Here is a 57,671-nt window from a genome sequence, read left to right on the forward strand (position 1 = left end):
TGGTGGCAACCAGCGATGTCGATATTTCCCCTGGTGAAGCGACCCGAACGCGCACGCAGGCGCTGTTCAGCGGCGACTGGATCCTCAATTTTTCGGGCCAACCGCTGGTGACTTTTGCCGATGCACGCATTCAGTACAGCGAGGCCAGCGGGTTTACGTTCGATCTCGACCCGAAAAATATTGAACCGCACGCCGCGCTGAAATTTATCGGCGACGTATTACGGGGCGCGATGCCAGAAGTTCCTCCGTATGTGGAAATCGTCAAAAACAAGGACGGGATCCCGACGGGGGCGTCGGTGAGCCAGAAACAGGCGTTTGGCCCACTGGAGTATGGCGGCGTCTCACTGGGTCAATCGGTTCTGGCTTCCGGTTTCCGGCTGAACATGCACGACGGGATGATGCAGATTGAAACTTACTTTGGCATTGGTGAAAAAGCGTCGCCCGTTTCCATGCAGATAGGTGTCTATGGCGGTGGTGGTTGGCTGACGACCCGGGCAGCGGCGGTGAATAAGAACGGCAAGCTCACATCGGAGTATGAGGCATCGATTGGCGTAGCATTGGTCTCGACGAAAACCTTCAACCTTGCCGGGGTCGCAGAGGGGAGTTATGCCATTCGCCTGTTTGTTGAGGCCGGTTTCTCCTCCAACGCCACGCAGAATTTTTTTGCCGCCGGCGTGCAAATGACCGGTAGCGCGAAAGTACTGGGCTATCTGACCGCATACCTGAATTTACTGGTGCAGGTCGAGCACCGAAACGGACAGATGAAAGGGCGCGGACATCTGGATATTTCTATCGAAGTTTGCTGGTGCTACACAGCCCATATTTCCCGCACAGTGGAACAGGATTTGTGAGGTGTCTATGTCATTAACAACGTTTAGCTGGATGATGCATGGCAATGATGAAGGGCTGGTGGGTGAGAGGAAAGATAAGCGCCGTATTTCGGTTAACTGGGTGATGCCGACGGGCATCTTTACCCAAGATGATGCGCCCAAAGATGGACTGACGGTGATCGACGCCGTCGGTTCTCTGCTCTGGCCCTGGCAAATGCGCATTACCGGCTGGGCGATAGTTACCGATAAACAATTTCACCTCGCCACGCCGGTCCCGACCAATGTGCTGACCGATCCGCAGAAACTACAGGGCAGGATGGAGGACGAAATCAGACAAAAGTGCAGCCGTTGTCCGTTTCCGTTTTCCACCGCCATTGCCCAGGCGCAGGCCAGCCCTGGTGAAATCAGTCTGCCGCACCTGTTTGCCCCCCTGACGCTGTTACCTGCGGGGGTTAGTCTGGATAGGCTTGGCATGACCCGAAGCTTTACCCTTGACGATGCAACACTCCCGGTTGCCTGTGCTCCGGAATTCACGATTATTCACAAGGGGCAAGAGATCGTCTTTAGCCCTGTGAGTTCCAACACATCGGATGAGATAATCACGATCGGCTACGAGGCGAAAGCGGAGAATGAGGAGACGCTCTACACGGGCTTACCGGCGTTTACTGTCGTGATGAAGAAGATCAAACCCGCCATCAACGCGATGTTGACGCCGCAACTGAAGCGCGCCGAACGAGCGGAAACCGGAATGCGAGCCTGGCTGACCGATACCATTCTGGCGCCGCTGCCCATGCTGGCTCTCGTACTCAATGCCGAAGCGGCCAATGCCAAAACAGTCAATGGCGAATGGCAGATCGAGCTTCAGAAATATCAACTGCTGAATCGTACACTCGGCCCAGGCTATCTTCGTTCTGATACAAGTAAAAAACCGATTGAGTATTTTTGGTTCTGGGATCGCCTTCAGGGCTGCAATCCAGTGGTTATTTCTCCAGATGACTGGGACCAAAACACCAACGTCTGGGAAACCCTCCAGCAGGCCATTAACAACGCCGGGGCGGGCGAACATCGATTATTGCAACCCCTTGTCGGCGATAGCAGTAAGACCATTACAGGCTTTACGCTAAACGTGGGGATGATGCTCAGTACCGCCGATGGCCGACGGATAATGATGACGTCGTGGCTGGCGGCAGTGGCGGTGAGTTTTCATCAGCCAGAAGATAAAAACCCGATACTCAACTTTGTCGAGTGGTACCAGTTGATATCGGACCATTACGCAGACCACAGCATTGCTGAATTACAGGCGCGCTGGTGGTTTCATCATCTGTCTGGATCCGCGCCCGCAGCAACAGAAACACTGCGATCCGGCATCGAGTCCTGGATTGCGGGCGATGTTTCAACTCAGGCTACCGTTCTGAGTGACAGCTATCAGGAGATGCTGGCGTTGCTGGTGGGGTGCCCAAAGCCAGCCACGCAGAATGCGTGTATCAGTAAAGCATTTCAAGCACTACAGCAGCAAATGCAGTTACCCGGCACGCAAGAAGTGATCAGTCTGGGCGAGGAGCGCGATCTGGCGGTTGAAATCTGCTCGCCAGACGGGGCCTATGACGATCGGGACATTCGTGGCTATGCCGTCGCCATGGCCATGGGGAAGGAAAGCATCGTACCCAAATTAGGCTGCGCGTGGCTGACGGACACGGCGCTGAAAGTACAGGGGGCGTGGCTGCCGGACACAGAGCGGAAAGAGCCCATGCAGCGCTTTCACGACACCGTGGGGGCGACCGTACAGAACGGTCGCAAAGTGGTGGCGTTTGCCTATTCGGGCGCACCGTTGAGCGGTGCGGTGAGCCTCAAAGACGGTGTCGACTGTCTCGATTTTGGCTGGCCTGATGATCCGCAAGAAAATTCGGATATTTATATCTCTCCCTGGCGACTCCCTCCGCTGGCCTATGGATTTCGCTATTGGGTAACCGGAACAGCAATCGGCAACGGCGGGCAGATTTTGGGGGAAAACTTTCGCAGCAGTGATGATCCCTGTGCGCTCAAAGCCGCCAGCCAACTGAATTTCTTACCTGGTGAGGGATATCTTTATTTGTGCCGGGTAGCCCCTGGCGCCGTCACCGTGCAGTCAACAGAGAAGGCTGTCGATCCCTGGCTGATGGAAGGGGAATCCCGCGCCTGGAATCTGCAAGGCTTCGCGGCAGACCGGGAGCGTCCTCCCGCTATGGACAATGAGCAACCGAACGTTGCTGACGGCAGGTGCCCCCGTGTTGTCGTCATTTGCGACGGAAAAAAAGGCTGGAACAGCAGCGCGCTCAAATGGGCCACGCTGACGTTGACCCCGCCCGATGCCACCGGGCAAGTATTAACAAGGTGGATGGAAGCCGACATCTGCCAGGAATTGCTCAAACCCGACCTCGGGGAAAGTGCGACGTTCAAAGCCCTGCGCACCACACTGCTCAATAAACTGCGTAAAACAGGCAAAAACCAGCCTGAGGACAGGGTCGATCTCCCACGCCATCCCGCCGTTAAGGCTATCGGGGTGAGAGTGAAATTTGATGATGGTCCGGAAACCGATTACATCGTTACGCCGGAGTACCTCACAAAGAGAGGTTTCTTAACGCCAGGCACACTGCGCGTAGAGGCCGGAAGCAAATCACTCGTCGTGCCACCCAAGGTGGCTGGTGCTGACACGATCGTACTCATCCTGAAACCGGGAACAATTGCCACCGTGACCCTCTGGTCTCTGGTGCCAACGAAATTTTTTGTTCCCGGGCCAGATATGCGGATGGCTGACTTTGCCATTGATAAGAACAGCGAGAAGCAACCGGTATGGAACGAGACGTCGCACCGTGGGTTTTCACCTGTGGTGCATCTTTTTGAATGTTTACCGGACATAATCACGCTGCGCGAAGGCGCAGGAAGGGCACTGAAAGAGGTTCAGCAGGCGCTCAGTTTTGTGTCACAAGCGTCAGATACCGTCGCACATCTGGCCGCGGGGAAGGGATTCGACGCGAACGGGCTGAAAGGATTTCTGGTGCAGCGGCACGAATGGCACTGGACGGGTTATCCGCTGGCGCTACCCAAACGACTGGATGGCAATACCCAACTGGAACAGTGGGCCGAAGCGTTCGCGGGCACTTCGTCATTACGTGAAACGCAAAGTCATATTTTGCAAACCAGTCGTGCGGCACGGCCGACAGACTGGCGTTTTGGTTCTCTTGCCGAGCCGGCGATACTGTGTCGTCTTCGGCTGCCAGACTATCACGGCGCGCGTTTTTTCGCCTGCGTCATGCGCCCGATCCTGCGTTATCGCAGTTGGCTGGATAGCAAAGCGGTTCAGGAACTTGAGAACACGATTGTCGCTAAGGGCACCGTTGTGCCTGCGCGTATCAACTGGCACGATCCGTCACTGCGACTGGCCCCGCCGACGGTCCAGACCACGATTCCGCTGGTCCGCACGGTCATGGCGCACGAGAAGGAAAAGCTTACCGAGATCCGTACCAGCGCAAATGGCGCGCTGATATGCCTGAACGATGCACTCTGTCGAACGGATGCGCTGACGCAGTTCAGCGGCGTCGGGGAAACCTTCGACGTTGATCTCGAAGCCACGCGTTATGCCCTGGTGAACGAAATTGGCCCCAATCCCATTTTCCACGCAGGGCCGGGTCATAGCGTGGATGGTGCGAAGAAAATCACCCTTTTTCTGCCTGAAAGTAGCTGGTTCACCGAATTGGGCGAGCCGGTCGTGCCTGAACGCGAGATGAACTGGGGAATTGAAACCGACAGTCCTTTTGGCCTGACCTTTGACACCGACAGCAATGCCAAAGTGGTGCAAACGGCCATTATCGTCCGCCCGACGGGTCACGATGTTTTTGCCTACTGGATAATGGCGAAGATCCGCATCCGCCGAATGCTTGATCCGCACGAGAAATGGACGCTGAGCGATCAATTTCCCCTCAGCGAGGATAAGCTGAGTTGGTTACTCGGCCGCCGGGAAGAGGGCGACGATCGCGTTCCGTTTGATTTCGTCATCGAACTCCCACCGGGAACCGATTTTCTCCTCTCCCTTCACCATGCAGAAGGGAAACGCATCGAGAAAGCAGGCGACGCGAACGCTTCACGCCGTCTGTTATGTAGCTGGCACAAAGGCCAGTGGGACGGAACGGCGGCAATGCTGTGGGGGCTGCAGGTGCTTGATCAGGTTATGGCCTTTGGGAATGAGCAATGGGCCACCGTCAAACGTTATTCGCCGTGGGAAACGACAGAGGTGACGACCAACCTGCCAATAAAATCGGTGCTGCCCGTTGTGCTAAAAAATGCGGAAGGTTGCAAGGCCCGTCGCCTGTTGCTCAGCGACTACGGCGAGTCGCACTGGTTGACCTTCATAGGCATGCCGTACCGCCATCTGGCCATTGCCCGGGAATCTTTGCAGATGGCCCAGTCTAAAGAACACGTCATCACGCTGACTCGCAGCAGCGTGGTACAAGCCAGTGAAAATATCTCCCGCGACTTACTGATTGACCCTCTGGAACCGATTAAGAAAACCGTTCCTGGGAAAGAGTCCGATTGTACCCGTTCAGGTGGCGGCACCTTTCATCTGTTGTTGGTGTTTGAACCCGTCAATGACGTGGCGACACCGCTGGCCAGTCAGCAGTTGGGGCGACTGACAGGCGTCTATTACCCACAGCGCGATCCCATCACGGCTGAAAGGCGCTATCCGCCATTGCGCTTCCATTCTTATATGGCGGATTCGACGATAAAGGAAAAATTAACCGATGCCTCAATCGGTTACATCTATAAGTTTCAATATACCGACTGCCTGCCGACGGACTGGACGACCCTGCAAGCCCAGTTGTTTCCCGAAAGGAACGCAGACGGCTCGGGAGAAGAAGCAAAGGTCCGTTGGCTGCCTGAAATTATTGGTCCTATTACCACAGCGGCGTTGCCTGCTCACAATGGTCACTGGCCGAAGCCCAACGTGACGCTTAAGCGAAAAGAGGGGAAAGCGGAGTCCGTTATCCTCAACGTTGATGTGGACCGGGGATGGCGCTGCCAGGAAATAAAAGTGAAGGGAGAGGAAACCAGCAAGTTCGATACGCTCAGTTGGGCTAATGACCTGCCAGGAGGACTCTGTACCGTACTGGAAGGCGATCGGCTGGCGCTGGTTGGCAGTGGAGGGCGGCTCATCGCGACGTTATCTGACTGGTCGCAGAAAACAGGGGATATGCAGACGTATGATGACAAAGGCCAGCCCCGAAGTGAGCGCTGGGGCTGGAACCTGAACCCGTAAATAGTGACGTAAAGAGAGTAAGGCGTCTCTTTTTTCGTTACAGTGTCACTTAGACCAGCGATTTCTCAGGTAACTGACGGCCTGCTGAGCCTGCGGCTGGTTAAGATTGTTCTCTCTGAACAAAATCGTGCCGCTGATTTGCGGCATTGATTCATTTAAATCGAGCTGCTTCTTCAGCTCGGGAACACCGCCGTTGACCGTCCAGTCCGGTTCATTGCGCGAGGGTTCACCGACCTTATACAACGCAACGCCAATATAGAGCCGCGTTTTCGTCGGCTTCACGACGTCCGCCCACCATTTTGCGAGCACATCATAGCGGGCCGCGTCGCGAGAGAAGGGCCAGTAAATTTGCGGTGCGATGTAATCTAACAGGCCTTGTTGAACCCAAAGCCGCGTGTCCGCATACGACTCATCATATGCCGCCGCGCCACGGGTATCGGATCCGGCGGGATCGTGCGAACGGTTACGCCAGACGCCAGCCGGACTGACGCCAAACTCCACGTCCGGATTGATCTGCCCGATCGTACGGGAAACCTGTTCAATTAACTGCTGAGTGTTATGGCGACGCCAGTCAGCTTTTGAGCTGAATCCCTGGCCGTAACGCTGAAAGGTCAGACTGTCGTTCAGTGCCGAACCGCGGGATTCGGCATAGAAATAGTCGTCAAACTGGACGCCATCCACCGGATATCGTTTCACCACTTCGGCCACGATACTGGTTATCCAGTCACGGGCCTCCGGGATCCCCGGATCAAGAACATAGCGATCGCCAGCGGTACGGATCCAGTCACGGTGGAGAACAAACACGCTGGCGGGCTGAAGCGATACGGTGCGGTTTAGCTCATTCACCGTTGAGGGTTTCACGTTGGTGGAGACGCGATAAGGGTTGAACCAGGCGTGAACGCGCATGCCACGCTTGTGAGCTTCATCGAGCATGAACTGGAGCGGATCGTAGCCCGGATTTTCACCAATCTTCCCGGTGAGCATATCCGACCACGGTAAAATGGATGACGGCCAAAGGGCGGTGCCGTCAGGTTTTACCTGAAAGAAAACGGTATTAATACCCAGTGACTGCAGGTTATCGAGTTTATCCGTTAACGCTTTTTTCTGCATGGCGATCCGCGTGGAGGCGCTACCGACATTGACGGACGCCACCGGCGGCCAGTCCAGCCGGGAAACCGTCGCCAGCCATACGCCGCGAACCGGCTCATTCAGTTTCTGCGCTTTAGACGGCGATGTCGGCGTAGACTTTGGCGGCGTTACCAGTGAAACCGGGGGTTTTGATGAACAACTCGCCAGGAAGAACGCAGCCACAACCAGGGCACTGACTTTTTTAACGCGAAACAGAGAGAAAACGCCACGAGAACAGATATCCATATAGGCCAGTCATCCGGTTAACACAAAAGAGAAATTATTTTGTTCCTAATCGACGTTAAGTCAAGCCGGAGAAGGGGTGAGGCGTACAATAAACAGGCTATCGGAGAGGAATGATTTATTCAACTGCTTAAAGATGTGTCTACGAATCACCAGAACGCATCTCACTGAGTATGAATGAAAACCAGAGCTGTCCTGAAGGCCAAAACAGCAGGGAATAGCTCAACTCCGGTATAGTGCGGTTGGTGATATCTAATTTAACATAATATACATTATGCGAACTAATATGGATTCAGGGACAATCCAGGCGTTCATGGCTGTCATTTTATTGTGGTCATTTTCTTAACACTGTGCGCATAACCGTTGAAATGTCTTGCGGCCTTTTACGGGTATGCTGTTCATTCCTCTGTTTCCCGGTTTAACCGACCATGCAGTCTAAGTACATTACTCCTGATTGCCATCGCGACGTTCTCCGGAAAATCTTTTGGTAATGCGGCAGTCACGTTCTCCAGTGCTGCGGGTATTTGCTCTGCAAACTTACACAGAATTTCTCGCATCTGCTCTTGCGGAAATTTCAGCGCCTTTGCCGTTGCCATAAAATGACGCGGATAAATTTTATCGACAGCTGTTTTTCTGCCTTTGGATGCGTTAAGCCCCATTGCCAGTTTCAAATCGCTGATGTGTATTCCCGTACCGCCAAGAACCGGAAATGCCGAAATAATGTCGTAGAATGGCGTGAGCCGATAACTGCCGCCGGCCTGAATAAAAACAGAGAAGTTTTTCGCATGGCCATCCGTTGCGCCAATCAACCACTGAAACACCTGAAACTTCATAAAATCATAGCGATCTTTCAGCGCCTCGCTCGACCCCATCAAAAACGCCATAATTTGCGCGATGCCAGGTCCTCCGTCAGATTCGTATTTGACTGATGACGGTAAACCGAATGTCTGGCACATGTCTTCCTGCGGCAAGCGGAGTAAAACTGACCGTTCAGCATTCCAGCGTCTGTCAAAGCGCTCGACCGCTAACGCGCGCACCCTTCCCGCTTTGATAATTTCGGCTCCAGGAACATCCAGGCCGAGTTGTTTCGCCAGCAGTAGACAAAAATATTCATTATCAACGCTTTGGCTAAGATCGAGCGTCGCATTGGGCTGTCTGATTTCGCCAATAGGCAACTTAATAATATGCGTAGTTGGCGTTATCCCTTTTGGGATACACCAGTGATTGCCCATTCTGAGCAGCGCGGTCTTTTCCTGCGCGCCAGCAACTGAGATGCGAAAGTCATTTTCTTCATTAATCATGCCCAGCGGAATATCTGATTTATAAGCCGACAGCACCTCTTCAAGCTTTGCTTCACTCAACTTTTCCCATACCATCACCGGATTTGTCACCGCTTCATTTTCCGATAATAATGTCACCGCTCCTACGCTATCTCGACCTACTTCTGACAATAAATCAAAAGGTTGCTTTGATTTTGCGCGATAGCGTTTAACGATCCTGTCGCGCACGATTGGGCTATCGGGCAACAAGTTATCAAAGAAGTTAAACACGGCATCAGAAGTGATTTTTCCCACCTGCAATGGCAGCGAAAGCGACAATGGCCTGGCATAACGGTTGGCTAACCAATCCGACGCATACTTAAATGTATGCGCTCCGTTGGCCTGTTTCGTCAACTCACCTACCCGCTGATTATTCATCCACGTTATGAGTTTAGGCATTACCACTCCAGACTCTGTTGGTCACTGGATTCAGGCGCAGCGTCTTTTGTTTCGCATAGCGTCATTGATAGCTCAAGTGACTGTAAAATTTTAAAAAAGGTCATCAATGTGGTGTTGTCAGGGTTATTTTCGAAATTGGAAATGGTCGCCTGCTTTATGCCGATTTTTTTCGCCAACTCGCTCTGCGTCCAGCCATTTTGCTGACGAACCAGTTTCATTGCATTCGCTAATTGCGTTGGGCTGTAGATCATCGGGAAGCTCATCATGTCATTCGTCCACAGGAAAGTTATCCGCTCAAGGGGATATTAAGGGTTTTATCCCTTCTCGAGGATAAAGTCAATCTGTAAACTTGTTTTATCCGCGATACGGGATAAATGAACAGATATCCGCGAACGCGGATAGAAATAAGGTGTCACAGGCAACGACTCCCGCGATAATATTGAGCAATGACACAGGAGGACATATGAACTCAGAGAGTACATCGAGTGAAGTGCTGTTTCTGCTTATTCCGGAATATGCAGACTGGGAGTTTGCGTTACTGGCGCCAGGATTACGCCGGGGATTCGGGATCTGGGCCCCACGGTACGAGGTCAAGATTGTGGCACCTGATGAAGGGCCAGTGATGTCCCTGGGAGGTATTCGCTGCCTTGCGGATTATACGTTTGATTCCATGCCTGCAGATTATGCCGCGTTGATCCTGGTCGGCGGCATGAACTGGTGGGGTGAAGAGGCAAAACGTGTCGTCCCTATCGTGCAACAGGCGCTGGCAAGGGATAAGGTGGTCGGTGCAATTTGCGATGCCTCTGCCTTTATGGGAGCCAACGGTTTCCTGAATGACGTCAGTCATACTTCCAATGGGCTGGCCTATCTCAAGGAACGAGCCGGTTCAGCCTATACCGGCATGGCGAGATACCAGGCGGTGCCTTCAGTTCGTGACGGTAATTTGATTACCGCCAGCGGATGCGGGTTTCTCAGCTTTACTTGCGACGTACTCGCCGCACTAAACGTCACTGATGAAAAAAATATCGAGGGGATCAGAGAGGCATTTACCTCTGGTATTTTCCCGGAAGTATGATGTTGTTCCCGCTGCGATCTCATGTCTGGCAGTACGTCACCTTAATGTCAGAGTGCGTACTGCTGACGGTTGTCACTTCGTTTCGAAGTTCTCCGTCGATTTCATTTTTTCGATGGCAATAATATTGTCTGACATCGCTTCGTTGAGAACTTCGACGGCCGTACTGGCATCGCGGTTCTTTATCGACATATAGACTTTGATGTGGGCTTCCACGCTTTCAAGGGTGATCCCCAGCGCACGGTTCAGCTCTTCAAGGTAGTAGTAATAGATATCTTTAATAGAGTACATCACGTTATAAAACACGCTGTTGTGTGATGCCCTGACAATTGCCAAATGAAACGCGTAGTCCGCTTCCGAGTATTTTTTGTAGTCGCCCTTGTTGATCAGCATATTGTTCAGCGCGTCGCCGAGTTCACGGATGTCGTCATCGGTGGCGTGTGTGACGGCGAGTTCCACGCATTTAAACTCAACGGTCTGACGGAAAACCATCATATCGTGAAACTCTTCACGACTGAGGTGCATGATTGGACGGGGATCGTTACTCAACATCTGCGGAGTGAAGTTTTCGCTAACGTAGCTGCCGCTGCCCTGACGTGTCACCACTATCCCCAGGTCGCGAAAGCGCTGAACCGCGCTGCGAACGCTGACCCGGCTGACGTTAAATGAGGCGGTCATCTCCGCTTCTGAAGGCAGACGGCTACCTGGGGCCCAGCTGCCGTCCAGCAGTTTGCCGCTTATCTGATCATAAATTTCATTTACAACATTTTGTTTTTGAATGGATTTTATGCTCAAGGTGGGTATCCGCTACGATGTCGCTTAGGTTGTTCATTGTATAACAAATCACTTTTAAGAACAAAGCGCCCGGTCGGGCGCTCCACTGCGTTAATTAAAACGAATGAGTACCTTAGCAGAGATGTTTTTGTCTGCGGCAGTAATCAGTGCATCCTCAATTTGTTGGGGTGGGAATTCAGCGCTGATGAGAGGGCGAGGATCAACACGCCCGTCTTCCAGCCAGCGAACCGCGACCCCGAATTCGTCAATGAAACGGAATGAGCCTACCCAGTTGATCTCTTTAACCAGCATGGCGGAGACCGGCCAGCTGACAGGGCTTGCCCCCATCCCTACCTGAACAATCGTTCCCGCAGGGCGAGTGAAATCCACGGTGGATGCCACGGCGAGCGGTGCGCCAGAGGCCTCAAACACGACGTCAAAATAGCCTTTTCGTTGCTGATAATGCGCCACCTGCCCTTCATCTCGTGGATCCATCGTGGCTGTCGCCCCCATTTGACGAGCCAGTTCCAGACAACGCGGACTGAGATCGGAGGCCACCAGTTCAGACGCCCCGGCACTGCGAGCTGCGGCAAGAATCAGACAACCAATGGGACCTGCGCCGATCACCAGTACACGTTTACCGGTCAACTGCCCTGCCATTTTTATCGCGTGAATAGCGACCGCCAACGGTTCTGAAAAAGCCATCACATTCGCAGGAACGCGGCTGTCATACGGAATACATTGCTCCGGTTTCACCACCACGTATTCAGAAAAACCGCCATTCACATGAGGATTGAACTGCGCACTGCCCATAAATCGCATGGATCCACACAGGTTCTGGTGTCCGGAAAGGCACATCTCACACTGATTACATGGGCTGGACGGATTCACTGCAACCGCCTGACCGACGGTCAGATTGCTTCCTGCCGGGACTTTGCTGACTACTCCGACAAATTCATGACCAATCACCATGGGATGTTTGAGAATCGACATCCCTGCCCGACCGTGCTGGTAGTAGTGAATATCAGAGCCACAAATACCGCCACAGGCTACCTTCACAACAACATCATTTTCTCCACGTTCTATTTCACGTGATTCAAAACGTACGTCTTTTTCCGCATGGGCCAGACAAGCGTTACAGGTAATTTTTTCCATTTTCATCATGACCTCATTATTTATTGGCAGTTGCCGAATTAATTGCATTCTTATCCACGGTGTCGGCATTCTTTTTTTCGGGAACGATCACTTCAATTTTTCCGACCAGGAAGATGTAGGCCAGTAAGCCCAACCCGGCAATGCCTGCGATATACCACATGGCATACTGGAAGTTTTGTGTGCGCTGGAGAATAACCCCAATAACAATGGGACTTACGATCCCCGAAAGGTTGCCGCAAATATTTAAAAATCCGCCCATGGTGCCGAGGAAATTGCGGGGGATTACATCACTCCAGACAACCCAACCCAGATTAGAGAAGGCATTAGCAAAGAACGCTATCGACAGAATCACAATTGCAATGACCGGTTGGTCCTCAAAGAAGTTGACCAGACCAATAATCATAGTGACGCACAGTCCCGCCATGACCGGTAATTTTCGGGCCAGCGTTCTGGATTTACCCTTCTTCAGCAGCATATCGCTCAAGGTCCCACCGCAGAGCACACCAAACATCGCCATAATATAGGGCAGCATGGCACCCACACCTGCTTTAGAAATTGAGAGGTGTAGCCCTTTCTCGAGATAAACAATAAACCAGGTCAGGAAAAAATAGAGTGTGGAAGAACAGGCAAATTGCGTAATGAATAATCCCCAGATGGTCTTTTTACTGAGAAAGAATTTAATATCATGCCAGCTTATTTTCTCGCTAACGCTGGACTGGTTGGCTGAACCATAGCCGCCGCCCGCTTTAATGTAGTCCAGTTCGGCCTGGTTCACGGAGGTGCTGTGCTGCGGGTCGCGATAATATAATAACCAATAGATACCAAACAGAATACCCGCGCCGCCAGACAGATAGAAAGACATCTCCCAACCGTAATTAGCTACAATAAATGAGAGCGCCGGCGTCAGCAAAGCCAGCCCGATGTATTGTGCACTGGAGTAAATAGCAGTGGCGCGTGCGCGTTCATGATCCGGGAACCAGGTGGCGATTATTTTTGTATTGGACGGGAAGGATGGCGCTTCAGCAACACCGATTAATGCACGACAGGCTAACAGCATCGCAAATGAAGCTGTCGCCGTTGCAAATAGATGGTGTGAAGCAAATCCCATCATAAAGGTAAAAATACTCCACAGAATAATCGCGCCGCCATAAAGAATACGTGAGCCAATGCGATCAAGAACATAGCCGACAGGGATTTGACTGGCAGCGTAGGCCCAGGTAAACATAGAGAAAAGCAAACCTAACTGCGTTGGTGTCAGACTGAAGTCATTCTGGATATTCGTTCCCGCAACGGCAAGATTGGCGCGATCCATATAATTAATTGCAGTCACAATAAACAGCAATGTGAGAATAAAGAGTCGTGATCTTGAAGCCTTCATAATAATACCTGTGTTATATCGGCATGCTTAACAATAAACACATGCCGTGAATTTTAAAGGCGAGTCAGTAGAATACGGTCGGCTTACAGTACGGCGAGCCAGCCACCATCAACGTAAATAATTTGTCCGTTGATGTAATCAGATGCTTTAGAGGATAAAAAGACGGCGGTACCAATTAACTCTTCCGGATGGCCCCAGCGTTGCGAAGGGTTGCTGCTTTTCACCCAACTGTCGAACTGCTTGTCTTCGATAAGCGCCGTATTCATGTCGGTCAGAATGTAACCCGGCCCGATGGCGTTGGTCTGGATATTAAACTGCGCCCATTCCGCCGCCATTGAGCAGGTAAGCATTTTGATCCCCCCTTTTGCCGCAGTGTACGGGGCAACGGTCGGACGGGCAGCCTGACTGGTGAGTGAGCCGATATTAATAATTTTGCCCCCTCTGTTACGCGCAATCATACGTTTCGCCGCCGCGCGGGAGACCAGAAAGGCGCTGGTCAGGTTGGTATCGATCACTTTCTGCCAGTTTTCCAGTTCCAGTTCTACCATCGGTTTACGGTACTGGATGCCGGCGTTATTGATAAGGATATCGACATCGATTCCCTGCGCATCCAGTTTGCTGAAGGCGGCCTCAATTGCCTGTTCATCGGTAACGTCAAAAGCTACCCCATGCGCGTCGTAGCCCTTACGTGCTAGCGAATCCACTGACTCTGCCAGCAGTGCATCGCGAATATCATTCAGGATAACCCTCGCTCCCGCAGCGGCAAGTCCTTCTGCATAGGCAAAACCCAGTCCACGCGCAGAGCCTGTCACCAGTGCCGTTTTCCCCGTTAAATCAAATAAAGCGGTCATGTTGTTTCCTCACTCAATTAACTTGTATGACGACTGTCTTATTTAAGGTTGGGTTTTCACTCGGATAAAATCAACAACTCCCCCGCACATTTGCAACAACGATCACAAATAGCTGATAACCACAATCAATGCAAAGTACTTATTATATTGATTTTTAACTATATTAATGGTTTGAGGTGCTTGAATTTTGATCATCGTCACAGAATGACACTCCCACTATTCCTCGTGAAAGGAAGCGTGATATAACAACACCAAATTGTAGGACAACTTACAAATAAGAGTCATGTCATTCTTAATGCGATGACATGCTGTAAATACGCTGAGTTGAGGAGTTAAAGTGAGTAACCTGAAGATCACCAATGTAAAAACGATTCTGACGGCGCCGGGCGGTATTGACCTGGCGGTTGTTAAGATTGAGACCAACGAACCCGGGCTGTATGGACTGGGGTGCGCGACTTTTACTCAACGTATCTTTGCGGTAAAAAGCGCGATTGATGAGTACATGGCTCCCTTCCTGATGGGGAAAGATCCGACACGTATTGAGGATATCTGGCAGTCGGGTGCGGTAAGTGGTTACTGGCGCAATGGACCTGTCATGAACAATGCATTATCCGGTGTGGATATGGCACTGTGGGATATCAAGGGTAAGCTAGCGGGCATGCCGGTTTACGATCTGTTGGGCGGAAAATGCCGCGACGGGATCCCCCTGTACTGCCACACCGATGGCGGCGATGAAGTCGAAGTGGAAGATAATATTCGCGCCAGAATGGAAGAAGGTTATCAGTATGTTCGCTGCCAGATGGGCATGTATGGCGGCGCGGGAACGGATGACCTCAAACTGATCGCCACACAGCTGGCGCGAGCGAAAAATATTCAGCCGAAGCGATCTCCGCGCAGTAAAACGGCCGGTATCTACTTTGACCCGGACGCCTACGCCAAAAGCGTTCCGCGTTTGTTCGAGCATCTGCGTAACAAACTCGGCTTTGGCATCGAATTTATCCATGATGTACATGAGCGCGTGACGCCGGTCACCGCCGTTAATCTGGCAAAAACGCTCGAACAGTATCAGTTGTTTTATCTTGAAGATCCGGTCGCGCCGGAAAATATTGACTGGCTGAAAATGCTGCGACAGCAGTCTTCAACACCGATTTCCATGGGGGAGCTGTTTGTGAATGTGAATGAGTGGAAGCCGCTCATCGATAACAAACTGATCGACTATATTCGCTGTCACGTGAGCACCATCGGGGGCATTACGCCAGCGAAGAAACTCGCCGTCTACAGCGAACTGAACGGCGTGCGCACCGCCTGGCACGGGCCAGGAGACATCTCCCCGGTTGGGGTTTGCGCTAATATGCATCTTGATTTGAGCTCGCCGAACTTTGGCATTCAGGAATACACGCCAATGAATGACGCGTTGCGCGATGTGTTCCCGGGCTGCCCGGAGATCGACCAGGGTTACGCGTACCTGAACGATAAACCGGGTCTGGGGATTGACCTTGATGAAGTCAAAGCAGCGAAATACCCGTGTGAGGGAGGGATCCCATCCTGGACAATGGCACGTACTCCGGACGGTACAGCCTCAAGACCATAAATAATGATGACCCGGTATAGGCTGCCGGGTCATTTTCTTTGGTTCCTTTATACCTTGCGGATTTATTCCTCTGATTAGAAGGTTGTTGTGACGATACTGTTGAGCATCGCCAGACATCCTCTCACCTCTCTTTCATGTATAGCGTTTAGATATACATCTGCTATAATTGTGTATACAAAAGCTACACAGAGGTATTTATGAAACCAGAAGCCAGAGAAGCGCCTATCAACATCCGGGCGAAAACATCCCAACGTGACCTGATAGATATGGCTGCAAGCCTTGTATCAAAATCACGTACCGACTTCGTACTTGAAGCTGCCTGTCGTGAAGCCCAGGATATTCTGCTTGATCAGCGTTTGTTCATCCTGGACGATAAACAGTATGACGCTTTTCTTGCGGAACTGGATGCCCCTATCACTCCTGAACGACAGGCACGGATCAACGATCTCATGAGTCGTAAATCGCCATGGGAATAAGAGCGCCTGAACCCTTAACCCCCGGACACATTGTTGCTGAATTTTGCTGCTCTGATCCGGGTCTCAATGAGTGGCTTAGAAAGAAAGCATTAAAAAACCACAGCACCGGCATTTCCCGTGTGTATGTTATTTGTGCCGAAGAGACGAACAGGGTTATTGGATACTATTGTCTTTCAACCGGCAGCGTTCAACGAAATACGGTCCCAGGCTCCTATCGCCGTAATGCCCCCGAATCACTTCCCGTAGTGGTACTCGGCAGACTTGCCGTTGACCAGTCCTGTGCAGGAAAAGGACTTGGCGTTGCTCTGCTCAGAGATGCGATTTTCCGCACGGAAAATATTGCGCTACAGGTCGGCGTGAGAGCATTAATCGTGCATGCGCTTAATGATGACGTGAAAAGTTTCTATATGAAATTTGCGTTTGCCCCCTCATCGATCAATCCACTTACCCTGCTCTACCCTATTAAAGTTTGATGAATTTTCGGAACTACTGTACCACTCACCAGGCTTCAGGTTCCCTTAGCATATGGACGATGTTGCACGGATTCATGATCCAACCGCCGTTGAAACCGTCGGGTAACTGTTCGACTGCATCACAACGTACCACGCCGCATTGTTCGACGTATTTTTCTGCGGCACTGAAATGAGGTGTGAATAACTCCAGCCAGAGTTCAGCCTGACTGAGTCCCGGCGCTTCATCAATCCAGAGCCTGTTTGGCCCGAGTTCGAATCCGATCGCTGGCGGTTTATCAGCAATTTCAGGCAACCCGATAATATTCCGGTAAAAATCAATCGTCTGTTGATATTGATGCGATGGGACCTTCATCGCGATGTCGATGCCACCTTTGATATCTGGTTTATTCATAAGGTTTTTCCTTACGGATCGCGAGCAAGACTAAACTAGTATAGTGCATTCCTTGTGCCCGCTTAGCTAACCCATAACAGGAGAATTGATGATGTCCGACTGGAATCCGGCGCTATATATGCAGTACGGTACAGAACGCTCAAGACCCGCCGCTGAGCTGCTGGCCAGAATTCAACTTGAGCATGTCTCTTCTGTGGTTGATTTGGGATGCGGACCTGGTAACAGTACGGCGCTGTTGCAACAACGCTGGCCTGGTGCGAGTATCACCGGCGTTGATACCTCCCCGGCGATGCTGGATGAGGCGCGAAAGGCCTTACCAAATTGTCATTTCGTTGAAGCGGATATTCGTCAGTTTCAGCCTGTCACTCCGCCCGATGTCATTTACGCCAATGCCTCTTTGCAGTGGATCCCCGATCATTATGATCTGTTTCCCCGGCTGGTCGCCCTGCTAAACGTTGACGGCATTCTGGCGGTGCAAATGCCGGATAACTGGCTGGAGCCTTCGCATGTGCTGATGCGTGAGGTGGCCTATGAACAGGATTATCCAAATCGTGGCCGCGACCCCCTACCCGGCGTTCACGCCTATTATGACATTCTGAGCGAGGCGGGATGCGACGTGGACATCTGGCGCACAACCTATTATCACAAGATGCGTTCCCATCAGGCGATTATTGACTGGGTCAGCGCGACAGGATTACGCCCCTGGCTGCAGGATTTGAATGAACACGAGCGGCAACAATTTCTGAATCGCTATCATCAACTGTTACAGGAGCAATACCCGCTTCAGGAAGATGACCAGATACTGCTGGCATTTCCCCGCCTGTTCCTGGTTGCGCGCCGCCAGTCCTGATCTCACTTTCTCAGTGGACAGGCCGCTTTCCAGGCGGCCCGTTTCGCTTCATTGTTCCCTTTTGGTCGTGTTAATAGCCACTGTGAGAGTTGACGATCGTCCGTTACAGTACTTTTCTTTATCTGACGAGTGACAGGTTGTGCTTTAGCAGGCGTTGACGTTCCCGTCATCCCCGGTGAAAGTATTTTGACTAATAGCTGACAATGGCCGCCCCGCACCGCCACCTTGCGAACGCTGAATTCAATGTCGCGTTTATCATGCCGGTGACAGAGATAATGCAGAATCCCGCTGGCCCGGCGCAGGTCAATATGAAATGCCTGGCTTACGTCATTACGTGAAAATTCTTTTTTGCGCTGAAATCCCCACCAGGCCACGGCCCTGAACAGTGGCATTTCCCCTAAGTGCTGGATTTCTTCGGGCATGTGAAAACGATGCTCCATGCGTTTTTTTGCGCTGGAGGACGATGGTTTAACAAACATCGCATTCCCTTGATAAATATTGGCCTGAATATCAGGTGGATTAAAAACGTTCAGTACATTTATCACGTAAATACAGTGGATTTATTTGATCTCAATACGCCTGAGATAAATCACTTTAATTACCTTGTAACGGAGGTTTCCTGCGTTATTCGTCAGGTAATAGAGTGATGCAGTCTATTAATTCACACTTTTCGTTAATAGTGCTGGAAAGTGTTGATGATAAAGACACCCCGCACATCCTGCAGGATGCGCGGGGTTAAGCGCTAAAAGAGCACTTTTAAACCAAGCACTGCCTGGGTATCGCTAAATCCATCACTTCCGATCTGCTGACCGATATTTCCCCACAGATGCATACGCCAATTTATTTTCGCCTCGACGCCCGTTCTGAGCTCTGCAATATTTTTCGCGCCATCGACCGATCCGCTGATCTCATTCATTAAGACCGTATCATTGCGCGTATTATGCAGCCAGTTCATCTCAACAAAAGGCTGAAAGAGTCGATTTTTGCCTTCATCGCGTATAGAGTAGCCCTGCATGAAGGCTTTTACCCCAAGACGACTGTGTAAATTACCCTTCCCTTTATCCCGCACCCATGTGCCGTTATCTTCAAGGTGATCGTCGGCAGAGACGCCCATCCAGATTAACTGTGCTTGCGGTTGCAGCCAGTAACTCATTTGCGGTTGTTCAACCAGTTTAACGGTATGCCCCATCTCAAGCGACGCAGTCATTCCTTTTGAGCGATAATGTTCTTCCGCCAGAGACTCCCCGCGCACCGTGTTATCAAACCAGTTGTAGAGCACCCATGCGTCGATCCAGGTACCCTCTTTCGCGGCGTTATCAGCATACCATGTTGCATACAAACCAGCGCTGTAACCCGAAATCGTGCCATCAGCACGGTAGTGGGATAATGCCGACCGGGTGTTGCTCTGGCTGTTGGCATAGCCGGTCATGACACCAAGATGCCAGCGATCCTCCAGGCCGGAACTCCACTGAGCCAGATCACCTCCAATCTGCACCACATAGCGATGATTCTGGCTGCTTAGCTGTCCGGTACGATCATGAAAACGGGTATGCCCACCGACATTACGTAACCACATGCTGGTGACGCGCGCTTCCCCGGTGATTGGATCGATATACTGTGTTTCACCCAACCGATCGTGTAGACGGGTAGCAAACAGGGTGTTTGCTGCCCTTTTGTTTGCCAGGTATGCCCCCATTTCCGGACGCATCACCACGGCAGATGACCGCTCGATGCCTGGGGTCGGCGCAGGTAATGGAGCCTGTTCATCCTCTTTCGGTTCGATAATGTGGTCAGGGTCATCCACAGGATCGGTATCGTCAACGGGTGCCCAGGTATTGACCAGATACCAGTGGTTGGAATCCACGATCCCGTCATCATTTTCACTTTCCACTCCACGTAGAAGCGCATAATCATACGCCCCGGCAACCAGACGGTTTTGGGCAGCAAATTCACCAGCAGAATCCCCGGCCACCTGGACCACTCGCGCACCGTTCAGATCGCCGAGCGTGACACTGCCTAATTCCTTCAACACGACCCGGGTTGTTCCCGCGGTGTTTCCTGAAACACTAAGCTGGTTAACCACCGGTTTTTGCTGCACTTGATCTTGCGCGGTGTTCAGGATAAGTAAGCCATTGTCACTGGTATAATCGCCCCTCACCATCAGGACATTGCTGGACATCGCCAGAATATCTCGATTGGGCAAAGGCCCGCCAAAGCTCAGTGTACCATCAAGCTGAAGTGACTGAATGGTCTGACTGTAACCGTTCAGTTCGAGCGTAGCGCCCTGTGCAACAGTGAAATCAGAGCTCGGGCTAAAGCCTGTGCCACTCCCAGCTCTGAGCGTTCCGCGACTGATGTGAGTATTTCCGTTATAACGATTATCGCCACTCAGTAGCGTAGTGCCCGGACCGCAATGGTTTACATTCCCATAGCCTTTTATTGCTGTACGCAAAGTATAATCATCACTGGTGTGGTTGAAGTTCAGCGTTGCGGTACTGTTATTCTGATTTGTGTCGCTCAGAATGATGAGTGGCGTCTCGACATCTCCCGCTTGTTGCGCGGCTTCACCGGGCTTGCCGCCTATATTGATCGTGGCGGTACTTCCGGTTCCAATGCCGAGTCTGATTTTCTCTGCGACCTTAATTTTGCCGCCGTTACTGATATTGAGTTCGCCTCTTGCATCATTTGGGCTGACGTCAAATCCACCCAAAATGAGTGAGGTACCGACTTCTAAAAGAGAATTTTCGCCATCGATATTCACGACGCCATTCCCTTTGCGATTTGCGTTTAACGTCTTTCCGACATAGCCAATATTCATGTGCCTATAAACTGAAAGTTGACCACCATTTAAAATATCCACTCGCCCTTCAGCTTGATCGCCCACAACGGCCCAACTGGAGCTGACCGCAGAATTCGCACCTTCAATCGTGGTCATTCCCTTTGCCTCGGCATAAAACTCGCCAATGCGCAGTTCGCCAATGCTGGAGATCTGACTTCCCTCTTTAACGATTAATCTTCCATCGCCGTTATTTTTTCCCACAAACAAATTCTTGCCGCTAAGATCCCATTGCGCCCCCTTGGTTAACGTCACCATACCGATGGCAGCATCACCAATTGTACCCACTGATGATTTAATAGTGCGCCCTGTTATTGTCAGTTCGCCTGTTGTCCCCTTTCCGACAGTCAGGGAGCCAAACTCACGCCAGCCCTGCTCGTCATTCTCTTCAGCAGATAAAATCACTTGGGTATTATTGTTGATAAGGACACTACTGTCAGGAGCAGTGGGCGTCCAGGTAGCCATCACGTAATTTGCCGCTTTAAGTTTTTTCTCAGTACAATATGTTGCCAATTCACTTTCGCAACGTACCGCTTCCGCCAGCAGGCTTGTCGGTGCAATAAGTCCGCTGGTAGCAAGTAACAGCCCGGGAATAACCGGCAATGGTGACAGAGACTTTATTGATGCCGGTAACGGCGGCGAATTTTTCATATCGACGCATGAAGTGTTGTTCATTCCTGATTGAATGACGTTCATAGATAATCCTCCTGATCATCGTTTAACATCCTGATATGCACTCATGGCATGCGGATGTTTTAAGAACGCCTTAAATCGCGGATCAAGGGTTATTTACGATCTTACAAAAATTATGCAGGCATTATCAGAAATTCAATTATCAGCAATAAGGTAATCCTGAAAATCATCGTTAGCGCATTGACACGCACTACCTGTCGTTCATTTACTGAAGAGTCCTTTCTTTTACGTCAACTGGTAGTGCTTATCCGGCATCAGTTTCGGCGGAATGGCTGATTCATCATTCATTTGCAGGAGGTCAATTTCGATTGCGTTGCAGATGGCATCAAGAGGTAAATCATTATTTTCCGTGCCAAACGGATCCTCCAGCTCTTCTGCCAGGGCATCCAGAGAGATAAAGGTGTAGGAGATGAGTACCGAAATAAAGGGGGTCATATAGTGCAGATCGACCACCAGAGCAAAAGGAAGCATGATGCAAAACAGATAAACCGTGCGATGAAGGATCAGCGTGTAAGCAAACGGCACCGGCGTATTGGCAATTCTTTCGCATCCGGCAAGAACGGCGGACATGTCGTTTAATCGATTGTTCAGGCTATGAAACAAGATATCCGAGAGTTGCCCATCGCGTCGACGCGTCGCCAGCCATTCTCCCATTATCAGCAAAATACGGTTTGCCGGAGAGTGAGAAGCAAACACGCGCTGCAGATCTTCCGGACTAAGATACTTCGCTAACGGCTCCGCCTGCGGTTTGCGCCGCAGCGTCATACGCAGACAGTGAGCGAAGGCGATTTGTAGCCGAACAAACTGCCCTAACTCGCGGTCATCCGGTAAAACCGTTTTGACTTCCCGCAGTAACGAGCGGGAAGCGATCATCAGTTGCCCCCAGAGTTGACGCGCCTCAACATAACGGGAGTAACAGGCGTTATTGCGAAACCCCAAAAAGATTGCGATCGCCACACCGAGAATGCTGAACGGCGCGAGGGTAAATTTGATACCCAGCATCGTATACCACGGCAGCAGGACGATCACGGCAATAGACAGCAGAAAATTGAGCAGTAAACGGGAAGAGATTTTTGCTAACACGGAGCCGTGCCAGACAAATATCAGGCGTAGCCAGTGCTGCTGGGGACGAACGATCATGACGTTTTTCGGAAAGGAGATGAATCCGGTCATTAAACGTGATATGGATCAAATTTTCAAGTCAGTTGAAAGTGACTTCGTCCTCAGATGGTCTCTGCCAGACTTCCTACAGCGCCGGGCTGAAAGATGTACTAATGAGCGAACTAAATTGTATGTTGTAACTATATAGCCGGTATAAGAAACCCGGCCTTAGCCGGGTCACTGTGTTAGCACAACGGTTTCACCGCTTCACGCATACCCTTGGTCAAAATGGCATCGAGATCGGCCGTCACCTGCTCAACCAGCCCCGCCACTTTCGTCAGGTCCTGTTCCCAGTGCGCTTCTACCGCCAGAACGTCACTCACCAGTTGCTGAGTCGTGATCTGACGATCGCTATGCTGGCTCCAGAGCTGTTGAAAACGGGTCATCCAGTGCGCATCGTCCTGAACCGGATAAGATTCCCCGTTACGTTCACCGCGATAGAAAGCGATCAGTGCAGCTAACGCGAAGGTCAGACGAGCCGGCAGTTTGCCGTTCGCCTTCTGCCCTGCCAGTAACTGCGGAAGAATACGGGTACGGAATTTGGTCATCCCGTTCAGCGCAATCGACAGTAGCTGGTGCTTGATGAACGGGTTGCGAAAGCGTCCGGTTACTGCACTGGCAAATGATTCCAGTTCATCACGCGGCAGATCGAGAACCGGGATGATCTCTTCATAAATCGCTTTATCGACAAAGGCACAAATCTCTGTGTCATTCATCGCCTCGCCAACCGTATCGAGTCCGGCCTGGAATGCCACCGGCACCAGCGCGGTGTGCGCGCCGTTAAGGATGGCGACTTTGCGCTCTTTATAGGGCTTAATATCGTCCACAATCAAAACGTTAAGCGGATATTTATCAAGACGCAGTTCTGTGGCCAGTGATTTCGGCCCCTGAATGACAAACAGGTAGAAGTGTTCGGCGGTATCAAGGAAAGCATCGTGATAGCCCAGGTCGGCTTCCAGTTGCGCCGCTTCGTCGCGCGGGTAACCCGTGACGATACGGTCCACCAGCGTGGAGCAGAAGACGTTTGCCCGATCCAGCCAGGTGATAAATGCCGCAGGCAGTGCCCACTCTTGAGCATAGCGCAGCACCAGTTCACGCAGCGCATCACCATTATAATCAATCAGTTCGCAAGGGATGATGATCCAGCCTTTATCCTGCGCACCGTTGAAATGACTGTAGCGTTCAAACAGCAGACGCGTCAGTTTCGCCGGATAACTGACCGCCGGGGCATCATCAAATTTATCGCCGGCATGATAACTGATGCCCGCTTCAGTCGTGTTAGAGAACACAAAACGCATCTCAGGATTGTGCGCCAGTTTCAGGAACGCATCGTAATCGCCGTAAACGCTAATTTCACGATTCACCGAACGAATCAAACGCGCATCGCTGACGGCTTCGCCCTGTTCATTCAGACCACGAATGATTGTCGTGTAGAGGCCATCCTGCGTACTGAGTGAAGGTGGGAATGTACTTTCAATAGGTCGAACGATGACCACACCAGAATTCAGATCGGTATGTTCATTCAGGAGATCTACTTGCCAGTCAACAAAGGCGCGAAGGAAGTTACCTTCACCAAACTGAATAATGCGTTCAGGATAGTGAGCACCGGGAAAATCGCGACGGTTAAGTGTTTTCACAATGGGTTCCCTTTCGATTAGTCATACAACCTGATTAAATTGGTAGAACAGGTTAGCAAAACTTTTCGAGAGTAAAACCCTGTTTTGATCAATTCATGACGACTATTTATAGAGATTTATAGAAAAGCGTGGTCCCTGTCAGCTTTCCATCGGGCATCAGCGCATAGTCCGGGATCTCACCGGCTTTGATCCAACCACAAGAGTGGTAGAACAACTCAGCATCGCTTCCCGTTGCGGTATCCAGCACCAGCTGCGTTTTTTGCTGCTGCCTTGCGCTCGCTTCCAGCGCCATCATGAGCTGACGGGCTAATCCCTGACGTCGGGCGCTGGAATGAACGAGTAGTTTCGCGACGTCCGCACGATGAGGTTGATTTTCCGGTTGCTGGACAATGAGTTGAACCGTACCGACAATTACGCCAGAAGCGTTGTCGATCGCAAGGACGACACGCTCTCCTCTGCCTGCACTTTGCGCGACGCCATGCCAGAACTCACGCGCTTTTGACGGTTCAAAGGGTAAAACAAAACTAACCGATGCGCCGCGTATCACGCAGTCGCTCAGGACGTCACAAAGCTCATCGATCCTTGCCTCGATGGCTTCTGCATCCAGTACATAACAGGGTTTTGATGGGGGCATGTTGTCTCCTTAAATTGAGACAACACCATGCACTTAACATTGTGATAACACAACGGGCAATGACATAGGATATTGTTATGCCAGATCGCTTTCGGTGAAGACTGCACTGCCAGTATGGCGGGCGCTGGTACGATTACGACCTTCTTTCTTCGACCGGTAGAGGCACTCATCCGCTTCAACCATCAATTTGTTGAATACGTCCGTCAGCGAATGGGCGCCAATACTGCCATTTCCAAGGCCAATGCTGACCGTCGAATAGATGTTCTGCTGGTTCCAGATGAAGGGCTGCTGTGCGACCGCTTTACGGATATTTTCCGCCAGTAGCATTCCCTCTTCGGGATGCGTCGAGGGGACCACGACGACAAACTCCTCCCCTCCCATGCGCGCCACCAGTCCCCGATCGCCGACAATCCGTTGAATGCGCTGCGCAAACACGCTGAGTACCAGATCGCCGCATTCATGGCCGAAGTTATCATTAATGCTCTTGAAAAAGTCGATATCCAGAAGCATGACGGTAATATGCTGCGAGCGCGGATATTCCTGACGCTTCAGCGCTTCATAAAGTCCGGAACGGGAATAGACCTGGGTGAGAAAATCGAAATCAGCGCGCAGGGAAACCTGCTTCATCAAGGAATTAATTGCCGCTACGCTGACCGAAACCATAATGGGGCAAATCGCCATCGTGGCGATGCCCAGTCGTGCGGAAAACATCTGCGGCGCAGACAACGGCGACGCCACCGCAATATTGATAATCGAATTTGCCACCAGCACGATTTCAACGGCACCGGTAATAAAGGTCAGCAAACAGGTGACCTGAGGGGTATAACGCACCGCACACCAGATCAGCGCCGGCAGCGGGAAGGCCAGGCTTCCTGCACCACCAATGATAACTGATGCCAGTACTGAGATAATTAACGCCGCCACCGGCATCAGCTGTTCAGGCCTGAAGCGTTTTACCGCGCCCGGAATACCCAGCGTCAACATGCAGGGCACGATCAGCACCCCTGTCGAAAATTGCTCGCTAAACCAGTCTGCAACCAGCGGCCAGAATGAAAGTCGATCGATACCCACTGACCCCACAGCGCCCAATATTGCGCAGAGCAGTGCCGCAATCAGACAGTAATTAAATAAGCGTAACGCACTGATGGGCTCATATTTATTTTTCCCCAGTCGCTTATCGCGGATCACCAGTTGGGCGACAATCACGATAAAAACCATGTTGGAGAGATTAATGACAACCGACACCCATCCCCACTCGGTGGTGATCGCATCATAACCCAGCATTGCAACGTAGCTGACAGCATAATAATGCAGTTTATTAAGCCAGACATAGCGGGCAAAAACCCCGGCGATCACGCCGTTTAACGGCCAGAACAGAGAAAGCTCATGCACCAGACGCAGTTCCGCACCAATAAAGTAGAACAGTGTCGTTAAAGCGAAAATAGCGCTGGCATTACGCAGTGGATGACCTTCCTGAAACAACCTGAAAGTCGGAATGTGAAGTGCGTGCATTAAATATCTATCCATATAATTGCCGTTGGCAATTATCTCTGGGGAATGATTATAATATTTAAGAGAATAGCATGAATTATTCTCAAAGATAGTCATCCCCCGCTGCGTTAGCCTATTATTTTGGTAAACTCCGCAGCCATTAACCACGATTACTTTATGGTTATTTCAAGTGGCGTTTGTAACCATTTAATTATTACGGTTTATTCATTTGGATGACTAACCAGTGATGGATAACGGCAACCACATACTGCTGTTGCTCCTCGCTCAGCGGCTGTCCCTGCGCAATATTATGCCACTTAGCAAGGCAACCACGACAGCAGGTCGCCGTGGCATGCTGGGCGATAAACACCGGGTGGCCGCGCATCGGTGTTTGCTTGCCATCATTGACAGGTATCGCCGGGGCAAGCCGCTTCGCCACAAAATCGGCTGCATGCCGGTCGATAACCTCCGCACCTTTATCCCAACAATACTGTCTCTCTTTTGTTCCCAGACGAAAACGGGAACGAAACGGTGAGCGCGACAGGCGAGCAAAAAGTGGATCAAACGTAGTCATTAGTAAACTGAGCGTCCTAACCGTTGGGTAAGTTGTTCCAGAACCGCAATACCCGCCAGCGAATTACCGGTCGGATCCAGTTCCGGGCTCCAGACGGCTATCGCCATCTCATGCGGCACTATCGCCACAATTCCCCCGCCAACGCCCGATTTCGCGGGTAAACCGACACGCCACGCAAATTCCCCCGCGTTCTGATACATCCCGCTGGTCGCCATCAGCGCATTGATCTGCCGCGCCTGCATCGGTGTCACTACGGGCTCATTGAGATGAAACGCGTTTCCCTGGTTAGCCAGAAAGACAAATGTCTTCGCCAGCTCCACACAGCTCATTTTCAGCGCACAGTAATGAAAATAGTTTTGCAGGACCGTCGTGACGTCATGGTGAAAATTGCCGAAGGATTTCATCAGCCAGGCGATGGCGGCATTGCGGGCGGAATGTTCGAACTCCGAACGGGCCACCACCGCATCATAAGCAATATCGGTTACGCCGCTCAGCGCGCGCACAACTTCCAGCATGCGCTGACGCGGTGCGCTGAGTCGTCCCTGCAACATATCGCAAACGACCAGCGCGCCGGCATTAATAAACGGATTGCGCGGGATGCCATGCTCCATTTCTAGCTGCACCAGCGAATTAAACGGCGAGCCGGACGGATCTTTTCCCACCCGTTGCCAGATCTCATCTTCTGAATAGTGACGCATCGCCACCACCAGACTGAGCACCTTCGAAATCGACTGAATGGAAAAGCGTTCTGTCGCATCCCCGGCATGCCAGAGCTGCCCCTCCACGGTGCAAATCGCAATACCCAGTCGGGAACCCTCAACCGAAGCAAGCGCAGGAATATAATCCGCCACCTTGCCCTGACCAATCAGCGGGCGAACCTCTGTCAGAATGGTCTCTAAAATTGAATTGTCCAGGGTGATTGCCACATCACGCTCCTTGCCTGCCGGTCTGAAAAGGGCTGCGAGTATAGCAGAGCGGAATACTCCACGTCAGGCCGGAAGTCGGAATCTCGCTACGGCGCGGATCAACTGGTGCGATTCATTATGTAACTGCTGCGAGGAGGCGGATGCCGTATCCACCAGTTGGCGGGTGTCGCGGGCAACCAGATTCAGCGCCTGCAACTGGCGCGTCATCTGATGGATCCGGGTTCCCTGATGCAGCGTCGCAGCTGAGATATCATTCAGCGAGGCACCCAGATTCTCCACCAGTCCGATCACCTGTTGCAGATTATCTTCCAGGTGTGTCACCGCACTCGACCCCTCTTCTATTCCCTCCAGTGAATGATGGATCAGCGTCTGAATGTCCTGCGTGGACTGGCTGCTCTTACGCGCCAGCAGCCCCACTTCTTTTGCTACCACCGCAAAACCGCGTCCCTGCTCACCGGCATGGGCGGCTTCAATTGCCGCGTTCAGCGCCAGGATGTTGGTCTGGAAGGCGACGTTATCAATCAGCGCAATGATCCCGCGCATTTCTGCCGAGCGCGTCACGATCGCCTGCATCGAACGGCTCACGGTATCCATCATTCTGTCGCCGCCAGCCGCAATAGCCCGGGCAGCTTCTGCTCGCTGATTCGCCAGTTGGGCAAACCCGCTGTTGTCCTCAACGTGCGTTTCCAGCACAGAAATATGGGAGGTGACGTTATTCAGCTCCTCGTTCTGTTTCTCGGACTGCTGATACAGGCGCGTATTGTTCTGCGCCAGCTTTTCGATATTCCTGGCCATCGCCGCCGTCGCCACGCTGACCTGTTGGACTAATTCTCGCAGTCCCTGCTGCATCGAGCCTATACGCGTATGGAGTTGCGACACTTCCCGGTTAGCCCCGGGCACGGCGGGAAGCGGTTGTGAAAGATCGCCTGCCGCCAGAATGTCGATGTACGCAATCAGCCGACGCAGCGGAGAAATAACCCAGCGCGACATCCCCCACCAGACCGCGACCGCAATAACCAGCGACACTACCGGGAGTACCAAAAACAGATGCTGGAGATCCAACAGGCGTTCCAGCAACTGCTGCCGTCCGCTTTCCCGCGCCTGTCCGGTAACCTTTTGCATTCTGGCATAGTTGTCATTGAAGTCAGCCTGAAATGCCTGAATGGGCACGGCGAAGAACGCGTCAATCGACTGCGTCTGGCTTAATCCTGTCACTTGTTCCTGGATGCCGCCGCTAAAGCGCTGATAGCTGTCGACCAGCCCTTCATCCGCCTGCGAGCTCATCTGACGCCACGCCTGCCACGCGGTTGTCGACTGGGTAAGAGCCTGTCGGGCTTCGTCAATCAGCGGTTGCCAGCTTCCTTCAGAGCCCGTGGCGGCGTCCTGCATAAAATAAACCCCCGCCCGGTTGAGCAGATCGCTGGCCGTCAGTAGCGCTATCCGCGCCTCTTCGACTTTTGTCTGCTGACGCAGCGCCAGCTGGTTACGCTGTTCATTTTCCCGGGCCTGGCTGACTGAAAAGGACAGCATCAGTGACGAGGTCAGTTGCAGTACGGAAAACAGCGCAATGATGCAAAAAATCCCGGTCAACAGGCCAAACTGCTGGGGTAGAAAACGTCGCGCCAGGCGACGTAAAGTTTGAGTTAAGTTCATAATATTCTTCAGTATCAACACGTTAATCGCGAGTCTACGAAGCGTAAATGACAAAACTATGGCGGAAATGTGACAAGGCGCCCCGCATGCAGAGCGCCAACGGTCAGCGTCGGTTCTTCCAGACCGTCTGTACGTTACAGAACTCATGCAGACCAAAGTGCGAGAGTTCCCGACCAAAACCGCTCTTCTTCACGCCACCAAATACCACCCGGGCATCGCTGGCGCTAAAGCCGTTGATAAACACACCACCGCATTCCAGCCGTGCGGCCATCGTCTGTGCGCGGGCTTCATCGGCGGTAAAGAGGGTTGCGGACAGACCAAAATCACTACAATTTGCCAGTTCCAGCGCATGTTCGGCACTCTTCGCCACGGCGATCGCCGCAACCGGTCCAAAGAGTTCCTCACGGAAGGCGGTCATTTCCGGGGTCACGTTCGTCAGCACGGTGGCAGGATAATAGTGCCCGCCAGTGGAAGGCTTCGTGCCGCCAAGCAATAGCTGAGCGCCTTCGGCGATCGTGGCCAATACCTGTTGATGCAATTCATCACGCAGATCGGCACGTGCCATTGGGCCGAGTTCGGTCTCCTCCGCCAGCGGATCGCCCTGCTTAAGCGCGCCCGCTGCCGCCACAAAGCGCTCGATAAAGCGCGCGGCGATCCCCTCTTCGAGGATAAAGCGTTTCGCCGCCGCGCAAACCTGTCCGGTATTCTGATAGCGTCCGGCCACTGCCGCCTTCACCGCCAGATCCAGATCGGCATCGTTAAGCACAATAAACGGATCGGAACCGCCCAGCTCCAGCACACATTTTTTTAGTGCCGCACCGGCCTGAGCGCCAATGGCAGCCCCGGCACGCACGCTGCCGGTCACCGTAACCGCTGCAATTCGCGGATCCTGAATCAGCGAACTGACGCCCTGGTTATCCGCATTCAGCCAGCCGTAGACGCCTGCGGGGATCGCCGCGTCGGCAAAGACCTGGCTTATGATTTGTGCGCAGCCGATGACGTTGGGCGCAGGCTTAAGCAGATACCCATTCCCGGCCAGTAAAATCGGCACAGCGCCACGCAGTACCTGCCACAAAGGAAAATTCCACGGCATGACCGCCAGAATGGTACCTAAGGGACGATACTCAATCACCGCCTGCTGGTTTTCCACCTGTGTCGGTTCAGCGGCCAGCATCGCCGGACCATGTTCAGCATACCAGTCACACAGCGCCGCCGATTTGGCTACCTCCGCACGCGCCTGTGTAATGGGTTTGCCCATCTCGCGGGTAATGCATTGCGCCATCTCTTCGCCACGCGCACGTAAGGCCTTGCCGATGTCGCGTAATTTCTGCGCCCGGTGTGCCACCGTTGTCTGTTTCCAGTTGCTGAATCCCGTAGCCGCAAACTGTAGCGCCTGTTCGATCTCCCGAGCCGTTGACCACGGCAGCGCCGAAAGATATTCATTATTGTACGGGTTGATGGAAATGGCATGGGTTGCCGATGAAATCGTCATACAGTCTCTCCGTCGTTCTTGATGCCATGATCATGGACGCGTTTACTCTTTCCTTAAAATGAATAATATTAACGAAACCGTTCACGAAGAGAGAATGCTATGGATCTGACCCAACTGGAGATGTTTAACGCGGTCGCCGAAACGGGCAGTATCACCCAGGCTGCGGCGAAGGTGCATCGCGTCCCATCCAATCTCACTACCCGTATTCGCCAACTGGAGGCCGATCTCGGGGTCGATCTGTTTATTCGCGAGAACCAGCGCTTACGACTTTCCCCCGCCGGACATAACTTTCTGCGCTACAGTCGGCAGATCCTCGCGCTGGTTGACGAGGCGCGCATGGTCGTCGCTGGCGATGAACCCCAGGGGCTATTCTCGCTGGGTGCGCTGGAAAGCACGGCAGCCGTGCGCATTCCGGCCACGCTTGCCCGCTACAATCAGCGCTACCCAAAGATCCAATTCTCCCTGGCGACCGGTCCTTCAGGCACCATGCTGGACGGCGTGCTGGAAGGCCATCTCAATGCCGCGTTTGTTGATGGGCCGATTACCCACCCTGGTCTTGAAGGAATGCCGGTGTACCAGGAAGAGATGATGGTGGTTACTCCGCACGGTCATGCGCCGGTGACTCGTGCCAGCGACGTCAACGGCAGTAATATTTACGCCTTTCGCGCCAACTGTTCTTATCGGCGCCATTTCGAAAGCTGGTTTCATGCCGATCGGGCGATGCCGGGAACGATCCACGAAATGGAGTCCTATCACGGCATGCTGGCCTGTGTGATTGCCGGTGCGGGTATCGCGCTGATCCCCCGCTCCATGTTGGAAAGTATGCCCGGACATCAGCAGGTTGAAGCCTGGCCGTTGACCGGGAACTGGCGCTGGCTGACCACATGGCTGGTCTGGCGACGCGGTGCGATGATGCGCCAACTGCAGGCCTTCATTGAGTTGTTAACAGAACAGAACTGAAAACGAGATCTGAATCACAAAACGGTTGTCTTTTCATCAGCAAACGTTTTAAGATCACCTTCTCTCCTTTTCGCAACGAACCGATTCATTTTTATGACAACTCAAACGGTTTCCCGCAAAGTCGCGTGGTTACGGGTCGTTACGCTGGCTATTGCTGCGTTTATTTTCAATACCACAGAATTTGTCCCTGTAGGCCTGCTTTCCGACATCGCACAGAGTTTTAATATGCAGACCGCTCAGGTTGGGATCATGCTGACGATCTACGCCTGGGTTGTCGCGCTGATGTCCCTGCCGTTTATGCTGCTCACCAGTCAGGTTGAGCGGCGTAAGCTGCTGATTTACCTGTTTGCACTGTTTATCGCCAGCCATGTGCTCTCTTTCCTGGCGTGGAACTTCACCGTGCTGGTAATAAGCCGTATCGGGATTGCCTTTGCTCATGCGATCTTCTGGTCGATTACTGCCTCACTGGCGATTCGCCTTGCCCCTGCAGGCAAACGTGCTCAGGCATTAAGTTTACTTGCCACCGGTACGGCGCTGGCGATGGTGCTGGGCTTACCGCTCGGGCGCATTGTCGGTCAGTATTTTGGCTGGCGAACCACCTTCTTCGCCATCGGGATGGGGGCGTTAATCACCCTGATTTGCCTGATCAAGCTGCTACCGAAATTGCCAAGCGAACATTCCGGCTCGCTGAAAAGTCTGCCGCTGTTGTTCCGTCGTCCGGCACTGATGAGCCTCTATCTGTTGACGGTGGTGGTGGTGACGGCGCATTACACCGCGTACAGCTATATCGAACCGTTTGTGCAGACCGTTGCCGGGCTGAGCGCGAATTTCGCCACCGTACTGTTACTGGTGCTGGGCGGTTCGGGCATTATCGGCAGCGTTATTTTTGGTAAGCTCGGCAATCGCCACGCTTCGGCGCTCATTACTGTTGCCATCGCGCTGCTGTTGGCCTGTCTGGTGCTGCTATTACCTGCTGCTGACAGCGAGCCTCACCTGGCTATCCTGAGTATCTTCTGGGGGATTGCCATTATGGTGATTGGCCTGGGGATGCAGGTAAAAGTGCTGGCGCTGGCTCCGGACGCCACAGATGTCGCGATGGCGCTGTTCTCCGGTATTTTCAATATCGGTATTGGCGCGGGTGCGCTGGTGGGGAATCAGGTGAGTCTGCACTGGTCGATGTCAGCGATTGGTTATGTCGGTGCCATTCCTGCCCTTGCCGCCCTGATCTGGTCGGTGATTATCTTTCGTAAATGGCCGGTCTCGTTAGAAGAGCAGCCACAGCATTCCTGACAGACAGCCCGGTCATCACGACCGGGCTTTTTTTCAGTAGGTTTTAATAATTTCCAGCACGCCGTTAATAATGAACTGTACTCCCATACAGACCAGCAGGAAGCCCATCAGGCGGGAAATCGCTTCAATACCGCCCTTGCCCACCAGGCGCATGATCGCCCCGGAGCTACGCAAGCATCCCCACAGGATCACCGCCACCAGCGCAAAGATGATCGGCGGCGCGATGGTAATCACCCAGCCGGGAAAATCAGTTCCGTGACGCACGGTCGAGGCGGAGCTGATAATCATCGCAATGGTTCCCGGCCCTGCTGTGCTCGGCATCGCCAGCGGCACAAAGGCAATATTGGCGGTCGGCTCGTCTTCAAGTTCTTCTGACTTACTCCGCGCCTCAGGCGACTCATGCGCTTTTTGCTGCGGAAAGAGCATGCGAAAGCCAATGAAAGCCACAATTAAGCCCCCGGCGATACGCAGGCCCGGAATAGAGATGCCAAAGGTATTCATCACCAGTTGGCCTGCATAATAAGCCACCATCATGATGGCGAACACGTAAACCGAAGCCATTAGCGACTGGTGGTTGCGTTCCGCACTGTTCATGTTCCCGGCAAGGCCGAGAAACAGTGCGACGGTGGTCAATGGATTCGCCAGAGGGAGAATCACCACCAGCCCCAGTCCTATTGCCTTAAACAAATCCATCATATTGACTGCCATTCCTGTTTCACTCATGAGTTAGCGGCAAGTATAAGTGGAAAACCATTAAGTTAGCCATTCTGGCGCTGTAAGGATTCGTTATCGGTTAGAGCTATAACCAGTAATTATCGTTAACTAAATAAAGTGTGACGTGAAGCGCGTCTTTTCCCTTTTAGCAATTCGTGTGATCGGTAAATCCATTCGTTTGACTTATAGTTGCCTGGGCAATATTATCTGCCGTAACTAAATACTTGCCAGGGCAACCATTGTGAAAAGCACCAGTGACTTATTCAATGAAATCATCCCACTGGGGCGCTTGATCCACATGGTCAATCAGAAGAAAGATCGTCTGTTGAACGACTATCTCTCACCGCTGGATATCACCGCAGCACAGTTTAAAGTGCTCTGCTCTATCCGTTGCGCGGGCTGCATTACCCCGGTTGAACTGAAAAAAGTGCTGTCTGTCGATCTCGGCGCCTTAACGCGCATGCTCAATCGTCTGGTCTGCAAAGGCTGGATCGACAGACTCCCTAACCCGAATGACAAACGCGGTGTCCTGGTGAAACTCACCGAGCACGGCGCGGCAATTTGCGAGCAATGTCATCAATTAGTAGGACAAGACCTGCACCAGGAATTAACAAAAAACTTAACGGCAGACGAAGTGGTAACGCTTGAGTATTTACTTAAGAAAGTACTGCCGTAAAAACAAGAAGAGGTATGACGATGTCCAGACGCAATACTGACGCTATCACCATTCATAGCATTTTGGACTGGATCGAAGATAACCTGGAATCGCCGCTCTCACTGGAAAAAGTGTCTGAGCGTTCAGGTTACTCCAAATGGCACCTGCAACGGATGTTCAAAAAAGAGACCGGCCACTCATTAGGTCAGTACATCCGCAGCCGTAAAATGACCGAAATAGCACAGAAATTAAAAGAGAGTAACGAGCCGATTTTATATCTGGCGGAACGTTACGGTTTCGAGTCGCAGCAGACGCTGACCCGGACATTTAAAAACTATTTCGATGTTCCGCCGCATAAATACCGTATTACCAATATGCGCGGCGAATCGCGGTATTTGCTTCCGCTGAATCATTGTAACTAACCATCGCCTGTAAACGACGTAATCGAGGAAATCATGAAACTGTTGTCTTCTGCAATGCTGGCCCTGCTGCTTGTTGTCTCAGGTCAGAGCGTTGCGGAACAATCCGAGCAGCCCACCACGACAAACAGCCGTGACACGATGATTGTCCCCACTTCTCTGGAACAGTCGCCGTTTGATTTTAACCACATGGGCGCGGGAAGTGATAAGTCCGACGAACTGGGCGTGCCCTATTACAACCGGCACCGCCTGTGATTCGTTTTCGCCCTGCAAATGCAGGGCTTTTTTTTACCCTCTCAACGGTGTCGTTTTGCGCCAGCGCAGGCCAAACACATTGATGTACAAACCCGCCATAATCAGCACCGCGCCAAACAACTGTAGCGCGCTCAGCGTTTCGTCGAGCAGCAGCGCCGCGCTTGCCAGTCCAACCACTGGCACCAGCAGAGAGAGCGGCGCGACTCGCCAGGTTTCATAGCGACCAAGCAACGTTCCCCAGATCCCGTAGCCGACAATCGTGGCGACAAAGGCCAGATAGACCAGCGAAAGGATCGTTGTCAGATCGATAGCGATAAGGCTTTGCACGATTTGCGTCGCGCCGTCGAGAAACAGCGAGGCCGCAAAGAACGGCAGTATCGGGATCAGCGCGCTCCAGACCACCAGAGACATTACCGGCGGGCACGAGGCATGCCCCATTATTTTTTTATTGAAGATATTACCGCAGGCCCAACTGAATGCCGCCGCCAGCGTCAGCATAAAGCCGAGCAGCGCCACATGTTGTCCATTGAGACTGCCTTCAATCAGCACCAGCACGCCAAAAACGGCGAGCGCAATTCCGGCAATTTGTTTGCCCTGTAAACGTTCGCCAAAGGCAAATGCCCCCAGGACGATGGTAAAGAACGCCTGAGCCTGCAACACTAAAGACGCCAGCCCTGCTGGCATACCGAATTTGATCGCACAAAACAGGAAAGCGAACTGACCGAAGCTAATTGTCAGGCCGTATCCGAGCAGCAGCGAAAGCGGAATGCGTGGACGCGCAACAAAAAATATCGCCGGAAATGCCACCAGTAAAAAGCGCAGCCCTGCCAACATCAGCGGCGGCATCGCGTGCAGTCCAACCTTAATGACGACAAAATTCAGCCCCCAAACCACCACCACCAGTAATGCCAACAGCCCGTCTTTGCGCGTCATACCACCGCTCCGCGAAGTTTAAATTTTTGTAAACAAGTTAAAGTAACGGAAATTATTAGCATGCAACAGATCATTAATTCTGGTAGGTAAGACAGGCACAATAGAACAATTTATCCGCTATACATCACAATTTTGCCGTGCTATTTCTTTACATATCTAAAAAAATCATAACGAATCGCACTGTCGGGCAGATAAATGAACAAGACTCTGAGACGATCCACCCTCGCTTTACTCGCCTCCTCACTGTTACTGACGATCGGTCGTGGCGCAACGCTGCCCTTCATGACCATTTATCTGAATCGCCAGTACGACCTGAGCGTGGATCTGATCGGCTATGCCATGACCATTGCGCTGACTATCGGCGTGGTCTTTAGCCTCGGCTTTGGCATTCTGGCAGACAAATTCGATAAGAAACGTTACATGCTGCTGGCAATTTCCGCCTTTGCTTTTGGCTTTATTGCCATTCCGCTGGTTCATAGCGTCGTACTGGTGGTGCTGCTTTTCGCTCTGATTAACTGCGCCTACTCGGTGTTTGCCACTGTACTGAAAGCCTGGTTTGCTGACCATCTTTCACCCGGCGCGAAGGCGAAAATCTTTTCGCTGAACTATACGGTGCTCAATATCGGCTGGACGGTGGGTCCACCGCTCGGCACGCTGCTGGTGATGCAGAGCATCAACTTGCCTTTCTGGCTTGCTGCAATCTGCTCCGCCTTTCCGCTGGTATTTATCCAGCTGCTGGTCAAACGCTCTGTTGCCGCTGTCGATGTCGAAAACAGCGTCGCCTGGTCGCCTTCTGTCCTGCTGCATGATAAAGCGCTGCTCTGGTTTACACTGTCGGCGTTTCTGGCCTCATTTGTGAGCGGTGCATTTGCATCCTGCCTCTCCCAGTACGTCATGGTCGTTGCCGACGGCAACTTCGCCGAGAAAGTCGTCGCGGTGGTGTTGCCCGTCAACGCTGCGGTAGTCGTGGGCTTACAGTATGCCGTGGGACGCAGGCTAACACCGGGAAACATCCGCCCTCTGATGGCGTTTGGCACGGTCTGTTTTGTCATTGGCCTCGGCGGGTTCATGGTCTCCGGCAACAGCCTTTTGCTGTGGGGCGTATCCGCTGCGATCTTTACCCTTGGCGAAGTGATCTACGCGCCGGGTGAATACATGCTGATCGATAACATCGCCCCGGCGGGCATGAAGGCCAGCTATTTCTCTGCGCAGTCGCTCGGCTGGCTGGGGGCGGCGGTTAACCCACTGGCCAGCGGCGTCATCCTGACCTCTTTTCCCGCCTGGACGCTGTTCGTTGTCCTGATGGTGGCGATTATTGCGGCATGGGCGCTGATGATTAAAGGCATGCGCGCCAGACCCTGGGGCCAGCCGGCGCTGTGCTGATCTGATGTCGTGCAGGCGCAGGCCTGCACATTTGTCAGTCAGATAGCCACTAATCCACGTACCCCTTCTGACGCCATATTTTCCCCCCGCCCGCGTTGAATAATGCTGCCGCGCGACATGAGCAGATAGTTGTCCGCCAGTTCTGCCGCAAAGTCATAAAACTGCTCTACCAGCAGAATCGCCATGTCGCCGCGACGAGCGAGTTGGCCAATCACTTGACCTATCTCTTTGATAACAGACGGCTGAATACCCTCCGTCGGCTCATCGAGGATCAATAACTGCGGACGACTCGCCAGCGCACGACCAATCGCCAGTTGCTGCTGCTGACCGCCAGAAAGATCGCCGCCGCGCCGCTGTTTCATCTCTTTCAGGACCGGGAAAAGCGTGTAGATCTCTTCCGGTACGGTTTTGGCTTCGCGAGAAGAAAAGCGCGACAGCCCCAGCAGCAGGTTCTCTTCCACCGTCATTCGCGGGAAGATTTCGCGTCCCTGTGGTACATAGGCAATGCCCGCCTGTACCCGCTGATGCGGCTTGCGATGGGTGATATTTTTCTCCTGCCAGTTCACCGTTCCGCTACGTACGGGAATAAGTCCCATCAGACACTTCAGCAAAGTGGTTTTCCCCACGCCGTTGCGCCCCAACAGACAGGTCACTTCACCTGGACTGGCGTCAAAGGTGACGCCGCGCAGAATATGGCTGCCGCCGTAGTATTGATTCAGTTCATTCACCTGCAACATCTTCTGCACTCCTTAGCGCCCAAGATAGACATCAATCACCTGCTCGTTGGCCTGAACCTCTCGCAGGCTGCCCTCCGCCAGCACTCGCCCCTGATGGAGTACGGTGACGTGATCGGCAATGGTTTCCACAAACCCCATATCGTGTTCCACCACCATCAGCGAATGCTTACCCGCCAACGTGCGGAACAACTCTGCGGTATATTCCGTTTCCGCATCCGTCATCCCGGCGGCAGGTTCGTCCAGCAGCAGCAGATGCGGCTCCTGCACCAGCAGCATGCCGATCTCGAGAAACTGCTTCTGCCCATGCGACAACATCCCGGCACCGCGCCCTCTTTCTGCTCGCAGGCGCAACAGGCCCAGCATTTCATCGATGCGGTCGCGCTGCTCGCTGTTTAGCCTTGCGCGCAGTGAGGCCCACACCGATTTGTTGTTTTTCATCGCCAGTTCGAGGTTTTCTTCCACCGTCAGCGCTTCGAACACCGTCGGTTTTTGAAACTTGCGGCCAATTCCCTGACGGGCAATGGCAATCGGATCCAGCGTGGTCAGATCGGTTGACTGGTCATACAGCGCCTTGCCGCTTTGCGGACGCGTTTTCCCGGTGATCACATCCATCAGTGTGGTTTTCCCCGCGCCGTTCGGGCCAATGACGCAGCGCAATTCGCCAACGCCAATATTCAAGGTGAGATCGGTTAACGCCTTAAAACCGTCGAAGCTCACGTTGATGTTTTCCAGTTGCAGCACCGGGTCCGTCTGTTGACGGTAGCGATCGCCGGGAACCTGGCGGGTAAAAAGTCCTTCATCGGGCTGCATTATTTTTCTCCTTTGCGGAATAAACCGATAACACCACGCGGTAAAAACAGCGTAACGCCAATGAAGATCAGCCCCAGAAACAACTGCCAGTATTCCGGCATGATGACGGTGAAGAGGCTTTTAGTACCGTTCACCACCACCGCACCAATGACCGGGCCTATCAGCGATCCTCGCCCACCAAGCGCCACCCAGATGGCGGCTTCGATAGAGTTAGTGGGCGACATTTCACTGGGGTTGATGATCCCAACCTGTGGCACGTACAGCGCCCCTGCCAGCCCACACAGCACGGCGGAGAGCGTCCAGACCAGCAGCTTGAAGCCTTTCGGGTCATAGCCACAAAACATGAGTCGGTTCTCCGCGTCGCGCACAGCGGTAAGGATCCGACCAAACTTACTGCGCGCCAGCGCAAATCCCAGCCACAGCGCCAGAACCAACAGCAACAGCGTCGCCAGAAATAATCCAATGCGGGTGGTGGTCGCAGTAATAGGCATTCCGAGGAGAGTGGTAAACCCGGTAAAGCCATTGTTGCCGCCAAAGCCCGTCTCATTTCGAAAGAACAGCAGCATGCAGGCGAAGGTTAACGCCTGAGTCATAATCGAAAAGTAGACGCCTTTAATCTTCGAGCGGAAGGCAAAATAACCAAAGAGGAGCGCCAGTCCCCCAGGAACCAGCACCACCAGCGCCATCGCCCATGCAAAATGCTGCGTCCCCCACCAGAACCACGGCAATTCACTCCAGGAGAGAAAAGACATGAACGCCGGCAGCCCGTCGCCGGAGGCCTGGCGCATCAGATACATCCCCATCGCATAGCCGCCAAGAGCAAAGAAAAGGCCGTGTCCCAGCGACAGCATCCCGGCATAGCCCCAGACGAGATCCAGCGCCACGGCCACCACCGCATAGCAGAGGATTTTCCCAATCAGCTGAAGCGTCCACACGGAAATGGCCAGCGGATGATCGGCAGGTAGCAGGGCGAGAAATGGCAGGATCGTCAGTGCCAGCAGGATAATTGCCCCCAGCGCCCGACTGACGCGAGGCGCTTTACGCGCCAGTGTTAAGGTCATTGGCATCGTCATGACTCGGTAACCCTCCCTTTCAGAGCAAACAGTCCCTGGGGTCTTTTCTGGATAAACAGAATGATCAACACCAGAATGACGATCTTCCCGAGTACCGCGCCCATCTGCGGCTCAAGGATTTTGTTGAACACGCCCAGACCAAACGCCGCCGCCACGCTGCCGGCAAGTTGACCGACGCCGCCCAGTACCACCACCAGGAAGGAGTCGATAATGTAGCCCTGGCCCAGTTCCGGGCCGACGTTACCCAATTGCGACAAGGCGACGCCACCGAGTCCGGCAATCCCCGATCCCAGGCCGAAAGCCAACATATCCACGCGTCCGGTCGGAACGCCACAGCAGGCCGCCATGCTCCGGTTCTGGGTCACGGCGCGTACCCGCATGCCCAGCCGCGTTTTGTTCAGCAGCAGCCAGGTAAAGAACAGCACCAGTAGCGCGAAACCCAGCACCACAATGCGGTTCCACGGTAATACCAGACTGGCGTAGACCTGTACGCCACCGGAAAGCCACGCCGGATTCGCCACCTCCAGGTTTTGCGCTCCAAAGGTCATTCGCACAAGCTGGATCAACATCAGGCTTATCCCCCACGTCGCCAGCAGAGTTTCCAGCGGCCGTCCGTAGAGATGGCGGATCACCCCGCGTTCCAGAATCATCCCCGCGCCAGCGGTGAACAGAAAGGCGACCGGCAAAGCAACCAGTGGATAAAAGGCCAGCCATTGCGGCATAAACTGCGCCATCGCCTGTTGCACCATCCACGTACAGTACGCTCCGAGCATCAGCATTTCGCCGTGCGCCATGTTGATCACCCCCAGCAGACCATAGGTGATCGCCAGTCCCAGCGCCGCCAGCAGCAGCACCGATCCCAACGACAGTCCCATGAACGCCTGCCCGAGCAGATCGCCGATCGCCATTCGCTGTTGAATGCGTGCCAGGCTATCACTGGCCGCCGCACGCACGCTGGCATCCGGCTCATGCGCCTTATCGGTAAAAGGTTGCAGGCGTGTCTGCATTTCCGGATCGCTGGATTCGCCCAGCAGCGCGATCGCCTCCCGGCGAATCTCAGCGGATGGGCTGGTCAGTTGCAGAGTAGCCAGCACGCGGGTCAGACGGGTTTTCACTTCCGCATCCGTTTCCTGCGCCAGGCGCTGTTGGATAACAGGCAGCATGGCCGGCTGTGCGTCGCGTTCAAGCGTACGGGTTGCCGTCAATCTTGTCGTGACACTGTCACTAATAAGTTGATGTGTCGCCAGCGCGCCAGCGACAAGAATGCGCAGCCGGTTGGTTAAGCGCAGCGGTTTTAACGCCCCCGCTGGACGGCTGGCACTCCCCAGAGCGATAACCTTCGCTCCCTCGTGGGTGAAAGCCTGTTTAGTGCTGTCGGTTTGCACGGCTTCCCGGCTCAGTGCCGTCAACAGCGGCAGCCGCTGTGTTTCCGGTGCCGCCGCCCATTGTTCGAGCAGTTGCGCCTGCCCGCTACGACTGGCGGCGACAAATGCGTCGGCATCGCTGGCCTGAGCGAAGCCAGACAGAAGCCCGAACGCCAGCAACAAACCGCGAATAAAGCCCATGGCTTTCATGTCGTGATCTCCCGAAGTCACCCTCCGCTGGAGGGATAAAAACGTTGACAAACCTTGCGACGCTTTCGCCGGATGACGGCTACGCCTTATCCGGCCTGCATCTGCTTACCCCTGCTCTGTCCAGGCCCGATAAGCTTGCGCCATCGGGCAGTACGCAGAGCAGGAGGGCTTAACGTCAGTTGCTGGCTGTTTTCACCGGCTGGTCTGATTTCTTATCGTTACCGGCAATGAACGGGCTCCACGGTTGGGCTCGAACCGGCTCTTCGGTCTGCCATACAACGTTGAATTGACCATTGCCTTCGATCTCACCAATCATCACCGGTTTATGCAGATGATGGTTGGTGGCATCCATCGTCAGGGTGAAGCCCGACGGGGCCTTAAAGGACTGTCCGGCCATCGCCGCACGGACTTTATCCATGTCCGTCGTCCCGGCTTTTTCGACGGCCTGCGCCCACATGTGCAGGCCAACGTACGTTGCTTCCATCGGATCGTTAGTCACAACGGTGTCAGCATTTGGCAGCGTATGGGCTTTGGCGTATGCACGATAATCGGCGACAAATTTCTGGTTAGTCGCGTTATCAACCGATTCGAAGTAGTTCCAGGCCGCGAGGTTACCCACCAGCGGTTTGGTATCAATCCCACGCAGTTCTTCTTCGCCAACGGAAAAAGCGACCACCGGAACGTCGGTGGCTTTCAGCCCCTGGTTTGCCAACTCTTTATAAAACGGGACGTTGGAATCGCCGTTGATCGTCGACACCACGGCCGTTTTACCCCCGGCGGAGAACTTTTTGATATTGGCGACAATCGTCTGGTAATCACTGTGACCAAACGGGGTGTAAACTTCTTCAATATCTTTATCGGCAATCCCTTTTGAATGCAGGAACGCACGCAGGATTTTGTTGGTCGTACGCGGATAAACGTAATCGGTGCCCAACAGGAAGAAGCGTTTGGCGCTCCCACCGTCCTCACTCAGCAGGTACTCAACCGCCGGGATCGCCTGCTGGTTGGGTGCCGCACCGGTGTAGAAGACGTTCGGCGACATCTCTTCCCCTTCGTACTGAACGGGGTAGAACAGCAGGCCGTTCAGCTCTTCAAAAACCGGCAACACCGACTTACGCGACACGGAGGTCCAGCAGCCAAACACCACCGCCACCTTATCCTGGCTCAGCAGTTGTCGTGCTTTCTCGGCAAACAGCGGCCAGTTTGAGGCCGGATCAACCACCACCGGTTCCAGTTTCTTGCCTAATACGCCCCCTTTGGCGTTGATCTCATCAATCGTCATCAGGGCCACATCTTTCAGTGGCGTTTCGGAGATCGCCATCGTGCCGGAAAGTGAGTGCATAATGCCCACTTTAATGGTGTCGGCGGCCTGAACGCTAAAACTGAGTCCCATCGCGGCAACCGAGGCCGAGAGTGCAAACGCTTTGAGTAAGGTACGACGCTGCATAATTTCACTCCTGAAAATAAAAATGCTGTGAGTTCTGGTGCGACCCGACAAACAACACGGCGCAAAAATGAGTTCAGGAGAAATAAAGCAAAAAAGATGCCAGAACGATTTTTCAGGATCAAAACTGTTTTATCGAGCTATTTGTCCTTATTCAAGGCTGTGTGAAAGACACAGTTACATTTGCCTCAAACTTGCCTTATTGCCACTAAAAAATAGACGTTTTAACTTGAGGTACCTATCTGAATGAGATTTAGGTTATGGATACAACAGAGGAACTTGGTAGCACCTATTTTTATCAAGGCAATGCAAATGTAACACCGCAAGAACTGTTCTGGTTAATATTCGCCGAAGGCCTGGCAAATCACTTGGGGATATCCATAGAGACAGCGGCAACGATTTTAACCGGATTGCCCCTTATACCTAAGCGTAAAGTCCTTGGAGCATCAGGCTCCCGAACCAGTTTAGCATCAAAACTCGCTCGTAAAATTTTCAAGGACGCCCGATTCCCGGATGGCATTAGAGTTGAAACCACAATAGGTATGGGTAAGAGTCGGTTCACTAATAAAATAGGATCTGCAATAGGCAGAGCCGTTCCATATGTCGGCTATGCACAAGCAGCGCTAGTATTTAGCCTTGTTGCCAGAGAAACGAGATATAAATACAACTTGATAGTAAAACCCAAAGATCGTATTGCCTGGATATATTTCTGATGCTATTACCCGATGAGCAAGAGTTCTTAAACTACGTCACCGATAACTATAGCGAGCACAAACGCCCTGTCAGCAAGGAATGGACGTTTCAGGAGTTTTTTAATCTCGTGCCTGAAGATCTGGAGGATATGCTCATTGACTTATTCACGAGATATGGCATTGAGCACACTAATTTTACACTCGATAACTACTTTGAGCCTGAACTGTTCTGGTGGCAATGGAAGCGCAAAAAAGAGTGGAAAGGTCGCCAACTGAAGCCGCTGACGCTCGAAATGATTATTGAATCAGCAAGGGCTGGATGCTGGCTGTATGACTAAGAAAATGAACCAAAATGGATCCGCGCTGCATTATTAGTGTGCAACGCGGTGTGCATTATTGAGGCAACTTACCAGACCTGTTGGGCTATTTCGGTGATAAGTTTGATTTTGTTCCACTGCTGGGCTTCCGTGAGGGTATTCCCCTCTTCCGTTGAAGCAAAACCGCACTGCGGGCTGAGGCAAATTTGCGCTTTATCAACATAATGTGCCGCTTCCTGCAGGCGCGCTTTCACGCCCTCCGGGTTTTCCAGTTCGCCATTTTTGGTGGTAACCAGTCCCAGTACCACCTGCTGGTGACCAGGGCGAATAAAACGCAGCGGCGCAAAGTCGCCGGAGCGATCGTTGTCATACTCCAGGAAGAAAGCATCGACGTTGACACTGCCGAACAGGATCTCCGCAACCGGTTCATAACCGCCTTCGGAGATCCAGGTTGAGCGGAAGTTACCGCGGCAGACGTGCAAACCCACCGTCAGGTCGGCCGGTTTATCCGCCAGCGCCCGGTTGATAACATCGGCATAAATCCGCGCCAGGGCGTCAGGGCAGTCCCCGCGCTCGCGAATTTGCTGGCGCTGGGCATCAGAGCAGAGATACGCCCATACGGTGTCATCCAGTTGCAGATAGCGACAGCCTGCGGCGTAGAAAGCGTGGATAGCATCGCGCCAGGTGGTCGCCAGATCGTCAAAATAGGCCTCAAGATCCGGATACACAGAGGCATCAATATCCTTACGCCCTCCGCGAAAATGCAGCACACTGGGGCTGGGAATAGTCATCTTAGGTTGCGCGTTACCGCTGATGCTCTTCAGATAGCGGAAATCTTCCAGCATCGGATGCTCGCCGAATGCCAGTTTGCCAGTAACCCGTACGCCGTGCGCTTTAGTCTGCACACCATTAAACTGAATACCCTGCTGTGAGTCATAACGTTCAACCCCTTGCAGACCGTCGAAGAAATCAAAATGCCACCAGGCGCGACGAAACTCACCGTCGGTGACGACGTGCAGGCCGCAGGCGCACTGCTGTTCGACCACCCGGCGAATCGCGTCGTCTTCGACCGCGCGTAACTGCGGTGCGGTTATCTCCCCGCGCGAGAACTGCTGGCGGGCAACTTTGATATCGTCGGGACGTAAAAAACTGCCAACGACTTCTGCGCGAAATGGTGCCTGTTGTCTTTGCATGTGATCTCCTTCGTCGTCAGGCAATGATTGCCTGACGTGATAGTTTCTTATTTAAACATTTAGACTTCTGGATGTCTATGCGTCCAAATTGACATGCAATAGTCGGGCAGGCAAACGAGATAAATTCATCGATGATGAGAAAAATTCATCTTCAGTCCGGGGAACCGGCAAACGCGTAGCCTTCATCTGCCCAGCCGGTGATGCCGCCAATCATGACCTTCACGGGGATGCCCAACCTCGCAAGCTTCAGTGCCGCACGGTCGGCACCGTTACAGTGAGGCCCTGCGCAGTACACCACAAACAGGGTATCCGCAGGCCACTCTTTCATACGTTCGGCGTTCATCATGGCATGTGGCAGATGAATAGCCCCCGGTATATGCCGACGAGCAAACGTCTCTGGCTTTCCCACCACGTGGAGTAAGACGAAATCCGGCTCCCCGCGATGGATACTGTCATAAACATCGGCGCAATCTGTTTCCAGACTCAAACGCGACAGGAAATGGCTGACCGCAACGGCGGATGTCGCGGCTGGAAACTCAGTAACATGACTCATTCTACTTTCTCCTCAGGGACGATTGTGTTTACAATAATTTAACCATTCCTGACCTCAGACACCGTCGTTGACCATGCCAAAAAACACCAGGATTATGCCAAAAACGCAGCGCCCGCTTGTGGTTGTGCTCGCCTATGACGGACTGTGCACTTTCGAGTTTGGCGTGGCGGTCGAAATCTTCGGTCTACAGCGCCCTGAACTGGGGGCTGACTGGTATCGTTTTGCCGTGGCGTCTGTAGATGACGGTCCGCTCCGGGCGACCGGCGGGGTGCGGATCGTGGTGGATGGTGGGCTGGAACTGTTGGCTGAGGCAGATACGATTGTCGTTCCCGGTTGGCGGGACAGCGACGCGCCGGTGCCGGAGGCCTTGTGTGCTGCACTGCGCAGCGCATGGGCGCGAGGTTGCCGTCTGCTGTCGATCTGTTCCGGCGTGTTTGTACTGGCGGCGACGGGGTTGCTGGACGGGCGCAAAGCCACCACCCACTGGCGTTACACGGAGACGCTCCAACAGCGTTTTCCGGCGATCGAGGTGCTTGATGACGTGCTTTATCATGATGCCGGGCAGTTGCTGACCTCGGCGGGTAGCGCGGCGGGTATCGACCTTTGTCTTTATCTGGTCAGAGAGGACTACGGCCTTGAGGTTGCCAACAGCGTTGCCCGACGGCTGGTGGTGCAACCCCATCGCGACGGCGCGCAACCGCAACAACTCCAGCGCCCTGTCGCCCGTCAGCGTGAAAGCCAGACGCTCGGCCAGTTGTTTGATTTCCTGCATCAAAATCTGACGTTGAATCACGACACGGCTTCGCTGGCCAGGCGCGCCGGAATGAGTTCGCGTACATTTTTACGCCGTTTTACCGACTGTACGGGCACCACGCCTGCACGCTGGATCCTCAATGAGCGGTTATTGCGGGCACGCGACTACCTGGAAAATTCACCACTCAGCGTGGAACTGATCGCAGAACAAACCGGTTTTGGCAGCGCGGCGCTATTTCGCCACCATTTTCGCCACGCTTATTGTCTGTCCCCTTCACAATACCGAAAGAAATTTACTTTTAGCGTTAAATAATCACCCAATTCAGCTTTTGTTTAGGTTAATGCTGCTATTATCTCTTTCACCAACCAAAATTAAGGTAAGCGAGGAAAAACATAACCTGTCAAAGGAGGTAACTATGCTGGGTAATATGAACGTTTTTATGGCCGTTCTGGGAATTATTTTATTTTCTGGATTTCTGGCCGCTTATTTCAGCCACAAATGGGATGACTAATGAACGGAGAAAGTCCTGAACCGATAAGGCCCCTTGTCGCATCACTGCACAAGGGGCCATTTTTATGTCTGACAGGCAAAAAAAAACCGCCGGATAACCGACGGTGAATGCTTGCATGGATAGATTTGTATTTTACTTTTTCCACCATCCCGCCAATCCCGGCAGCGACAATGGATCGCATACACTCTACCATGTCAATTCTCAATGAAGGTTAAACGGCAGGAATTAAGATTCCGGCGCGTCTCGTTTCCACTCTTTTTTACTCTGGCAACATGCAGTACGGGAAGACCACGGTTCAGCGGAACGCGTATTCTGTAAATCCTGCGATTCGGGACGGGTATTCCAGCGTTTTCTCTGTAATTTCTTGCGCATGAACAACTGCATATTACCTCCGATTCTCACTGTTTTAGTCCATTAATCAACTTGTTGAATGGAATTTAGCATATCGAATGCAGGTTAATGTCAATAAAACCGCTGTTTTGTAAAGACGGCATCGCACGACGAATTATTTAAAACAGGAAAGTCAGCAGGACGTTTAATTTACTGCCGGGCTAACTGACTGAGAATGGTATGCCCCAGATAATTACTCCAGTTAAAACTATTTTGCAGCACCACCACCGCATTCTGATTTCGCTTGTCAAAGCCAATATAACTGGAATATCCACCAATATACCCGACCTGCCAGGTTATCTGACGATCGGCTAAGGTATCGGTCACCCACGCAATATTCGCTGCCTCTTTCTGGCGATAAAAACGGATACGGGAGACATCCGCAAATGCACGGGCGAGCGAGGCGTTCTCCCCCGCTGCAAAATGAGCCCGCGCGTAGCCCGCCAGATCGCGCGCACTGCTGTATAAACTCGCCGCCCCGACCATGTTACGCTGGAACGTCCAGTCCGGCGTCAACTCGCCACGCTGGATGAGTTTCGGCTGATCTCCCGCGTGGCCTAATGCGCGATACGGATAGGCTTTGAGCGTCGTCGGCAGAAAACTGCTGCTATTCATCTGTAATGGCTCAAAGATCAGACGATTTGCCAGTGACGAGATCGATTCACCGGTTTGACGTTGCACGATGTAGCCAAGCAGAGCGTAGCCGAGATTGGAATAGTGCGGCACACGCGCCTCAGGCGCGGTGAAGTCGGAGAGATATGTCAGCACCGTGTCGCTATCCAGTTGGGTATAAAAGTTTTCACCGGTACTGAAATAACGCAGGAGATTTTCCAGCGTCAGCAGATCCATCGGCTGTCTGGGTAAACCGGAGGTATGCGTCGCCAGTTGCTGTAGGGTGATCTTTCTGGCGTCATCGCTTAGCGGCGTATTCATCGGTAGAAGTTCCGCCAGGGTGTCGTCCCACTGGAGCACGCCCTGATTCACCAGCAGGGTGGTCACTTCAGCCGTGACGCCTTTGCTCAGCGATCCCAGCGCAAACAGCGTGTCCGGGGTGATCGGATAACGATGCCGACTGTCAGTCACGCCGTAACTGTGGAACTCCACCGGCCCATTGTGCTGAATGACCGCCACCACCATCCCGGTCACTTGTTTTTCCTGCATATACTGGCGGATCATCGGATCGATGCCGCGCGCGTAGTATCCCACCACCGCCTGCGCACGCTGTTCGGCAGGCATATTCATCTGCGATAAGGTGCTGTTGCCGCAACCGGCCAGCAGCAGGACAGAGGAAAAAAGCAGTGGCGTGGCGCCTTTCATGAGCAGAAAGTCGCCTGGATATCAGCACAGAAAAGGAAGAGAACAGACATGTGCAATCGCGGACTCCGAAAAATGAAGCCCGCATTGTACATCAAGTTGTCGATATTGGGTTGTCGATCGTGTTATCCCGCTAAACCACGGTGTTTCAGCATAGGGTCGATCTGTGGTTCACTGCCTCGCCAGGCCGGGTAAAGACGCTCTAAATCTTCACTGTTGCCACGGGATAAAACCGCCTCACGAAAACGCTGACCGTTCTCACGCGTCAGACCACCCTGCTCTACAAACCACTGAAAGCCGTCATCCGCCAGCATCTGCGTCCAGAGATAGGCGTAGTAGCCTGCTGCGTAGCCACCGCCAAAAATATGGGCAAAATAGCTGCTGCGATAGCGCGGCGGTACCGCAGGAAGACAGAGTTGCTCTGCCGCCAGCAGTTGCTTTTCAAACGACTCCACGGGCTGATCCGCTTCTTCAACAGACAGCCTGTGCCACCCCATGTCCAGCAGCGCGGCGCTGAGCAGTTCGCTCATGTCATAGCCTTTATTGAACAAGCTCGCCTTACGCATCTTGTCCTGTAACGCCTCTGGCATTTTCTCGCCGGTGGCGTAATGGCGGGCGTAGCGGTCGAATACCGTCGGATGACTTGCCCAGTGCTCATTGATTTGTGACGGAAATTCAACGAAATCACGCGGCGTATTGGTTCCCGACAGCGACGCATAGCGCTGAGACGCAAACAGCCCGTGCAACGTATGACCGAACTCATGGAATAGCGTGATGACATCATCCCAGAGTAGCAGCGCGGGCTGTCCCGCCGGGGGCTTCTGATAGTTGCAGACGTTGTAGATAACCGGTTGGGTTTCGTTAAGCGTCGACTGCTCAACAAAATTCCCCATCCAGGCACCGCCGCTTTTCGAATCCCGGGCAAAGAAATCACCGTAAAAAAGCGCCAGCCCGACGCCGTTATGATCGAAGATCTCCCAGACGCGTACATCCGGATGGTAGACCGGAATATCAAAGCGTTCGATAAATTTGATGCCAAACAGTTGGTTGGCGGTCCAGAACACGCCTTCGTGCAGAACGGTATCCAGTTCGAAATACGGTTTGAGCTGGGATTCATCTAACGCATATTTCGCACGGCGCACCTGCTCAGCATAAAAAGACCAGTCCCATGCCTGCGCGCTAAACCCGCCCTGTTCATCATCAATGACTTGCTGAATATCAGCCAGTTCATTCAGCGCCCGCTGACGCGCGGCAGGAACGATCGCGCGCATGAAGGCCAGCGCGGCGTCTGGCGTTTTTGCCATCTGATCGGCGATTTTCCACGACGCGTAATCCGCAAAACCTAACAGTTGCGCCTGGCGGGCGCGCAGAGCGACCAGACGCTGAATCAGCGCTCGCGTGTCATTATCATCCCCTTTCTCCGCCCGACGCCACCCGGCGTTAAACAGATTTTCCCGCGTCTGGCGATCGCGCAGCGCGCTCAACGCTGGCTGTTGGGTGGTGTTCAGGAGCGGAATCAGCCATCCCTCGGCTAGCCCTTTTTCGCTCGCAGCCTCACGCGCGCTGGCGATCTCTTCCGCACTGAGTCCTTCCAGTTGATGGGCATAGTCCACCACCAGACCACCGGATTTATTTGCTGCCAGCAGGCGCTGGTTAAACTGGCTGGTAAGCGTCGCCGCTTCGGTATTCAGTGCCCGGAGTTGCGTTTTGTCCGCGTCGCTCAGTTGGGCGCCGGCAAGGACAAAGCGCTGATGCGTCACCTCGATCAGACGCACGGACTCGCTGTCGAGACCGAGTGCATCGCGCTGCTGCCAGAGGTGTTCGACACGGGAAAAGAGCGTGCTGTTCAGCCAGATATCATTCGCCAGTTCTGCAAGCTCGGCAGAAAACGCTTCATCGAGACGCTGAAGTTCCTCATTGGTATGGGCGGCGGTCATGGCGAAGAAGACACTGGTAACGCGGGTCAACAGCTCACCGCTTTTCTCCAGCGCGAGGACGGTATTGGCAAAATCCGGCGCATCGCTGTTGGCAATAATGGCGGCGATATCCTCGCGCTTTTGCTTCATCCCTTCGTCAAATGCGGGGCGATAGTGACTGACCTCAATCAGATCAAAACGGGGTGCCTGATAGGGTAACAGGCTGTGGCTAAAGAACGGATTCGTTAACGACATCTTTCACTCCTGAAAACGATTTGTTCAATAGAGTAGGCTTCAGGGTAAAAGACCGCAATCCTGTAAAACCAGGATTACCCGCGTGGGCGGATCGCGTGCTATGGTAGTTAAACGTAAAAAGCGTTGAGGAACAGTGAGATGATCGTTTTAGTAACCGGAGCAACAGCAGGTTTTGGTGAATGCATTACACGTCGTTTTGTTGAGAACGGGCATAAAGTCATTGCCACTGGCCGTCGCCAGGAACGCCTGCAAGAGTTAAAAGAGTCGCTGGGTGATAACGTGCTGACCGCACAACTGGATGTTCGCAACCGCGCAGCCATTGAAGAGATGCTGGCATCGTTGCCTGCCGAGTGGCGTGACATCGACCTGCTGGTCAACAACGCCGGTCTGGCGTTGGGTCTGGAACCTGCGCATAAAGCCAGCGTGGAAGACTGGGAAACCATGATCGATACCAACAATAAAGGGCTGATCTATATGACCCGCGCCGTGCTGCCGGGCATGGTCGAGCGTAACCGGGGTCATATCATCAATATTGGATCTACGGCCGGAAGTTGGCCTTATGCCGGCGGCAACGTCTATGGTGCGACCAAAGCGTTTGTACGTCAGTTCAGTCTGAATCTGCGTACCGACCTGCACGGCACAGCCGTTCGCGTCACGGATATCGAACCGGGCCTGGTGGGCGGTACAGAGTTTTCCAACGTGCGCTTCAAAGGTGATGACAACAAAGCGGGCAAAACCTATGAGAACACCACGGCGCTAACGCCGGAGGATGTGACCGAAGCGGTCTGGTGGGTTGCCACCCTGCCAGCCCATGTGAACATCAATACGGTAGAAATGATGCCCGTGACCCAGTCTTTTGCCGGACTGAGCGTTCATCGTGGCTAATTTCGCCTCCCGGCCTACGGGCCGGGTATAGCTCGCAACGAAAAAGTGGTAGAATTTGTCAGTTAACTTTTTAAAAAGTAAGAGCGAATGACCGTCGAAACGCAACTCAACCCTACACAGCCCGTAAATCAGCAGATTTATCGCATTCTTCGCCGTGACATTGTGCACTGCCTCATTGCGCCAGGTACGCCGCTGTCCGAAAAAGAGGTGTCTGTTCGCTTCGATGTCTCTCGTCAACCGGTGCGCGAAGCGTTTATTAAGCTCGCGGAAAACGGATTGATCCAGATCCGTCCGCAGCGCGGCAGCTACGTTAACAAGATCTCCCTCTCGCAGGTGCGAAACGGCTGCTTTGTTCGTCAGGCTATCGAATGTGCGGTAGCGCGCCGGGCCGCAGCCCAAATCACCGACAGCCAGTGCTATCAGCTTGAGCAGAATCTCAATCAACAGCGGATTGCCATTGAGCGCAAACAGCTGAATGATTTCTTCGAGCTGGATGACGATTTTCACCAGAAACTGGCAACCATTGCCGACTGCCAACTGGCATGGGACACCATCGAAAATATCAAGGCCACGATCGACCGCGTACGTTACATGAGCCTCGATCACGTCTCTCCGCCGGAAATGTTGCTCCGTCAACACCTCGATATTTTTGCCGCGCTGGAAAAACACGACGCCGATGCTGTCGAACAGGCTATGACCCAACATCTGCAAGAAATCGGCGAGTCGGTCCTGCTGATCCGCCAGGAAAACAGCGACTGGTTCAGCGAAGAATAAGTTTCCCGCCTCATCTTCAGAGAGATGAGGTTTCCCCATTTTCTCCTCTGCATATCCACATCAAAAAAGATGTGAGATTGATCAAAAACAAAAAAAATCCTGACTGATAAGCGTATTTATATAGCGCCCGTTACGTGGGACCTGAGCCCGCGGGCTTTGACGGTAAGTTAGAAAGGAGAAAATACCATGATGACATACGATCGTAACCGTAACGCAATCACCACAGGCAGCCGCGTGATGATCAGTGGCACCGGCCACACCGGTCGCATCAAAGCGATTGAGACCGAAGGCCTGGATGCAGCGCAAATTCGTCGTGAAAAAACAGTCGAAGTGGAAGGCTGTGAAGGCAAATTTGCCCCGGTAGAACTGATACGGCTCGGCATGAACTAATGGTGTGAGTGCCGGATAATGCCCCGATTATCCGGCAGTCCTGAGGCAGTTACTTCACTTTTGTCGCATATTTTGCCACGGTGGCTTTCGCCCCTTCCGCCAGCAACGTCTTATAGGCCTCTTTCACCGCCTGCGTGAACAGCGCCACCTGCGGCAGTTCGTTACCAAAGATCGCATCGATACCCAGCAACGCCTCAACCCGGCTTTCACCTTCCGCACTGTTTTGTACCGCCTGTTGAATAACCGGCAGCAGCGGATCGTTTACTTCAATGGCATTCCCCTGCTCGTCCACGCCGCCGACGTAGCGCATCCAGCCCGCCACACCCAGCGCCAGCAAATCGAAATGACTGTTATTCGCCAGATGCCAGCGTACAGAATCAAGCATTCGCTGAGGCAGTTTCTGGCTTCCGTCCATCGCAATCTGCCAGGTACGGTGGCGCAGCGCCGGGTTGCTGTAGCGTTCGATGAGTAAATCAGCATAACGGGCGAGATCAACCCCCTGTACTTTCAGCGTTGGCGCCTGCTCGTTAAGCATCAGCGCCCGAGCCGCGACGCGGTAATTCTCATCCGCCATGCAGTCGTTGATATGCTGGTAACCGGCAAGATAACCCAGATACGCGAGGAATGAGTGACTGCCGTTAAGCATCCGCAGTTTCATCTCTTCAAACGGGATTACGTCAGAAACCAGTTCTGCCCCTGCCTTTTCCCACTGCGGGCGACCAGCAACAAAGTTATCTTCAATCACCCACTGGCGGAACGGTTCGCAGGCTACGCCCGCCGGATCGCGCACGCCGGTCAGGTTTTCAATTTTATCCAGTGTGTCGGCAGTAACGGCCGGAACAATACGGTCAACCATCGTCGACGGGAACGTGACGTTTTGTTCGATCCACGCGGCCAGGTCGGCATCTACCGCACGTGCATAGGCGATCACCACGTTACGCATCACATGACCGTTTTCAGGCATGTTGTCGCAGGACATCACGGTAAAGGCCGCGATGCCCGCCGCCTTACGACGCGCCAGCGCTTCAACTACCACGCCCGGCGCAGATTTCGGCTGGTGAGGGTTTTGCAGATCGGCGACGATCAGGGGGTGATCGAGCATCAGTTGTCCGGTTGCCGGGGAATGGCAATACCCTTTTTCAGTAATCGTCAGTGAAACAATCGCAACCTGCGGCTCACACATCGCCGCCAGCACGCTCTCCAGTCCGTCAACCTGAGCATGCAGCGCCTTTTTCACCACGCCCACGACTCTCGCCGTCCAGGCATCGGCAGACATTTCCGCCACGGTATAGAGATTATCCTGCTGTTTGAGATCCGCGATCTGCTGCTCGCCGCCGATCAGGTTCACTTCGCAGTATCCCCAGTCGCTGTTGTGCTCTGCCGCCAGAATATCGGCGTAAACGCCCTGGTGCGCACGATGGAAAGCACCAAAACCAAGATGAACAATACGCGGGATCAGTCGGTTGCGATCGTAGTCAGGAAGCGTCGCCTTTGCCGTTAAGAGCTTGTTTTGCATTGTATGACCTACTTTGAATGAAATCAGGACGGTCCCAGAGTAACGCCTGTATGGTTGTATGTTTTGATTTGAATTAATATTTTGCTAATTGGTATAACATCATTTAGAAGTTATGTGACAGGATGCCTTTCCTGATGCTGCAATGAACGCCCTGGGTGAGATCCCTGGGCTAAGCGTTGGCTGCCTCCATGCAGCCATCCTGGACAGATCCGTCTCTTAATCGTGCTTATGCCACTCCTGATATTCACGCTTGAGGCGCCGGGGTGCAGTCTCAGGCATCATGAGCAAGCCAATAACAGAAATGATACCCAGAACAATCACATAGCTAGCTAATCCGTAGTAATGCCCACCGGTCATCTGCAAAATTTTCACCGCCACCAGGCCCAGTACGCCGCTGCCAATCAGAGAACCCAATTGCCAGATTAAGGCGATGCCACTGCAACGAATGTGCGTCGGGAACAGTTCCGGGAAGAACGACGCCTGTGGTGCATAGCACATGCTGTGACCAAAGCTAATGACGATAATCATCACCAGTTGCGTCAGCCAGAAATTGTCCTGATTAATGGCCAGGAAGAACGGGATGATCATGACGACCTGGATCAGCGCCCCCATGATATAGACCGGCTTACGACCAATTTTATCGCAGAGCGCCCCCATCATCGGTATGGCAAGGACTTCAATCACCACCGCAATAATCATGGTTTCCATTAAGATATTGGCGTCCAGATTATTGGCTTTGCCATACGCAAGGACGATCACGGTGAACATCGCGAAAGTACAGGCTTCAATCAGTTTCGCGCAGACGCCTTTTACTACAATGCCAGGAAAATCGCGGATAACTTCAATCAATGGACGGGACTCTTCCGCTTTCGTCTCACGTATCTGCGCAAACACCGGTGACTCATCGATTCTCAGGCGAATGAACAGACCGACTATCACCAACAGCAGACTGAGCAGGAATGGAATACGCCAGCCGTAATCCATCATCGCTTCAGGGGATAAAGTCGCATTGAGCAGCGCAAACAACGCCATCGGTAACAGGAAGCCAACCGGCGCACCGATTTGTACCCAACTGGCAAAGAATCCCCGGCGTTTAGGTTCGGCATATTCAGCCGTCATCAACACCGCCCCGGCCTGTTCACCGCCAACACCAAACCCCTGGAGTACACGAATGAAGATCAACAGGACAGGCGCCCAGACGCCGATTTTTTCGTATGTCGGCAACAGGCCGATGCAGAATGTCCCGAGCCCGACAATCAGTATCGTGATAACCAGCGCCTTTTTGCGGCCCACTTTATCTCCGATGTGACCAAAGACAATTCCACCCAGTGGTCTTGCAAGGAAGCCCACCGCATAAGTGGCAAATGCCGCCAGCGTACTGATTAACGGATCGTCACTGGGGAAAAACAAATGTCCAAAGAACAGCACCGCTGCGGTGCCATAGGCAAAAAAGTCATAGTATTCGGCGGCAGTACCTATCGCTGAAGCAGAGGCAACACGACGAACTACAGGTTTGCTATCAACATCATTTTTAATATCAACGGAACTAACCATAAATAATTACCTTCGTTGGCTCAGAGGTGAATAACATCCATGTCGTATAAATTTTAACTTACCAATTCCACAAGGTGCCATCTTCAAGCCGGGCAACCGGCAGATAGGCGGGGTCATAGGGATATTTCGCCGCCAGCTTTTCATCGAACTCGATACCCAGTCCCGGCTTCTCGCCAGGATGCATATAGCCGTTGTCGAAGGTCCAGTTGTGCGGGAACACTTCCAGCATCTGCTCGGAATAGCCCATGTACTCCTGAACGCCAAAGTTCGGAACCCACAGGTCAAAGTGCAGCGCCGCGGCCATACAAACCGGAGAGAGATCGGACGGTCCGTGCGATCCCGTACGGACCTGATACAGAGAAGCGAAGTCTGCGATACGACGCATGCCGGTGATCCCGCCCGCATGGGTGATAGTGGCGCGGATATAATCGATGAGCTGTTCTTCAATAAGCTGCTTGCAGTCCCAGATGCTATTAAAGACTTCACCGACGGCAATCGGGGTCACCGTATGCTGACGAATCAGTCGGAAGCACTCCTGGTTCTCGGCAGGGGTCGGATCTTCCATCCAGAAGAGGCGATAATCTTCGATGCTTTTACCAAAGCGCGCGGCTTCAATTGGCGTCAGACGATGGTGCATATCGTGTAGCAGATGTTCGTTAAAGCCGAACGTATTGCGCACCGCCTCGAACAGCTTCGGCGTGAAATCGAGATATTTTTCGGTTGACCACAGCTGTTCTTCCGGCCACTGCCCTTTGGTCGCCGGTTCATAAGCCTGCCCTTTCCCCTTCGCCATGCCGTAAGTGGTTTTCATGCCCGGCACGCCGCACTGTACGCGAATGGCTTTGAATCCCATCTCTTTGTGACGCGCATAGTCTTCCAGCACATCATCAACGGTGTGACCCGTGGTATGGCAGTAAACCATCACGCCTTCGCGCGATGCGCCGCCGAGCAACTGATACAGCGGCATGTTGGCGGCTTTGGCTTTGATATCCCACAGCGCCATGTCGACGGCGGAGATGGCAGACATGGTCACCGGTCCGCGACGCCAGTACGCCCCTTTATAAAAAAACTGCCAGATATCTTCGATGCGATG

53 protein-coding genes (2 of these 53 cut by a window edge) are annotated in these 57,671 nt (G+C 53.0%); 21 read left to right on the top strand and 32 right to left on the bottom strand.

Annotated features, from left to right (window positions below; genetic code table 11):
- Positions 1-851 carry the end of a hypothetical protein gene (locus tag I6L53_RS11045; protein WP_042319060.1) on the top strand. It extends 4,441 nt beyond the left edge of the window, so only the last 851 of its 5,292 coding nucleotides appear in the window; the start codon falls outside the window, past its left edge; its stop codon occupies positions 849-851.
- A 7-nt stretch (positions 852-858) separates the two neighbouring features.
- Complete coding sequence (locus I6L53_RS11050; protein ID WP_139155863.1) at positions 859-6,120, top strand: hypothetical protein; 5,262 nt, start codon at positions 859-861, stop codon at positions 6,118-6,120.
- Between the two features lie 45 nt (positions 6,121-6,165).
- Here the strand turns inward: I6L53_RS11050 and I6L53_RS11055 are convergent, their stop codons facing one another.
- The 3 genes from I6L53_RS11055 to hipB all read right to left on the bottom strand — a co-directional run bounded on the left by I6L53_RS11055 (position 6,166) and on the right by hipB (position 9,475).
- Positions 6,166-7,494, bottom strand: coding sequence for a glycoside hydrolase family 10-like protein (locus tag I6L53_RS11055; RefSeq protein WP_042319064.1), 1,329 nt, complete (start codon positions 7,492-7,494; stop codon positions 6,166-6,168).
- A 395-nt stretch (positions 7,495-7,889) separates the two neighbouring features.
- A complete protein-coding gene (locus tag I6L53_RS11060; protein WP_042319065.1) occupies positions 7,890-9,209 on the bottom strand; it encodes a type II toxin-antitoxin system HipA family toxin in 1,320 nt (439 codons plus the stop codon).
- A complete protein-coding gene (hipB, locus tag I6L53_RS11065; RefSeq protein ID WP_042319066.1) occupies positions 9,209-9,475 on the bottom strand; it encodes a type II toxin-antitoxin system antitoxin HipB in 267 nt (88 codons plus the stop codon). The genes I6L53_RS11060 and hipB overlap by 1 nt, the downstream gene beginning before the upstream one ends.
- Positions 9,476-9,672: 197 nt before the next feature.
- On the opposite strand from hipB, the gene I6L53_RS11070 reads away from it, so the two are divergent.
- The gene (locus tag I6L53_RS11070) at positions 9,673-10,284 is read left to right on the top strand and encodes a DJ-1/PfpI family protein (RefSeq protein ID WP_042319067.1); all 612 of its coding nucleotides are present in this window, start codon (positions 9,673-9,675) and stop codon (positions 10,282-10,284) included.
- 72 nt (positions 10,285-10,356) lie between these two features.
- Here I6L53_RS11070 and I6L53_RS11075 read toward each other — a convergent pair whose 3' ends face one another.
- The 4 genes from I6L53_RS11075 to I6L53_RS11090 all read right to left on the bottom strand — a co-directional run bounded on the left by I6L53_RS11075 (position 10,357) and on the right by I6L53_RS11090 (position 14,439).
- Complete coding sequence (locus I6L53_RS11075; RefSeq protein ID WP_042319068.1) at positions 10,357-11,076, bottom strand: FadR/GntR family transcriptional regulator; 720 nt, start codon at positions 11,074-11,076, stop codon at positions 10,357-10,359.
- Positions 11,077-11,166: 90 nt separating this feature from the next.
- Positions 11,167-12,258, bottom strand: coding sequence for an L-idonate 5-dehydrogenase (idnD, locus tag I6L53_RS11080; protein ID WP_174349290.1), 1,092 nt, complete (start codon positions 12,256-12,258; stop codon positions 11,167-11,169).
- Positions 12,227-13,588: an MFS transporter gene (locus tag I6L53_RS11085; protein WP_042319070.1), complete on the bottom strand. Its 1,362-nt coding sequence runs from the start codon at positions 13,586-13,588 to the stop codon at positions 12,227-12,229. Before I6L53_RS11085 ends, idnD begins: the two co-directional genes overlap by 32 nt.
- A gap of 83 nt (positions 13,589-13,671) precedes the next feature.
- Positions 13,672-14,439 carry an SDR family oxidoreductase gene (locus I6L53_RS11090; RefSeq protein ID WP_042319071.1) on the bottom strand — a complete coding sequence of 256 codons (768 nt, stop codon included), beginning with the start codon at positions 14,437-14,439 and terminating at the stop codon, positions 13,672-13,674.
- Between the two features lie 337 nt (positions 14,440-14,776).
- Between I6L53_RS11090 and I6L53_RS11095 the strand changes: the two genes are divergently transcribed.
- The 3 genes from I6L53_RS11095 to I6L53_RS11105 all read left to right on the top strand — a co-directional run bounded on the left by I6L53_RS11095 (position 14,777) and on the right by I6L53_RS11105 (position 16,979).
- On the top strand, positions 14,777-16,030 hold the full coding sequence (locus I6L53_RS11095; protein ID WP_042319072.1) for an enolase C-terminal domain-like protein: 1,254 nt from the start codon (positions 14,777-14,779) through the stop codon (positions 16,028-16,030).
- 197 nt (positions 16,031-16,227) lie between these two features.
- Entirely contained in the window at positions 16,228-16,506 is a 279-nt protein-coding gene (locus I6L53_RS11100) for a type II toxin-antitoxin system TacA family antitoxin (protein WP_042319074.1), read from the top strand.
- The gene (locus I6L53_RS11105) at positions 16,497-16,979 is read left to right on the top strand and encodes a GNAT family N-acetyltransferase (RefSeq protein WP_042319075.1); all 483 of its coding nucleotides are present in this window, start codon (positions 16,497-16,499) and stop codon (positions 16,977-16,979) included. The genes I6L53_RS11100 and I6L53_RS11105 overlap by 10 nt, the downstream gene beginning before the upstream one ends.
- A gap of 25 nt (positions 16,980-17,004) precedes the next feature.
- Here I6L53_RS11105 and I6L53_RS11110 read toward each other — a convergent pair whose 3' ends face one another.
- Positions 17,005-17,370, bottom strand: coding sequence for a hypothetical protein (locus I6L53_RS11110; RefSeq protein ID WP_042319077.1), 366 nt, complete (start codon positions 17,368-17,370; stop codon positions 17,005-17,007).
- A gap of 91 nt (positions 17,371-17,461) precedes the next feature.
- On the opposite strand from I6L53_RS11110, the gene tam reads away from it, so the two are divergent.
- The gene (gene tam, locus I6L53_RS11115; RefSeq protein WP_042320028.1) at positions 17,462-18,220 is read left to right on the top strand and encodes a trans-aconitate 2-methyltransferase; all 759 of its coding nucleotides are present in this window, start codon (positions 17,462-17,464) and stop codon (positions 18,218-18,220) included.
- A gap of 2 nt (positions 18,221-18,222) precedes the next feature.
- Here tam and I6L53_RS11120 read toward each other — a convergent pair whose 3' ends face one another.
- From I6L53_RS11120 to sad, 10 genes are all read right to left on the bottom strand, one after another.
- On the bottom strand, positions 18,223-18,699 hold the full coding sequence (locus I6L53_RS11120) for a CaiF/GrlA family transcriptional regulator (protein ID WP_042320030.1): 477 nt from the start codon (positions 18,697-18,699) through the stop codon (positions 18,223-18,225).
- Positions 18,700-18,962: 263 nt separating this feature from the next.
- The gene (locus tag I6L53_RS11125) at positions 18,963-21,752 is read right to left on the bottom strand and encodes an autotransporter outer membrane beta-barrel domain-containing protein (RefSeq protein WP_052425379.1); all 2,790 of its coding nucleotides are present in this window, start codon (positions 21,750-21,752) and stop codon (positions 18,963-18,965) included.
- Between the two features lie 222 nt (positions 21,753-21,974).
- Positions 21,975-22,889: a bestrophin family protein gene (locus I6L53_RS11130; RefSeq protein ID WP_042319079.1), complete on the bottom strand. Its 915-nt coding sequence runs from the start codon at positions 22,887-22,889 to the stop codon at positions 21,975-21,977.
- 206 nt (positions 22,890-23,095) lie between these two features.
- Positions 23,096-24,547, bottom strand: coding sequence for a tagaturonate reductase (locus I6L53_RS11135; protein ID WP_042319081.1), 1,452 nt, complete (start codon positions 24,545-24,547; stop codon positions 23,096-23,098).
- Positions 24,548-24,653: 106 nt separating this feature from the next.
- The gene (locus I6L53_RS11140; RefSeq protein WP_042319083.1) at positions 24,654-25,181 is read right to left on the bottom strand and encodes a GNAT family N-acetyltransferase; all 528 of its coding nucleotides are present in this window, start codon (positions 25,179-25,181) and stop codon (positions 24,654-24,656) included.
- 75 nt (positions 25,182-25,256) lie between these two features.
- Positions 25,257-26,693: a GGDEF domain-containing protein gene (locus I6L53_RS11145; RefSeq protein ID WP_042319084.1), complete on the bottom strand. Its 1,437-nt coding sequence runs from the start codon at positions 26,691-26,693 to the stop codon at positions 25,257-25,259.
- A gap of 193 nt (positions 26,694-26,886) precedes the next feature.
- Entirely contained in the window at positions 26,887-27,246 is a 360-nt protein-coding gene (locus I6L53_RS11150; RefSeq protein ID WP_042319086.1) for a DUF4186 domain-containing protein, read from the bottom strand.
- Positions 27,246-28,172 carry a glutaminase B gene (gene glsB, locus I6L53_RS11155; protein ID WP_042319088.1) on the bottom strand — a complete coding sequence of 309 codons (927 nt, stop codon included), beginning with the start codon at positions 28,170-28,172 and terminating at the stop codon, positions 27,246-27,248. Before glsB ends, I6L53_RS11150 begins: the two co-directional genes overlap by 1 nt.
- Positions 28,173-28,235: 63 nt before the next feature.
- The gene (locus I6L53_RS11160) at positions 28,236-29,825 is read right to left on the bottom strand and encodes a methyl-accepting chemotaxis protein (RefSeq protein WP_042319090.1); all 1,590 of its coding nucleotides are present in this window, start codon (positions 29,823-29,825) and stop codon (positions 28,236-28,238) included.
- 103 nt (positions 29,826-29,928) lie between these two features.
- On the bottom strand, positions 29,929-31,317 hold the full coding sequence (sad, locus tag I6L53_RS11165; RefSeq protein ID WP_042319092.1) for a succinate-semialdehyde dehydrogenase: 1,389 nt from the start codon (positions 31,315-31,317) through the stop codon (positions 29,929-29,931).
- 99 nt (positions 31,318-31,416) lie between these two features.
- Between sad and ptrR the strand changes: the two genes are divergently transcribed.
- Together ptrR and I6L53_RS11175 are read left to right on the top strand one after the other, a co-directional pair.
- Positions 31,417-32,277: a putrescine utilization regulator PtrR gene (ptrR, locus tag I6L53_RS11170; protein ID WP_042319094.1), complete on the top strand. Its 861-nt coding sequence runs from the start codon at positions 31,417-31,419 to the stop codon at positions 32,275-32,277.
- Positions 32,278-32,370: 93 nt separating this feature from the next.
- Positions 32,371-33,567 (top strand): sugar transporter, encoded by a 1,197-nt coding sequence (locus I6L53_RS11175; RefSeq protein WP_042319095.1) that lies wholly within the window; start codon positions 32,371-32,373, stop codon positions 33,565-33,567.
- A gap of 33 nt (positions 33,568-33,600) precedes the next feature.
- On the opposite strand, the gene I6L53_RS11180 is transcribed toward I6L53_RS11175, so the two are convergent.
- Positions 33,601-34,263, bottom strand: coding sequence for a MarC family NAAT transporter (locus I6L53_RS11180; protein WP_042319096.1), 663 nt, complete (start codon positions 34,261-34,263; stop codon positions 33,601-33,603).
- Between the two features lie 259 nt (positions 34,264-34,522).
- On the opposite strand from I6L53_RS11180, the gene marR reads away from it, so the two are divergent.
- From marR to marB, 3 genes are read left to right on the top strand one after another with little or no spacing between them, the layout of a single operon-like run.
- Positions 34,523-34,957, top strand: coding sequence for a multiple antibiotic resistance transcriptional regulator MarR (gene marR, locus I6L53_RS11185; protein WP_042319097.1), 435 nt, complete (start codon positions 34,523-34,525; stop codon positions 34,955-34,957).
- Between the two features lie 20 nt (positions 34,958-34,977).
- Positions 34,978-35,358: an MDR efflux pump AcrAB transcriptional activator MarA gene (gene marA, locus I6L53_RS11190; protein WP_139155862.1), complete on the top strand. Its 381-nt coding sequence runs from the start codon at positions 34,978-34,980 to the stop codon at positions 35,356-35,358.
- Positions 35,359-35,391: 33 nt separating this feature from the next.
- Positions 35,392-35,610 (top strand): multiple antibiotic resistance protein MarB, encoded by a 219-nt coding sequence (marB, locus tag I6L53_RS11195; protein WP_042319100.1) that lies wholly within the window; start codon positions 35,392-35,394, stop codon positions 35,608-35,610.
- Positions 35,611-35,643: 33 nt separating this feature from the next.
- Here the strand turns inward: marB and eamA are convergent, their stop codons facing one another.
- Positions 35,644-36,543, bottom strand: coding sequence for an O-acetylserine/cysteine exporter (gene eamA, locus I6L53_RS11200; protein WP_042319102.1), 900 nt, complete (start codon positions 36,541-36,543; stop codon positions 35,644-35,646).
- A gap of 195 nt (positions 36,544-36,738) precedes the next feature.
- On the opposite strand from eamA, the gene ydeE reads away from it, so the two are divergent.
- On the top strand, positions 36,739-37,926 hold the full coding sequence (gene ydeE / locus I6L53_RS11205; RefSeq protein WP_042319103.1) for an efflux MFS transporter YdeE: 1,188 nt from the start codon (positions 36,739-36,741) through the stop codon (positions 37,924-37,926).
- A 38-nt stretch (positions 37,927-37,964) separates the two neighbouring features.
- Here ydeE and urtE read toward each other — a convergent pair whose 3' ends face one another.
- The 5 genes from urtE to urtA form a co-directional block, all read right to left on the bottom strand.
- Positions 37,965-38,663, bottom strand: coding sequence for an urea ABC transporter ATP-binding subunit UrtE (urtE, locus tag I6L53_RS11210; protein WP_042319104.1), 699 nt, complete (start codon positions 38,661-38,663; stop codon positions 37,965-37,967).
- A 12-nt stretch (positions 38,664-38,675) separates the two neighbouring features.
- Entirely contained in the window at positions 38,676-39,473 is a 798-nt protein-coding gene (gene urtD / locus I6L53_RS11215; protein WP_042319105.1) for an urea ABC transporter ATP-binding protein UrtD, read from the bottom strand.
- Complete coding sequence (gene urtC / locus I6L53_RS11220; RefSeq protein WP_042319107.1) at positions 39,473-40,546, bottom strand: urea ABC transporter permease subunit UrtC; 1,074 nt, start codon at positions 40,544-40,546, stop codon at positions 39,473-39,475. The genes urtD and urtC overlap by 1 nt, the downstream gene beginning before the upstream one ends.
- Positions 40,543-42,120, bottom strand: a complete 1,578-nt coding sequence (urtB, locus tag I6L53_RS11225; protein WP_042319108.1) for an urea ABC transporter permease subunit UrtB — start codon at positions 42,118-42,120, stop codon at positions 40,543-40,545. Before urtB ends, urtC begins: the two co-directional genes overlap by 4 nt.
- Before the next feature lie 175 nt (positions 42,121-42,295).
- A complete protein-coding gene (gene urtA, locus I6L53_RS11230; protein ID WP_217124968.1) occupies positions 42,296-43,567 on the bottom strand; it encodes an urea ABC transporter substrate-binding protein in 1,272 nt (423 codons plus the stop codon).
- Between the two features lie 257 nt (positions 43,568-43,824).
- On the opposite strand from urtA, the gene I6L53_RS11235 reads away from it, so the two are divergent.
- Together I6L53_RS11235 and I6L53_RS11240 are read left to right on the top strand one after the other, a co-directional pair.
- Positions 43,825-44,277 carry an STM2901 family protein gene (locus tag I6L53_RS11235; protein ID WP_042319111.1) on the top strand — a complete coding sequence of 151 codons (453 nt, stop codon included), beginning with the start codon at positions 43,825-43,827 and terminating at the stop codon, positions 44,275-44,277.
- Positions 44,277-44,594 carry a DUF1493 family protein gene (locus tag I6L53_RS11240; protein WP_042319112.1) on the top strand — a complete coding sequence of 106 codons (318 nt, stop codon included), beginning with the start codon at positions 44,277-44,279 and terminating at the stop codon, positions 44,592-44,594. The genes I6L53_RS11235 and I6L53_RS11240 overlap by 1 nt, the downstream gene beginning before the upstream one ends.
- 68 nt (positions 44,595-44,662) lie before the next feature.
- On the opposite strand, the gene I6L53_RS11245 is transcribed toward I6L53_RS11240, so the two are convergent.
- On the bottom strand, positions 44,663-45,766 hold the full coding sequence (locus I6L53_RS11245; protein WP_042319114.1) for a cobalamin-independent methionine synthase II family protein: 1,104 nt from the start codon (positions 45,764-45,766) through the stop codon (positions 44,663-44,665).
- A 151-nt stretch (positions 45,767-45,917) separates the two neighbouring features.
- The gene (locus I6L53_RS11250) at positions 45,918-46,319 is read right to left on the bottom strand and encodes a rhodanese-like domain-containing protein (RefSeq protein WP_042319116.1); all 402 of its coding nucleotides are present in this window, start codon (positions 46,317-46,319) and stop codon (positions 45,918-45,920) included.
- 94 nt (positions 46,320-46,413) lie between these two features.
- Between I6L53_RS11250 and ftrA the strand changes: the two genes are divergently transcribed.
- The 3 genes from ftrA (at position 46,414) to I6L53_RS23815 (ending at position 47,691) form a co-directional block, all read left to right on the top strand.
- The gene (ftrA, locus tag I6L53_RS11255) at positions 46,414-47,385 is read left to right on the top strand and encodes a transcriptional regulator FtrA (protein WP_378078078.1); all 972 of its coding nucleotides are present in this window, start codon (positions 46,414-46,416) and stop codon (positions 47,383-47,385) included.
- Between the two features lie 103 nt (positions 47,386-47,488).
- Entirely contained in the window at positions 47,489-47,584 is a 96-nt protein-coding gene (mgtS, locus tag I6L53_RS11260; RefSeq protein WP_000901367.1) for a protein MgtS, read from the top strand.
- Positions 47,584-47,691 carry a hypothetical protein gene (locus tag I6L53_RS23815; RefSeq protein WP_230325127.1) on the top strand — a complete coding sequence of 36 codons (108 nt, stop codon included), beginning with the start codon at positions 47,584-47,586 and terminating at the stop codon, positions 47,689-47,691. Before mgtS ends, I6L53_RS23815 begins: the two co-directional genes overlap by 1 nt.
- A 433-nt stretch (positions 47,692-48,124) precedes the next feature.
- Here I6L53_RS23815 and I6L53_RS11265 read toward each other — a convergent pair whose 3' ends face one another.
- Together I6L53_RS11265 and dcp are read right to left on the bottom strand one after the other, a co-directional pair.
- Complete coding sequence (locus tag I6L53_RS11265; RefSeq protein ID WP_094465424.1) at positions 48,125-49,291, bottom strand: serine hydrolase domain-containing protein; 1,167 nt, start codon at positions 49,289-49,291, stop codon at positions 48,125-48,127.
- 122 nt (positions 49,292-49,413) lie between these two features.
- Positions 49,414-51,459, bottom strand: coding sequence for a peptidyl-dipeptidase Dcp (dcp, locus tag I6L53_RS11270; RefSeq protein WP_042319119.1), 2,046 nt, complete (start codon positions 51,457-51,459; stop codon positions 49,414-49,416).
- 138 nt (positions 51,460-51,597) lie between these two features.
- On the opposite strand from dcp, the gene ydfG reads away from it, so the two are divergent.
- From ydfG to ydfZ, 3 genes are all read left to right on the top strand, one after another.
- A complete protein-coding gene (gene ydfG / locus I6L53_RS11275) occupies positions 51,598-52,344 on the top strand; it encodes a bifunctional NADP-dependent 3-hydroxy acid dehydrogenase/3-hydroxypropionate dehydrogenase YdfG (RefSeq protein ID WP_042319121.1) in 747 nt (248 codons plus the stop codon).
- An 87-nt stretch (positions 52,345-52,431) separates the two neighbouring features.
- Positions 52,432-53,118 carry a GntR family transcriptional regulator gene (locus tag I6L53_RS11280; RefSeq protein ID WP_042319123.1) on the top strand — a complete coding sequence of 229 codons (687 nt, stop codon included), beginning with the start codon at positions 52,432-52,434 and terminating at the stop codon, positions 53,116-53,118.
- A 186-nt stretch (positions 53,119-53,304) separates the two neighbouring features.
- The gene (gene ydfZ / locus I6L53_RS11285) at positions 53,305-53,508 is read left to right on the top strand and encodes a putative selenium delivery protein YdfZ (RefSeq protein ID WP_042319125.1); all 204 of its coding nucleotides are present in this window, start codon (positions 53,305-53,307) and stop codon (positions 53,506-53,508) included.
- Positions 53,509-53,557: 49 nt separating this feature from the next.
- Here ydfZ and I6L53_RS11290 read toward each other — a convergent pair whose 3' ends face one another.
- The 3 genes from I6L53_RS11290 to rspA form a co-directional block, all read right to left on the bottom strand.
- Positions 53,558-55,024: a mannitol dehydrogenase family protein gene (locus I6L53_RS11290; RefSeq protein ID WP_042319128.1), complete on the bottom strand. Its 1,467-nt coding sequence runs from the start codon at positions 55,022-55,024 to the stop codon at positions 53,558-53,560.
- Between the two features lie 216 nt (positions 55,025-55,240).
- Complete coding sequence (locus I6L53_RS11295) at positions 55,241-56,578, bottom strand: MFS transporter (protein ID WP_042319130.1); 1,338 nt, start codon at positions 56,576-56,578, stop codon at positions 55,241-55,243.
- A gap of 58 nt (positions 56,579-56,636) precedes the next feature.
- Positions 56,637-57,671, bottom strand: partial view of a starvation-sensing protein RspA gene (gene rspA, locus I6L53_RS11300; protein ID WP_042319132.1) — the 3' portion only. Its footprint extends 180 nt past the window's final position; 1,035 of the gene's 1,215 nt are visible here — the last part of the coding sequence; its start codon lies beyond the right edge, outside the window; it ends in the stop codon at positions 56,637-56,639.

Source organism: Citrobacter farmeri (assembly GCF_019048065.1).
Taxonomy (GTDB): Bacteria; Pseudomonadota; Gammaproteobacteria; order Enterobacterales; family Enterobacteriaceae; genus Citrobacter_A; species Citrobacter_A farmeri.

Bases quoted from the DNA above. Each gene is read 5' to 3' on its own strand.
- ftrA (WP_378078078.1), top strand. From the start codon at position 46,414: ATGCCAAAAACGCAGCGCCCGCTTGTGGTTGTGCTCGCCTATGACGGA.
- I6L53_RS11160 (WP_042319090.1), bottom strand. From the start codon at position 29,825: ATGAACTTAACTCAAACTTTACGTCGCCTGGCGCGACGTTTTCTACCC.
- I6L53_RS11245 (WP_042319114.1), bottom strand. From the start codon at position 45,766: ATGCAAAGACAACAGGCACCATTTCGCGCAGAAGTCGTTGGCAGTTTT.
- I6L53_RS11250 (WP_042319116.1), bottom strand. From the start codon at position 46,319: ATGAGTCATGTTACTGAGTTTCCAGCCGCGACATCCGCCGTTGCGGTC.
- I6L53_RS11100 (WP_042319074.1), top strand. From the start codon at position 16,228: ATGAAACCAGAAGCCAGAGAAGCGCCTATCAACATCCGGGCGAAAACA.
- urtC (WP_042319107.1), bottom strand. From the start codon at position 40,546: ATGACGATGCCAATGACCTTAACACTGGCGCGTAAAGCGCCTCGCGTC.
- I6L53_RS11055 (WP_042319064.1), bottom strand. From the start codon at position 7,494: ATGGATATCTGTTCTCGTGGCGTTTTCTCTCTGTTTCGCGTTAAAAAA.
- mgtS (WP_000901367.1), top strand. From the start codon at position 47,489: ATGCTGGGTAATATGAACGTTTTTATGGCCGTTCTGGGAATTATTTTA.
- marA (WP_139155862.1), top strand. From the start codon at position 34,978: ATGTCCAGACGCAATACTGACGCTATCACCATTCATAGCATTTTGGAC.
- ptrR (WP_042319094.1), top strand. From the start codon at position 31,417: ATGGATCTGACCCAACTGGAGATGTTTAACGCGGTCGCCGAAACGGGC.
- marB (WP_042319100.1), top strand. From the start codon at position 35,392: ATGAAACTGTTGTCTTCTGCAATGCTGGCCCTGCTGCTTGTTGTCTCA.
- I6L53_RS11120 (WP_042320030.1), bottom strand. From the start codon at position 18,699: ATGTTTGTTAAACCATCGTCCTCCAGCGCAAAAAAACGCATGGAGCAT.
- ydfZ (WP_042319125.1), top strand. From the start codon at position 53,305: ATGATGACATACGATCGTAACCGTAACGCAATCACCACAGGCAGCCGC.
- urtB (WP_042319108.1), bottom strand. From the start codon at position 42,120: ATGAAAGCCATGGGCTTTATTCGCGGTTTGTTGCTGGCGTTCGGGCTT.
- hipB (WP_042319066.1), bottom strand. From the start codon at position 9,475: ATGATGAGCTTCCCGATGATCTACAGCCCAACGCAATTAGCGAATGCA.
- I6L53_RS11105 (WP_042319075.1), top strand. From the start codon at position 16,497: ATGGGAATAAGAGCGCCTGAACCCTTAACCCCCGGACACATTGTTGCT.
- I6L53_RS11175 (WP_042319095.1), top strand. From the start codon at position 32,371: ATGACAACTCAAACGGTTTCCCGCAAAGTCGCGTGGTTACGGGTCGTT.
- I6L53_RS11240 (WP_042319112.1), top strand. From the start codon at position 44,277: ATGCTATTACCCGATGAGCAAGAGTTCTTAAACTACGTCACCGATAAC.
- ydeE (WP_042319103.1), top strand. From the start codon at position 36,739: ATGAACAAGACTCTGAGACGATCCACCCTCGCTTTACTCGCCTCCTCA.
- urtD (WP_042319105.1), bottom strand. From the start codon at position 39,473: ATGCAGCCCGATGAAGGACTTTTTACCCGCCAGGTTCCCGGCGATCGC.
- urtA (WP_217124968.1), bottom strand. From the start codon at position 43,567: ATGCAGCGTCGTACCTTACTCAAAGCGTTTGCACTCTCGGCCTCGGTT.
- I6L53_RS23815 (WP_230325127.1), top strand. From the start codon at position 47,584: ATGAACGGAGAAAGTCCTGAACCGATAAGGCCCCTTGTCGCATCACTG.
- I6L53_RS11235 (WP_042319111.1), top strand. From the start codon at position 43,825: ATGGATACAACAGAGGAACTTGGTAGCACCTATTTTTATCAAGGCAAT.
- I6L53_RS11280 (WP_042319123.1), top strand. From the start codon at position 52,432: ATGACCGTCGAAACGCAACTCAACCCTACACAGCCCGTAAATCAGCAG.
- urtE (WP_042319104.1), bottom strand. From the start codon at position 38,663: ATGTTGCAGGTGAATGAACTGAATCAATACTACGGCGGCAGCCATATT.
- I6L53_RS11090 (WP_042319071.1), bottom strand. From the start codon at position 14,439: ATGACCGCTTTATTTGATTTAACGGGGAAAACGGCACTGGTGACAGGC.
- dcp (WP_042319119.1), bottom strand. From the start codon at position 51,459: ATGTCGTTAACGAATCCGTTCTTTAGCCACAGCCTGTTACCCTATCAG.
- sad (WP_042319092.1), bottom strand. From the start codon at position 31,317: ATGACGATTTCATCGGCAACCCATGCCATTTCCATCAACCCGTACAAT.
- I6L53_RS11295 (WP_042319130.1), bottom strand. From the start codon at position 56,578: ATGGTTAGTTCCGTTGATATTAAAAATGATGTTGATAGCAAACCTGTA.
- idnD (WP_174349290.1), bottom strand. From the start codon at position 12,258: ATGCAATTAATTCGGCAACTGCCAATAAATAATGAGGTCATGATGAAA.
- tam (WP_042320028.1), top strand. From the start codon at position 17,462: ATGTCCGACTGGAATCCGGCGCTATATATGCAGTACGGTACAGAACGC.
- ydfG (WP_042319121.1), top strand. From the start codon at position 51,598: ATGATCGTTTTAGTAACCGGAGCAACAGCAGGTTTTGGTGAATGCATT.
- eamA (WP_042319102.1), bottom strand. From the start codon at position 36,543: ATGACGCGCAAAGACGGGCTGTTGGCATTACTGGTGGTGGTGGTTTGG.
- I6L53_RS11140 (WP_042319083.1), bottom strand. From the start codon at position 25,181: ATGCCCCCATCAAAACCCTGTTATGTACTGGATGCAGAAGCCATCGAG.
- I6L53_RS11145 (WP_042319084.1), bottom strand. From the start codon at position 26,693: ATGCACGCACTTCACATTCCGACTTTCAGGTTGTTTCAGGAAGGTCAT.
- I6L53_RS11110 (WP_042319077.1), bottom strand. From the start codon at position 17,370: ATGAATAAACCAGATATCAAAGGTGGCATCGACATCGCGATGAAGGTC.
- I6L53_RS11180 (WP_042319096.1), bottom strand. From the start codon at position 34,263: ATGATGGATTTGTTTAAGGCAATAGGACTGGGGCTGGTGGTGATTCTC.
- I6L53_RS11150 (WP_042319086.1), bottom strand. From the start codon at position 27,246: ATGACTACGTTTGATCCACTTTTTGCTCGCCTGTCGCGCTCACCGTTT.
- I6L53_RS11265 (WP_094465424.1), bottom strand. From the start codon at position 49,291: ATGAAAGGCGCCACGCCACTGCTTTTTTCCTCTGTCCTGCTGCTGGCC.
- I6L53_RS11060 (WP_042319065.1), bottom strand. From the start codon at position 9,209: ATGCCTAAACTCATAACGTGGATGAATAATCAGCGGGTAGGTGAGTTG.
- I6L53_RS11085 (WP_042319070.1), bottom strand. From the start codon at position 13,588: ATGAAGGCTTCAAGATCACGACTCTTTATTCTCACATTGCTGTTTATT.
- I6L53_RS11050 (WP_139155863.1), top strand. From the start codon at position 859: ATGTCATTAACAACGTTTAGCTGGATGATGCATGGCAATGATGAAGGG.
- I6L53_RS11130 (WP_042319079.1), bottom strand. From the start codon at position 22,889: ATGATCGTTCGTCCCCAGCAGCACTGGCTACGCCTGATATTTGTCTGG.
- I6L53_RS11290 (WP_042319128.1), bottom strand. From the start codon at position 55,024: ATGCAAAACAAGCTCTTAACGGCAAAGGCGACGCTTCCTGACTACGAT.
- I6L53_RS11125 (WP_052425379.1), bottom strand. From the start codon at position 21,752: ATGAACGTCATTCAATCAGGAATGAACAACACTTCATGCGTCGATATG.
- I6L53_RS11070 (WP_042319067.1), top strand. From the start codon at position 9,673: ATGAACTCAGAGAGTACATCGAGTGAAGTGCTGTTTCTGCTTATTCCG.